45 protein-coding genes and 1 riboswitch are annotated in these 52,683 nt (G+C 60.7%); of the genes, 12 read left to right on the top strand and 33 right to left on the bottom strand.

The annotated features are described in order from the left end of the window. Nucleotides 1-454: 454 nt before the first annotated feature. The 7 genes from IHN22_RS02330 to IHN22_RS02300 all read right to left on the bottom strand — a co-directional run bounded on the left by IHN22_RS02330 (nucleotide 455) and on the right by IHN22_RS02300 (nucleotide 10,722). Nucleotides 455-2,017 carry an alanine/glycine:cation symporter family protein gene (locus IHN22_RS02330; protein WP_365813612.1) on the bottom strand — a complete coding sequence of 521 codons (1,563 nt, stop codon included), beginning with the start codon at nucleotides 2,015-2,017 and terminating at the stop codon, nucleotides 455-457. Between the two features lie 124 nt (nucleotides 2,018-2,141). Continuing rightward, nucleotides 2,142-5,459, bottom strand: coding sequence for a PD-(D/E)XK nuclease family protein (locus IHN22_RS02325; protein WP_191433277.1), 3,318 nt, complete (start codon nucleotides 5,457-5,459; stop codon nucleotides 2,142-2,144). Nucleotides 5,460-5,686: 227 nt separating this feature from the next. Further along, entirely contained in the window at nucleotides 5,687-6,712 is a 1,026-nt protein-coding gene (locus tag IHN22_RS02320; protein ID WP_300985307.1) for a haloacid dehalogenase-like hydrolase, read from the bottom strand. Between the two features lie 860 nt (nucleotides 6,713-7,572). Then, complete coding sequence (locus IHN22_RS02315) at nucleotides 7,573-7,830, bottom strand: hypothetical protein (protein ID WP_191433275.1); 258 nt, start codon at nucleotides 7,828-7,830, stop codon at nucleotides 7,573-7,575. A 3-nt stretch (nucleotides 7,831-7,833) separates the two neighbouring features. Continuing rightward, the gene (gene guaB / locus IHN22_RS02310; protein WP_087187407.1) at nucleotides 7,834-9,309 is read right to left on the bottom strand and encodes an IMP dehydrogenase; all 1,476 of its coding nucleotides are present in this window, start codon (nucleotides 9,307-9,309) and stop codon (nucleotides 7,834-7,836) included. A gap of 39 nt (nucleotides 9,310-9,348) precedes the next feature. Further along, nucleotides 9,349-10,101, bottom strand: a complete 753-nt coding sequence (locus tag IHN22_RS02305; protein WP_191433274.1) for an acyl-[acyl-carrier-protein] thioesterase — start codon at nucleotides 10,099-10,101, stop codon at nucleotides 9,349-9,351. Nucleotides 10,102-10,104: 3 nt separating this feature from the next. Further along, nucleotides 10,105-10,722, bottom strand: coding sequence for a hypothetical protein (locus IHN22_RS02300; protein ID WP_087266333.1), 618 nt, complete (start codon nucleotides 10,720-10,722; stop codon nucleotides 10,105-10,107). A gap of 192 nt (nucleotides 10,723-10,914) precedes the next feature. On the opposite strand from IHN22_RS02300, the gene spoVAD reads away from it, so the two are divergent. The 7 genes from spoVAD to IHN22_RS02265 all read left to right on the top strand — a co-directional run bounded on the left by spoVAD (nucleotide 10,915) and on the right by IHN22_RS02265 (nucleotide 22,293). Beyond that, on the top strand, nucleotides 10,915-11,928 hold the full coding sequence (spoVAD, locus tag IHN22_RS02295) for a stage V sporulation protein AD (RefSeq protein WP_191433273.1): 1,014 nt from the start codon (nucleotides 10,915-10,917) through the stop codon (nucleotides 11,926-11,928). Nucleotides 11,929-11,937: 9 nt separating this feature from the next. Continuing rightward, on the top strand, nucleotides 11,938-12,306 hold the full coding sequence (spoVAE, locus tag IHN22_RS02290; RefSeq protein ID WP_191433272.1) for a stage V sporulation protein AE: 369 nt from the start codon (nucleotides 11,938-11,940) through the stop codon (nucleotides 12,304-12,306). 116 nt (nucleotides 12,307-12,422) lie between these two features. Beyond that, a complete protein-coding gene (locus tag IHN22_RS02285) occupies nucleotides 12,423-14,033 on the top strand; it encodes a CTP synthase (protein WP_191433271.1) in 1,611 nt (536 codons plus the stop codon). 237 nt (nucleotides 14,034-14,270) lie between these two features. Beyond that, complete coding sequence (gene glnA, locus IHN22_RS02280; protein WP_087187412.1) at nucleotides 14,271-15,602, top strand: type I glutamate--ammonia ligase; 1,332 nt, start codon at nucleotides 14,271-14,273, stop codon at nucleotides 15,600-15,602. A gap of 41 nt (nucleotides 15,603-15,643) precedes the next feature. After that, entirely contained in the window at nucleotides 15,644-16,180 is a 537-nt protein-coding gene (locus IHN22_RS02275) for an ANTAR domain-containing response regulator (RefSeq protein WP_087187413.1), read from the top strand. 114 nt (nucleotides 16,181-16,294) lie between these two features. Beyond that, nucleotides 16,295-20,833: a glutamate synthase large subunit gene (gene gltB / locus IHN22_RS02270; RefSeq protein WP_191433270.1), complete on the top strand. Its 4,539-nt coding sequence runs from the start codon at nucleotides 16,295-16,297 to the stop codon at nucleotides 20,831-20,833. Between the two features lie 2 nt (nucleotides 20,834-20,835). After that, complete coding sequence (locus IHN22_RS02265; RefSeq protein WP_191433269.1) at nucleotides 20,836-22,293, top strand: glutamate synthase subunit beta; 1,458 nt, start codon at nucleotides 20,836-20,838, stop codon at nucleotides 22,291-22,293. Between the two features lie 39 nt (nucleotides 22,294-22,332). Here the strand turns inward: IHN22_RS02265 and IHN22_RS02260 are convergent, their stop codons facing one another. The 11 genes from IHN22_RS02260 to IHN22_RS02210 form a co-directional block, all read right to left on the bottom strand. After that, a complete protein-coding gene (locus IHN22_RS02260; RefSeq protein WP_087328217.1) occupies nucleotides 22,333-23,082 on the bottom strand; it encodes a PAQR family membrane homeostasis protein TrhA in 750 nt (249 codons plus the stop codon). A gap of 240 nt (nucleotides 23,083-23,322) precedes the next feature. Further along, nucleotides 23,323-24,333 carry a tRNA (adenosine(37)-N6)-threonylcarbamoyltransferase complex transferase subunit TsaD gene (gene tsaD, locus IHN22_RS02255; protein WP_191433268.1) on the bottom strand — a complete coding sequence of 337 codons (1,011 nt, stop codon included), beginning with the start codon at nucleotides 24,331-24,333 and terminating at the stop codon, nucleotides 23,323-23,325. A gap of 3 nt (nucleotides 24,334-24,336) precedes the next feature. Beyond that, nucleotides 24,337-24,930, bottom strand: coding sequence for a GNAT family N-acetyltransferase (locus IHN22_RS02250; protein WP_191433267.1), 594 nt, complete (start codon nucleotides 24,928-24,930; stop codon nucleotides 24,337-24,339). Beyond that, complete coding sequence (rimI, locus tag IHN22_RS02245; protein WP_191433266.1) at nucleotides 24,923-25,375, bottom strand: ribosomal protein S18-alanine N-acetyltransferase; 453 nt, start codon at nucleotides 25,373-25,375, stop codon at nucleotides 24,923-24,925. The genes IHN22_RS02250 and rimI overlap by 8 nt, the downstream gene beginning before the upstream one ends. Next, nucleotides 25,372-25,977 (bottom strand): GNAT family N-acetyltransferase, encoded by a 606-nt coding sequence (locus IHN22_RS02240; protein ID WP_191433265.1) that lies wholly within the window; start codon nucleotides 25,975-25,977, stop codon nucleotides 25,372-25,374. Before IHN22_RS02240 ends, rimI begins: the two co-directional genes overlap by 4 nt. 12 nt (nucleotides 25,978-25,989) lie before the next feature. Beyond that, nucleotides 25,990-28,650, bottom strand: coding sequence for a DNA polymerase I (polA, locus tag IHN22_RS02235; RefSeq protein ID WP_191433264.1), 2,661 nt, complete (start codon nucleotides 28,648-28,650; stop codon nucleotides 25,990-25,992). Between the two features lie 210 nt (nucleotides 28,651-28,860). Then, a complete protein-coding gene (locus tag IHN22_RS02230; protein ID WP_191433263.1) occupies nucleotides 28,861-29,514 on the bottom strand; it encodes a hypothetical protein in 654 nt (217 codons plus the stop codon). Nucleotides 29,515-29,667: 153 nt separating this feature from the next. Continuing rightward, a riboswitch (cobalamin riboswitch) is annotated at nucleotides 29,668-29,862 on the bottom strand. 52 nt (nucleotides 29,863-29,914) lie between these two features. Beyond that, entirely contained in the window at nucleotides 29,915-30,742 is an 828-nt protein-coding gene (locus IHN22_RS02225; protein ID WP_087388847.1) for a DUF975 family protein, read from the bottom strand. A 48-nt stretch (nucleotides 30,743-30,790) separates the two neighbouring features. Beyond that, entirely contained in the window at nucleotides 30,791-32,443 is a 1,653-nt protein-coding gene (locus IHN22_RS02220; protein WP_191433262.1) for a sensor histidine kinase, read from the bottom strand. A gap of 1 nt (nucleotide 32,444) precedes the next feature. After that, nucleotides 32,445-33,116, bottom strand: a complete 672-nt coding sequence (locus IHN22_RS02215; protein WP_191433261.1) for a response regulator transcription factor — start codon at nucleotides 33,114-33,116, stop codon at nucleotides 32,445-32,447. A 102-nt stretch (nucleotides 33,117-33,218) separates the two neighbouring features. Continuing rightward, complete coding sequence (locus IHN22_RS02210) at nucleotides 33,219-34,382, bottom strand: toxic anion resistance protein (protein WP_087187429.1); 1,164 nt, start codon at nucleotides 34,380-34,382, stop codon at nucleotides 33,219-33,221. A 165-nt stretch (nucleotides 34,383-34,547) separates the two neighbouring features. Between IHN22_RS02210 and ilvA the strand changes: the two genes are divergently transcribed. From ilvA to recR, 4 genes are all read left to right on the top strand, one after another. Further along, complete coding sequence (ilvA, locus tag IHN22_RS02205; RefSeq protein ID WP_087266358.1) at nucleotides 34,548-35,768, top strand: threonine ammonia-lyase; 1,221 nt, start codon at nucleotides 34,548-34,550, stop codon at nucleotides 35,766-35,768. A 257-nt stretch (nucleotides 35,769-36,025) separates the two neighbouring features. After that, on the top strand, nucleotides 36,026-36,673 hold the full coding sequence (gene rpe / locus IHN22_RS02200) for a ribulose-phosphate 3-epimerase (RefSeq protein ID WP_087266360.1): 648 nt from the start codon (nucleotides 36,026-36,028) through the stop codon (nucleotides 36,671-36,673). A 2-nt stretch (nucleotides 36,674-36,675) separates the two neighbouring features. After that, nucleotides 36,676-37,143, top strand: coding sequence for a cupin domain-containing protein (locus IHN22_RS02195; RefSeq protein WP_087187432.1), 468 nt, complete (start codon nucleotides 36,676-36,678; stop codon nucleotides 37,141-37,143). 18 nt (nucleotides 37,144-37,161) lie between these two features. Next, nucleotides 37,162-37,764 carry a recombination mediator RecR gene (recR, locus tag IHN22_RS02190; protein ID WP_191433260.1) on the top strand — a complete coding sequence of 201 codons (603 nt, stop codon included), beginning with the start codon at nucleotides 37,162-37,164 and terminating at the stop codon, nucleotides 37,762-37,764. 54 nt (nucleotides 37,765-37,818) lie between these two features. On the opposite strand, the gene IHN22_RS02185 is transcribed toward recR, so the two are convergent. From IHN22_RS02185 to IHN22_RS02150, 8 genes are all read right to left on the bottom strand, one after another. Continuing rightward, nucleotides 37,819-39,042 carry a zinc-ribbon domain-containing protein gene (locus IHN22_RS02185; RefSeq protein WP_191433259.1) on the bottom strand — a complete coding sequence of 408 codons (1,224 nt, stop codon included), beginning with the start codon at nucleotides 39,040-39,042 and terminating at the stop codon, nucleotides 37,819-37,821. Between the two features lie 103 nt (nucleotides 39,043-39,145). Continuing rightward, nucleotides 39,146-40,195, bottom strand: a complete 1,050-nt coding sequence (locus tag IHN22_RS02180) for an alcohol dehydrogenase (RefSeq protein WP_191433258.1) — start codon at nucleotides 40,193-40,195, stop codon at nucleotides 39,146-39,148. 83 nt (nucleotides 40,196-40,278) lie between these two features. Continuing rightward, on the bottom strand, nucleotides 40,279-40,845 hold the full coding sequence (locus tag IHN22_RS02175) for a prolyl-tRNA synthetase associated domain-containing protein (RefSeq protein WP_191433257.1): 567 nt from the start codon (nucleotides 40,843-40,845) through the stop codon (nucleotides 40,279-40,281). Nucleotides 40,846-40,848: 3 nt separating this feature from the next. Beyond that, nucleotides 40,849-42,132: an O-acetylhomoserine aminocarboxypropyltransferase/cysteine synthase family protein gene (locus IHN22_RS02170; protein WP_191433256.1), complete on the bottom strand. Its 1,284-nt coding sequence runs from the start codon at nucleotides 42,130-42,132 to the stop codon at nucleotides 40,849-40,851. A 117-nt stretch (nucleotides 42,133-42,249) separates the two neighbouring features. Further along, a complete protein-coding gene (locus tag IHN22_RS02165; RefSeq protein WP_087187438.1) occupies nucleotides 42,250-43,173 on the bottom strand; it encodes a GerMN domain-containing protein in 924 nt (307 codons plus the stop codon). Then, entirely contained in the window at nucleotides 43,170-44,603 is a 1,434-nt protein-coding gene (locus IHN22_RS02160; protein WP_242965584.1) for a sensor histidine kinase, read from the bottom strand. The genes IHN22_RS02165 and IHN22_RS02160 overlap by 4 nt, the downstream gene beginning before the upstream one ends. A gap of 28 nt (nucleotides 44,604-44,631) precedes the next feature. Continuing rightward, nucleotides 44,632-45,318 (bottom strand): response regulator transcription factor, encoded by a 687-nt coding sequence (locus IHN22_RS02155; protein WP_087187440.1) that lies wholly within the window; start codon nucleotides 45,316-45,318, stop codon nucleotides 44,632-44,634. A gap of 20 nt (nucleotides 45,319-45,338) precedes the next feature. Further along, entirely contained in the window at nucleotides 45,339-45,773 is a 435-nt protein-coding gene (locus IHN22_RS02150) for a ComEA family DNA-binding protein (RefSeq protein ID WP_087388836.1), read from the bottom strand. A gap of 98 nt (nucleotides 45,774-45,871) precedes the next feature. Between IHN22_RS02150 and IHN22_RS02145 the strand changes: the two genes are divergently transcribed. Further along, nucleotides 45,872-47,263: a D-alanyl-D-alanine carboxypeptidase family protein gene (locus IHN22_RS02145; RefSeq protein ID WP_191433255.1), complete on the top strand. Its 1,392-nt coding sequence runs from the start codon at nucleotides 45,872-45,874 to the stop codon at nucleotides 47,261-47,263. 42 nt (nucleotides 47,264-47,305) lie between these two features. Here IHN22_RS02145 and IHN22_RS02140 read toward each other — a convergent pair whose 3' ends face one another. The 7 genes from IHN22_RS02140 to thiM are packed head-to-tail and all read right to left on the bottom strand — an operon-like array spanning nucleotide 47,306 to nucleotide 52,618. Beyond that, nucleotides 47,306-48,322 carry an ABC transporter substrate-binding protein gene (locus IHN22_RS02140; protein ID WP_365813593.1) on the bottom strand — a complete coding sequence of 339 codons (1,017 nt, stop codon included), beginning with the start codon at nucleotides 48,320-48,322 and terminating at the stop codon, nucleotides 47,306-47,308. Between the two features lie 19 nt (nucleotides 48,323-48,341). Then, nucleotides 48,342-49,100, bottom strand: a complete 759-nt coding sequence (locus IHN22_RS02135) for an ABC transporter permease (RefSeq protein ID WP_191433253.1) — start codon at nucleotides 49,098-49,100, stop codon at nucleotides 48,342-48,344. After that, complete coding sequence (locus IHN22_RS02130; RefSeq protein ID WP_191433252.1) at nucleotides 49,097-49,858, bottom strand: ABC transporter ATP-binding protein; 762 nt, start codon at nucleotides 49,856-49,858, stop codon at nucleotides 49,097-49,099. The genes IHN22_RS02135 and IHN22_RS02130 overlap by 4 nt, the downstream gene beginning before the upstream one ends. Further along, a complete protein-coding gene (gene tenA / locus IHN22_RS02125; protein WP_191433251.1) occupies nucleotides 49,855-50,514 on the bottom strand; it encodes a thiaminase II in 660 nt (219 codons plus the stop codon). The genes IHN22_RS02130 and tenA overlap by 4 nt, the downstream gene beginning before the upstream one ends. Beyond that, on the bottom strand, nucleotides 50,511-51,149 hold the full coding sequence (locus tag IHN22_RS02120; protein ID WP_191433250.1) for an HAD family hydrolase: 639 nt from the start codon (nucleotides 51,147-51,149) through the stop codon (nucleotides 50,511-50,513). Before IHN22_RS02120 ends, tenA begins: the two co-directional genes overlap by 4 nt. Continuing rightward, nucleotides 51,142-51,801 (bottom strand): thiamine phosphate synthase, encoded by a 660-nt coding sequence (gene thiE / locus IHN22_RS02115; RefSeq protein WP_191433249.1) that lies wholly within the window; start codon nucleotides 51,799-51,801, stop codon nucleotides 51,142-51,144. The genes IHN22_RS02120 and thiE overlap by 8 nt, the downstream gene beginning before the upstream one ends. After that, nucleotides 51,782-52,618 (bottom strand): hydroxyethylthiazole kinase, encoded by an 837-nt coding sequence (gene thiM, locus IHN22_RS02110; RefSeq protein WP_191433248.1) that lies wholly within the window; start codon nucleotides 52,616-52,618, stop codon nucleotides 51,782-51,784. The genes thiE and thiM overlap by 20 nt, the downstream gene beginning before the upstream one ends. Nucleotides 52,619-52,683 lie beyond the last annotated feature (65 nt).

Raw genomic sequence — 52,683 nt, 5'->3', positions numbered from 1 at the left:
GAACACGCGGGGGCGCGGCTGTTCCCGAAACGCCCTTTCGGAAACGTGGGAAATGCGCCCGTGGCGGGATGCCCGGCCGCCCGCTTGCTCGCACTGCATGTAAGTCTCCCCCTGTTCGACTTAGCCTATGCAAACGCAGCAAGTGTAGCACACGCCCCCTCGGCGCCCCCGAACGCGCATTTCGGCGATTTCGGCGATTTCGACACAGTTTTTCGCTGGAAATCACCAAACTGTCCGAACGGCGAACGAGATGCAGACAGAAAGCGCCGCCAAGCAAAGCATTGGCGCAATCGAAAGGAACCGCCCCCCGGGCGTCCCCGCCACCCGGAAGGGGCACCCCGCGCGCGGCGCGCCGCCGCAACGGCGCGCGCGGATCCCTTCCCCACCGCGCGACTGATGGTATACTGGCATTGGACATTCGCAAGGGCGTGCGCACAGAACGGGGGTTCCTGTGTCAGAGACGAACAGGCCGGGCGTGGACTTCGCGCCGGCATCGGGAGCGAATCTCCCGTCGGTCACCATGAACATGCTGATCGACTTCCTGTCCCAAAACGAGACGCTGTACCAGCCACCGTCCGCGCGCAGGTCCTTCCATTGGCTCGCGGCCGTGTCGCACGAGAACGTCTCGTGCGCGGTTCCCGCCAACATCGCCGACGCCCACCTCCTCATAGCGGTATACCGGGTTCTTGCCCGCCTTCTTCTGGTTCACATAATCTTTCAGCACCTTCAGGGCCTTGCCGCCCAGCAGCAGAATGGCCACCAGATTCACCAGTGCCATCAGACCCATGAGCACATCAGCCAGGTCCCACACCATGGAGAAATTCATCTGGGCGCCGATGAAGATGGCCGCCACGCAGGTCAGCCGGAAGATGATCAGGCCGGTCTTGGAGTCACGAATAAATTTAAAGTTGGACTCGGTGTAGTAGTAGTTACCCACCAGGGAACTGAAAGCAAAGAGGAAAATGGAAACGGTGATGAAGATGGGGCCAAAGGAACCCACTTGGGCGTGGACCGCCGCCTGGACAAAGTTCATGCCCTCGCTGTAGGCGTCAATGGGCACCCCGGACAGGAGCAGCATAAAGGCGGTGGTGGAGCAGATCACAATGGTGTCGATGAACACGGACAGCATCTGCACCAGGCCCTGCTTCACCGGATGGGACACATCGGCAGCAGCAGCGGCGTTAGGGGCGGAGCCCATACCGGCCTCGTTGGAGTAGAGGCCCCGCTTGATGCCCTGCATGATGCAGGAGGCGCCGATCCCGGCAAACATGGCCTTGGGATCGAAGGCCTGGGAGAAGATCAGGGAGATCATGTGGGGCACCTGGCCGATGTTCTTAATGGTGATAAAGAGGCCCAAAGCGATATAGATGGCGGCCATCACAGGCACGATGCCGGAGGTGATGGCACTGATGCGGCGCACGCCGCCAAAGATACACACACCGGTGAGAATGGCCAGCACCGCGCCCACCACCATGGGCCAGATGCTGTTGGAGTAGTCGGGCAGATAATACTGGAGGGCGGAACCGGCGTTATAGGCCTGGAGGGCATTGAAGCCGTAGGCAAAGCAAGCGATGAGCAGCACGGCGAACACCACGCCGAAGAACCGGCTGCCAAGCGCCTTCTGGATATAGTAGGCCGGGCCGCCTACCCAGTTCTCCCCGTGCTTCTCCTTGTAGCACTGGGCCAGAGTGCTCTCAATGAAAGCGGAGGCGGCACCGATGAGGGCCAGCAGCCACATCCAGAACACCGCGCCGTAGCCGCCGATGAGGGTGGCGGCGATGATGGCGTTGGCCACACCGGCGATGTTGCCGGTACCCACCCGGGAGGCGGTGGAGATCATCAAGGCCTGGAAGGACGAGATATCCTTGCCGTCCTTTTTCTTCTCTCCCAGCACACGGATGGCCTCAGGGAACAGGCGAAACTGGACGCCCTTGGTACGGATGGTGAAGTAGAGCCCCGCGAAGATAAGCAGAGCAATCAAAATATAGGTGTAGAGGAAGTTGCTTGTGTTGCTCAAAAAGCTTCCAAAAAACGCCATAGAGTTTTAGTTCCTTTCTCTTATCTCTTAAGGAGATTTTGTGCTTGCTCGGTTGGATTTAAACACCAGGCCTTCTATAGCCTGTCCGAAACTGGAGGCAATTTTACTCTTGTTCCACAGCCGCCCAGAACTCCTCGCTCTTGACTGTGGGCAACCACCGCTTTTTATCGTTCCCCCTGCCCTCCTCAAAATGGCAGGCAGCAGCGTAGTCGCACCACTGGCAGGCATTGTGCTCCGGTCCCCGCCAAAAGGGGTCGGCGTTGATGTTGCCTGCCGCCAGTTCCTGACCGATCTCCCGCAGGATATGGTCGGTGTGCCGGGCCAGCTTGCCCAGCCGTTGGGCGGACACCAAGGCCTCGCCGGTGATCTGGCCGCTCTTATTTACCCGGATAGGCAGGAAACGGATGGGCCCCTCCTCCGGGTCCTCCATAGCGGCCACCACGGCGGGGTCGTCCAGCACCACGCCCTTGCGGCGCAGCTCCGTGTCCACCTTCTTCTGCCGTGCCTCATCACTCATGACCCGGCTGCCCGCCACCACTGCGTCTCTAGCGGGCAGGTAAAGGACGCCAGCCCCTGTCACATCTTGATTGTAAAGGTCTTTTCCCTCACGTTCCAGCGTGAAAAGATAGAGCAGCATCTGAAGGCCCATTCCATGCCAAATATCTGTCAAGTCAAATGACTTGCGTCCCGTCTTGTAGTCTACAATTCGCAGGTATAGCCGTCCGTCGTGAACCCAGCCGTCCACCCGGTCCACAAAGCCGGAGATACTGACGGTGATCCCGTCCACATTCAGCTCCACCGGAGGCAAATCTTTGCCGCTGCCGAAGCCCAATTCAAAAGAGATGGGCTGGAACTGAGAGGCCCGCAGCTCCTGGGCCACGTTGTCCACCACGGCGTACACCGACTTGCGAAGGCGGCGGAACAGATACTGGAACCGGGGGCTCTCCCCCTCCAGTCCCCCCAGCTCTTCCTGCACATATTGCTCCACCACCTGATCGGTAATGGCACGCAGTTCCTCGGGCGACACTTCCTTCACGCCCCCCCGCTCCTGGCAGGCTTTGAGGACGTGTTCCAGCACAAAGTGGATAAAGGTGCCGTACTCAGGGGCCTGGAACCCGGCGGCCCGCCGGGGCTCCGCCTTCAGTCCGTACTGCATGAAGTAGGAGAAGTGGCAGGCCTTGTACTTGTCCATTCGGGAGGCCGACATGGGCACCCGCCGCCCGTAGAGTACATCCACCGCCGGTCTTGACAGCCGCCCCCGTTCCCGGCAGGCAGCAGAGGTCATCCGCTCCACCAGGGGAGCGTACTCCGGCAGAGCCGTGAGGGCTGCCGCCGCCTGGGGGAACCGTCCAGCCAGCTCCAGCGCAGGCCGTGGGGCCGCCAGGCGGAAGGAACCGTCCAGCCTTCCCTCTTCCACCCGGCGCAGATGGGGCAGCAGGGCTTTCAGCCTTGACACCAGGAAGGCAGGGCGGTGCTCTTCTCCCTGGGCCCCTGCGGCGGACCAGTTGACATAAAACCGTTCCCGAGGCAGGGCGCAGGTCTCATAGACGATGGTCATCTCCCGGTACAGCTTGTCCCCTGTCCGTGGGGCAGGCTCCAGGCCATAGGAGGCCAGCAGGCTGCGGTCATCGTCGCTGAGCAGGCCGGGAGAGGGGGACACCGCCGGGATAGCCCCGTCGTCCACCCCCAGCAGGAACACCGCACGGTAACCCTTGTGAGCCAGCCGGGGCATTTCGCCAGCGTTCACCCGGTCCAGGGACACAGGGATGGAACCCACGTCGTACTGAGAGAGTACCAGAGAGAACAGTCTGGAGAACTCCTCCAGCTCCATGGGGGTATCCCCCAGGATCTGGGCGCACTGTTCCAGACCGCCGCACAAAATGTCCCACAGCTGGGCGTACTCCTCCGCCAGGGCGGCCTGATCCCGCTCTTGCAGTTCCTGGGTCCGCTGTGCCAGACGCTCGGGTACCCCCATAGCCTCCAGCAGGCGGTAGAGAGCCATGGCCTGGCCCTTTCCTGTCTTGTCCGGCTGCTTCCGCAGCTCCTCCAGAGGGGCGGTCACCTGCCGCCGCAGGCCGTTGAGCCGGGCCAGCAGGGCGGTATCCTCCTCGGTGAATTTGCGCCCATAGCCCTTGGGGTGGTTGGTCCAGTCCTTTTTGCCGGTCCAGGCACTTCCCTCCAGACCCCAGGTCAGGGCATAGTTTTCCAACAGATCTACATCCTCCTGACTCAAATCAGTGAGGCCGGTTTTGAGGCATCGGAAGAGATCATCGTACCGGTAGCCCCCGGATACGGTATCCAGTGCCGCAGTAATGAAGGTTAGGATGGGCTTTTCCAGGATGTCACTCATGCGGCTGAGAAATACCGGTACCCCGTAGCGGGCAAACACCGTTTCAATGGTGGGTCCATACCCCTCCATGCTGCGGGCACACACGGCGATGTCCCGGAAGCGATAGCCCTCCTCCCGCACCAGGCGCAGGATCTCCGCCGCCGTCCACTCCACCTCGGAGTAGGGGGTGTTGGCGGTAAAGAGGTTGATTTCCTCCCCACCTTCCTCCAGAGGGACAGGTCGGGGAGCAAACAGATTGCCTTCCAGGTGGGCCAGGGCAGCTGTCCGGCCGGTCCGGTCCCCCGTCAGCACCTCCACCTGAGCAGGCACGCCTCGGTCCTTGGCCAGCCGCAGCAGTTGTCGGGCGGTGCGACGGGCAGGAGAAAAGATACCGGTCCCCCCCTCGTTCTCCTCCAGCTGATCGCAGGTCAGGGCCACCGTCACCGAGGCACCCTTATCCAGCAGGGCGGAAAGCACCTGCCGCTCCTGGGGGGTGAAGTCGGTGAAGGCATCCACATAGAAGTCCTTGCCCGCCGCCCACTTGGTCCGGGCCAGCAGCTCGGCCAGCCGGGTCAGCTTGTCCCGGGGATCAGCCCACCGTTGGGCAGTCAAGGTCTCATAGGCACCAAAGATGAGGGAGAGGTCGGTGAGCTTGTCCCCCTCCCCGCCTCCGATGTCGCTGCCTGCCTCCCACAGCTGTTCGGGGCTGATGCAGCAGCTTTTCAATTCGTCCACCGTGGCCAGCAGACTGCTGAGAAAGGCGGGCTTGCGGGAGGGTCGCTGGTACACTTTGAGCTGATCGGCCACCGACTTGAGTGCGGTATACAGCAGCAGCAGCCGGCCTCCCTGATCCAGAGTGGGGGCCGCCAGACCGCCATGGGCGGAGAACACCCGGTTAGCAAGCCGTGTGAAGGAGAGCACCTCGGCGTGGAGAGAAACCGCGTTTCCGCCAATGGTGCACAGCTGCCGCTCCATGTCGTGGGAGTGCTGCTCGGGCACGATGAGAACCTGGGGTCGGTTAGCCGCTCCCATGGCGGTGAGCATGGCGTAGGTCTTGCCGGTGCCCGCCCGGCCCAGCAGCATCTTGAGCATGGTACTCCCTCCTTTTTGGTCAGTGGTGAGATTATAGCATATTTGCTGCTCCGGCACAATGGACCATCCAAAGCCTTTTTCTATCCCCCGCGGAGGAAACGACTCCCGCCTGAGGCAGGGGGCGGAAAACTCCGCCGCACACAATATCCAAATAATGGATCTCTTTCTTCAAAACAGTGCCCCCTGTATAGGTCTTGCCTATACAGGGGGCCTTTGTATCGGTTTGATCAGTTCTCAGGGCGGAGCAGGACGCTCTCCTGGGTACCCTGGAGAATGGTGGACTCGAAGGGACGCAGTTCACCGGTGTTTTCGTCCCGGCCCTGGAGGACAAAGCGGGAATCCATATCACCCATGGACTCCACTGCCTCAGCAGAGTTGGACCAGAGGGTATAGTCACTGGCGGGTTTGGCGTAGCGGTTAAAAATCAGGCCCAGCTGCGTATCGCCGCATTCCATCCAGTCATTCATCATGTTTACATCGCCGGTGCTGTCACCGCAGACAAGGAGGGGACCCTGTCCGCCGTAGTTGGGCGCGATATAGTTGGTGATGATCTGGCTCTTGCCGGGACCATAGCTCTGCGCATATTTCCCGGTGCCGCCCCAGTCATAATCGTATTCGTTGATGTACCGCCCCTGATCATCCTGCTTGAGACGCATGGCAAAAATGTGATCGGCAGGTACGCCATAGCCATATTCATCGCTGGCAGCACGAATCAGGTCATAGGGGGAAGCGGAGATGATATAGACATCGATCCCGTTGGCCTGCAGAGTCTGATACAGATCCACAAGCTCGTCAGGGAAACTGATGCCAGTATCCAGAGTAACAGACACGGCTCCGGCGCTGGTCTCCATATCGGTAGGAGAAGTCCAGACATCCTCGCCGTACCGGCCATAGGAAGACCAGTAAGCATTGGATTCCACGGCCAGGTCATACACCTGATCGGGTGTCATTCCGCTGAGCATATAGATGGACCACGGATAGGCAACAGATACATCAAAGGTATTTCCCACTGCGTCATACATCCAGCGCAGCTTGGCAGCAAAATCCTGATACTCCCGGGTAGCACGGATATCAGTCAGGGTGCGGTCACCGTCAAAGCCCTCGTACTGGCTGTAGATAAACGCATAGTCAGCACTCAGATCCTCAATAAGCTGCGCACAGGTCACAGGCTCGCCGTCCAGGTTCTTGCCCACCTCGCAGGTCAGATCCGGCAGGCCGGTATCCAGAACATCTGCAAAGACATCCGGTTCCATAGCAAAACGCAGATTCAGAATCTGATAGGCGAAAAGGGCGTTTCCGATGTCATATATGCTGGAAGTATTATCAAAATCAAAGCAGGCATACCGATTCTGATTGGCGTTCTCCTGAATCAGCGTCTCCAGGCGCGCTCTGGTTTCGGGTGCCCAATTTCCCGTAATCAGAGAAGTAGGGTCACTTTTATAATGTGCGGAGGTATCCAGGGTAGCAGTATCAGTGCTGGCATCCCAAGCCACGGAAACATCCAGGCTCTGAGCTATATCCCGGAGATTAACATAATTGTTGCCGTTGTCAACGTTGTACCCATCAACAGATGCTTGACGGCCATCAATCACAATATTTGTGGTGCTCTTTTCTATGGAGTGGGGCATATTAGCCGCCAGTGCAACCGGAATTCCGAGAACAAATGCCAGGATCAGGAATACGCTCAGAAAGGATGTGCTCCTTTTTTTCATATTAATTCCTCCTATTTCCTGATGGTCTTTCCCGGGAAGATTGCTTTTGATGTGCACAGACGCAGTGTATACCTTTGTGCACGGCAAAAGTCAAGAAAAGTTACATAAAAAATCAAAAAATTTCGCTTGTTTTTGTCAGAAAATACCTATTTCACCCAAGGCAGCCGTAATAAAAGGATTATTTTTCTATATTTATCCAAATACAGGATCAAACAATTGCTGCTTCAGATGAACCGGGGCAGCCGTACGGCTGCCTTGATTTCACATCAGCACCTCTACCCGGGCAGATAGTCTCCGACCCACGGCCAACCGCAGCAACGCTTCTCAGCTCGCCCACCGCGCTATGCGTTGCATACAAAAAGGGACTGCCGCAAAAAAAGCGGCAGTCCCTTTTTGGTGCTTTACCGAACGCCGTAAGTCTCCCACAGCGCCAGGGTATTCTGATTCATGAGCTTTTCCCCAAACAACTCCCGGAACTGAGCCGTCTTTTGCTTCCCCTGGGCCTTCAATGCCTCCATTTTGGCGGCAATCTCGCTCTGGCGGGCGATCAGGCGCTCATAGGCATTTTCAAAGGCGGCCAGACGGGCAACGGCAGCTTCGCTCTGCTCCGACGGGATGCTCCAGCGACCGGAAGAATCCTTTTCGGTGATACGCTCCATACCTTACTGGGGATTGACGGTATAGTTGGGAGCTTCCTTGGTGATATAGATATCGTGGGGATGGGACTCCTTCAGACCGGCAGCGGTGATCTGCATGAACTGAGCCTTGGTGTGCAGCTCCTCGATGTTGTGGCAGCCGGTGTAGCCCATGCCGGCCCGCAGGCCGCCGGTGAGCTGGTAGATGGTGTCGCCGGTCAGTCCCTTGTAGGGTACGCGGCCTTCCACGCCTTCGGGCACCAGCTTCTTGTTGTTCTGCTGGAAGTAACGGTCCTTGGAGCCGCAGGCCATGGCGCCCAGAGAGCCCATGCCGCGGTAGACCTTGAACTGACGGCCCTGATAGACCTCGGTGTCCCCGGGGGACTCCTCACAGCCGGCCAGCAGGGAGCCCAGCATGACCACGTTGGCACCGGCGGCCAGAGCCTTGGCGATATCACCAGAGTACTTCACGCCGCCGTCGGCGATGATGGGAATGTCGTACTCAGCGGCCACACGGGCAGCGTCATAAACAGCGGTAATCTGGGGCACGCCGATACCGGCCACCACGCGGGTGGTACAGATAGAACCGGGGCCGATACCGATCTTCACGCAGTCGGCGCCAGCCTCGATGAGGGCGCGGGTACCCTCGGCGGTAGCCACATTGCCGGCAATCAGCTGCACGTCGGGGTAGACGGCCTTGATGCGGCGGACACAGTCCAGAATATTGTGGGAGTGGCCGTGGGCGGAATCCAGGCACAGCACGTCGGCGCCGGCATCCACCAGAGCGCGCACCCGGTCCAGCACGTCGGAGGTGACGCCAATGGCGGCGCCCACCAGCAGGCGGCCCTTGTCATCGCGGGCGGAGTTGGGATACACGGTGGCCTTCTCAATGTCCTTGATGGTGATGAGGCCCTTCAGGCGGTACTCGTCGTCCACGATGGGCAGCTTCTCAATCTTGTGCTTGCGGAGGATCTCCTTGGCCTCCTCCAGGGTGACGCCCTCCTTGGCGGTGACCAGGTTGTCCTTGGTCATGACGTTGTCCACCAGCTGGCTCATGTCGGTCTCAAACTTCATGTCCCGGTTGGTGATGATACCGATGAGCTTGCCGTCCTTGCAGATGGGCACGCCGGAGATCCGGTACTTGGCCATCAGGGCGTCGGCCTCGGCCAGCGTATGGCCGGGAGCCAGCCAGAAGGGGTTGGTGATAACGCCGTTCTCACTGCGCTTGACCATGTCCACCTGCTCAGCCTGAGCGCCGATGGACATATTCTTGTGGATGATGCCGATGCCGCCTTCACGGGCAATGGCGATGGCCATGCGGTACTCGGTCACCGTGTCCATGGCAGCGCTCATCAGGGGCACATTCAGTTTGATTTTGCGGGTGAGTCTGGTGTGCAGGTCGATGTCCGCAGGCAGAACGTCGCTCTCCGCGGGGATGAGCAGCACGTCGTCAAAGGTAAGGCCCTGCTTCAGAAACTTCTGGTGCTCGTCAGTGTTGACCATAGTGCATCTCCTTTTTCTTTTTATAAAATTTTACCTATTCTACTTGATTGCAGACGCTCTGTCAAGTGGCGTCAGGGTAACCGCACCTTCAAAACGGCTTTTTCCAGCCGTATCAGCGCCCCGGACATATCGCAGGCCATCCTGCTCCCCGGTAAAGAGGGTTATGGTCTCACCCGCCATACACTCCGCCAGATAGTCCACCTGGAGGGCAGAGACGTAAAAATCCTGCCCCAGCTGATCCATTCGGATGGCATCGCAGATGAAGTCGGCATAGCGAACATTGTTCACATGCCCGTTGATGTCGGTATCGCTGTAGTGCATAGCCCGATGATCCGCCGCCGCCATTTCCTGGGGCAATTTGAACCGGGAGAGGGTCTTGTCCTTGCAGAGCACACCGCCATCGGTACCCTGGAACTCCTCAATCTTGCTCATACGGGCCAGGCGGTGGGTATCCGCATCAGCCAGCACCCACACGGAGACCGCTTCACCTACCGGCTTACCGTCCACAAACAGGTCAAAATCCCGGTAGCTGGAGGCGCCGCTGCCGCCCCGGTGCCAGGTGCGGATGCTGAGGGTCTCATTCCACTTCAGTGGCCGGTCCAGCCGGTACCACATCCGGGCCAGCATCCAAAACAGATTGTACTTTTCCATCATCTCCGGCCGGGAGGCATGGAGCTCGCAGGCCGCGGCCACCGCCGCCTCCTGCAAAATGCCCATCAGGCCGGATGGCTTACAGTGGTTCCAGGGGTCTACATCCCGGGAATCAATGGGGTAGCCACCCTCAAAATACACCGCTCACCCCTCCTTTTTACCACGGATGACCAGCTTTGTCTTGCAGCAGATGTCGTCAATGTCATTGTCGGTAGCCGCCGGGATACGCATGGCAGCTCCGCAGTCGGCACAGAAGAGATCAATGGAGCTGTAGTTGACCTGGAGCTTCCAGCGGTGGGACCCGCAGGTGCAGGAAATACCGTCCCGCTGGGCAATCTCCTTCAGCTCGGAGAGCACCTCGTGCATCACCAGCTCGTCCAAAAAGGCGCCTTTCTCCTCCCCTTCCGCCCGCTCCAGCTTATCGGCGGCGGCCTCCAGCCGCTGGAGGGCAGCAAATACCGGACCTTCTTCACCCACATAGCAGCAGTCCAGGCCGGACTGGGCGCAGGAAAAGGCCAGCACCTTCTGGTGTAAGAACGCCTGGGTGGAGCAGGTCACGGTGTGGTCCCGGCCGCAGGAGAGGCAGGGCACCGTCAATCTCACCCGATCCCCCATCATCTCCACCCGAAGGGCAGACTTGCCGCAGGGACAGGGCAGTTCATTGGCGGACGCCGCCAGTTGAAACACCGTACGCTCCACCGCTACACTCTGGTGGCAGGAAGGGCACAGATAGGCCAGGGTACGTTTGGATTGTTCTTCCATAGCGGACCTCCCGTTCGGCCCGTAAGGCCGGTTGTGCCGGTGACCCGGCAATATATATGTTACATTATAACGCAAACAGGACGGATTGACCAGCCAGTCCGCCTACAAAATCCAGAGTCATATTTTGCGTACTTTTCGTTCAAAATAGTATTTGTCAGGCGGACAGCCGCCCAAGCAAACAGAGGTGAGGATATGGCAAACAAAAAACTGGGCCGGCAGACCGTGGCCCTGCAGGACCCGCCTTCGGTCATCGGCAGCGCCGCCGTGGTGGGCAAAAAAGAAGGGGAAGGTCCTCTGGCCGCCACCTTCGATCACATCAGTCAGGACGATTCCTTTGGAGAACGGAGCTGGGAAAAGGCGGAGAGTGCCATGCAGAAGCTGGCCCTGGCCGCCGCCCTCAGCAAGGCCGGCCTCAGTGTATCCGGTCTGGACTACCTGCTGGCGGGAGATCTGCTCAACCAGTGTATCGGCTCCGGCTTTGCCGTCCGGGGACAGGATGTGCCCTTCTTGGGGCTGTACGGGGCCTGCTCCACCATGGCGGAGAGTCTGTCCCTGGCCTCCATGCTGCTGGACGGGGGATACGGCACAAAGATCGCGGCCATGACCTCCTCCCACTTCTGCTCCGCCGAGCGGCAGTACCGCTCCCCCCTGGAATATGGAGGCCAGCGCACTCCTACCGCCCAGTGGACGGTGACCGGGTCGGGCTGCGTCATTCTGGCCGACCAGGGGCCTGGCCCCTATATCACCCACGTCACCACCGGCAAAGTGGTGGACAAGGGCATCAAGGATGCAGCCAATATGGGAGCAGCTATGGCGCCCGCCGCCTATTCCACGCTCTCAGCCCATTTTCAGGACACGGGCCGCAAGCCCTCCGACTACGATCTGATCGTCACAGGAGATTTGGGGCAGCTGGGCCGGGACATTGTGGCCGACTGGTTCCACCGGGACGGCATGGACCTGAAAAACTTCAATGACTGCGGTACTCTGATCTACGATCTGGAGGGGCAGGACGTCCACTGCGGTGGCTCCGGCTGCGGCTGCTCGGCAGTGGTGCTGGCAGGGATGCTCCTTAACGGTATGGCAGGAGGCCGCTGGAAACGTATCCTGTTCTGCGGCACCGGCGCTCTCCTCTCCCCCACCTCCTCCCAGCAGGGGGAGAGTATCCCCGCCATCTGCCATGCGGTGGCGCTGGACATCAGAAAGTGAGGTATATCCATGGAGATTTTCTGGACCTATGCCCGAGTCTTTCTCTGCGGCGGGACCCTCTGCCTCATCGGGCAGATTCTCATTGACAAGACCTCCCTCACCCCCGCCCGCATCCTGGTCTCCTATGTGGTGGCCGGGGTGATCCTGGGGGGCCTGGGAATCTACCCCTGGCTGGTGGAGTGGGGCGGAGCTGGGGCCACCGTGCCCCTCACCGGCTTCGGCTATCTGCTGTCCAAGGGTGTGGCGGAGGCAGTGGCAGAAAAAGGCGCACTGGGCATTCTGCCCGGCGGCATTACTGCCGCGGCAGGCGGGATCACCGCTGCGGTGCTTTTCGGCCTGCTAGGGGCGCTGCTTTTCAAATCCCGCCCAAAATCTTGACAAACCGTCCCTGTGGTGGTAAAGTATCCGCCGTGAACGAGGGCGTTCCATGAAATGAGGCCGTACTGCCTCCTTTGATGGACGCCCTCGCTTTTTTATTGTCAGGAGGGGATTGGATGACAAAGTATATTTTTGTGACCGGCGGCGTGGTTTCCGGTTTGGGCAAGGGAATTACGGCCGCTTCCCTGGGTCGGCTGCTGAAGGCCCGGGGCCTGAAGGTAGCAGCTCAGAAACTGGACCCGTACATCAACGTGGACCCGGGCACCATGAGCCCCTATCAGCACGGCGAGGTCTTTGTAACCGAGGATGGGGCGGAGACCGACCTGGACCTGGGCCACTATGAGCGTTTCATTGACGAGGATCTGAATCAGTTCTCCAACCTGACCACCGGCCGGGTATACTCCAACGTCATCGCCAAAGAGCGCCGGGGAGAGTATCTGGGCAAGACGGTGCAGGTCATCCCCCACATCACCGACGAAATCAAGCGTTTTATCTACGCTGTAGGCAGGAAAACAAACGCGGATGTAGTAATCACCGAGATCGGCGGCACCACCGGCGATATGGAGAGCCAGCCCTTTTTGGAGGCCATTCGTCAGGTAGGCCGAGAGGTGGGACAGGGCAACGCCCTCTACATCCATGTAACCCTGGTTCCCTATCTGAAGGCCTCCGGTGAGCACAAGTCCAAGCCCACCCAGCACTCGGTCAAAGAATTGCAGGGCATGGGCATCTCTCCGGATCTCATCGTGCTGCGGTGCGACGAGCCTATTACTGACCGCAGCATTTTTGAAAAGATTGCCGGGTTCTGCAACGTGAAGCCGGACTGCGTCATTGAGAATGTCACTCTTCCCACCCTCTATGAGGCTCCTCTGATGCTGGAGGCCGCTGGTTTTTCCTCTGTGGTGTGTCGGGAGCTGGGACTGGAAGCCCCCACACCCGACCTGGCCGAGTGGACCGCCCTGGTGGAACAAATCAAAGGTCTGCGCTCCACTGTCACCATTGGCCTGGTTGGCAAATATGTACAGCTCCACGATGCCTATCTGTCAGTAGCCGAGGCTCTCCGCCACGCCGGATATCCCCTGGGCTCCAGGATCGACATTCGCTGGATCGACTCGGAGACCGTCACCGAAGAAAATTACACCCAGGTACTGGAGGATCTGGACGGCATTCTGGTGCCCGGCGGCTTTGGCGCCCGGGGCATCGAGGGCATGATCCTGGCCGCCCGGTACGCCCGGGAACACCAGGTCCCCTATCTGGGTATCTGTCTGGGGATGCAGGTGGCGGTCATCGAGTTTGCCCGCCATGTGGCCGGGCTGACAGACGCCCACTCCGGTGAGTTTGAACCCGAATGCCCCCACAAGGTCATTGACTTTATGCCCGGCCAGAGCGACGAGATTGACAAGGGCGGCACCCTGCGGCTTGGGGCCTATCCCTGCGCCGTCCAGCCCGGTACCATGCTGGCCCGCTGCTACGGCGCACCCCTGACCCAGGAACGGCACCGCCACCGCTATGAATTCAATAACCAGTTCCGGGAGATCCTCACTGAGGCCGGGCTGATACTCAGCGGTCTTTCCCCCGACGGCCGGCTGGTAGAGGCGGTGGAACTGCCCCACAGCCCCTTCTATGTGGGCGTGCAGTACCATCCGGAGTTTAAGAGCCGCCCCAATCGTCCTCATCCCCTGTTCCACAGCTTTGTGGCCGCTGCCGCTCATCGCCATCGGCAAGCTTAACGTCCCATTTGTGCAAGTCCTTATGTCACTAGTTGCATAAAATTTAGCTCACAAAAGCATTTGTTTTACAGTTATCTTTCCTAAATTCGTCTATTCCGTTAATTTCCTATTGACAAAAACAGCTGTCCACACTATACTTACACCATCAGTTGAGAACGAAGGCGTTCCAACCCGGCCAGGGTGGGAGCGCCTTCTTCTTTTTCTTTCAATATGAAAGAAGGAAAGGAGATACCTGCAATGTCGTACACCAAGGAAGATATCATCCGCATCGTCCATGAGGAGGATATTGAGTTTATCCGCCTCCAGTTCACCGACATCTTTGGTCAGCTGAAGAATGTGGCCATCACCGCCTCCCAGATTGAGAAGGCGGTCAACAATCAAATCATGTTCGACGGTTCCTCCATCGAGGGTTTCGTCCGTATCGACGAGTCTGACCAGTATCTCTATCCTGATCTGAACTCCTTCGTGGTTTTCCCCTGGCGGCCCAGCCACGGCAAGGTGGCCCGTCTGATCTGCGACGTCCACAACCCCGACGGCACCCCCTTTGTGGGCGACCCCCGAGGCACCCTGAAGCGGGTCCTCCAGCGGGCCAAGGATATGGGCTACGATGCCTTCAACGTAGGCCCCGAGGCCGAGTTCTTCCTGTTCCAGACCGACGACGAGGGCCGTCCCACCACCAAGACCAACGACGAGGCGGGCTACTTCGACCTGGGCCCCCTGGACCACGGCGAGGGCACCCGCCGGGAGATCTGTATGGCCTTGGAGCAGATGGGCTTCGAGATCGAGGCCAGCCACCACGAAGTGGCCGCAGGTCAGCACGAGATCGACTTCAAGTACGAGGAAGCCCTTCACGCTGCCGACAACATCATGACCTTCAAGCTGGCGGTCAAGACCCTGGCTCAGAAGAACGGCCTTCACGCCACCTTTATGCCAAAGCCCATCTTCGGCATCAACGGCTCTGGAATGCACACCAATATGTCCCTGTTCCGGGGCGGCAAGAACGCATTCTACGATCCCAGTGACGAGCGGGGCCTGTCCAAGGAAGCCTACTCCTTCATCGCCGGTCTGCTGGCCCACGTGAAGGGCATGGCCGCCGTGACCAACCCGCTGGTCAACTCCTACAAGCGTCTGGTGCCCGGCTATGAGGCCCCCTGCTACCTGGCCTGGTCCGCCTCCAACCGCTCCGCCCTCATCCGCATCCCCGCCTCCCGCGGCCAGTCCACTCGTGTGGAGCTCCGCTCCCCCGACCCGGCCTGCAACCCCTACCTGGAACTGGCCGTCTGCCTGGCCGCCGGTCTGGACGGCATCGAGAAGGGCATGGTTCCCCCGGCGGAGGTCACCGAGAACATCTTTGTGATGGATCAGGCCACCCGCGAGGCCCACGGCATCGACTCCCTGCCCGGCTCCCTGGAGGAGGCCATCCAGGCTATGAAAGCCGACTCCCTCATTATGGACACTCTGGGCGAGCACATTACCAGCAACTATCTGGCCGGCAAGGAAGCCGAATGGGATGAGTACCGCACCCGTGTATCCTCCTGGGAGCGGGAGAAGTACATCATCAACTATTGATTTCTCAGCAACACCCTCCTCACAGTTGGGAGTGATGATCCATGGAACAGGTGATCGTTGCCTTTGAAAATACCAAAAGCGCAAGCCGCATCAAGGAGATCCTGGAGACCTCAGGCACGGCCTCCTGTATTCTCTGCAAGACTGCCGACCAGGTCCGCCGCACGGCAAATAAACTCCACATCACTGCAGTGATCTGCGGCTTCAAGCTGGCCGACCAGAGCGTGGAGGCTCTGGCAGGCGATCTGCCCTCCTCCTGTGCCGTCCTGGTTCTGGCCTCCCAGAACCTGCTGGACCTGCTGCAGAACGACGATCTCTTCCAGCTGCCCGCCCCGGTATCCAAAGGGGACCTGACCGCATCGGTGCGGATGCTTCTCCAGATGGGGCGGCGGCTGGAGCGGGCCCTGCGGCCCCGCCGCTCCCCGGAGGAGCTGGAAGTCATTCAGCAGGCCAAGGCCCTGCTGATGGACCGCAACGGCATGACAGAAGAGCAGGCCCACCGCTTTTTGCAGAAGTCCAGTATGGACAACGGTACAAAATTGCTTCAGACTGCCCAAATGGTACTGGACAGCGCAGAATAGGGCAAACTAAACAGGACGAGACAATGCAGTCTCACGGCGGCAGTCGGGGACGTACTGCCGCCGTTTTTTACTACCGTCCCACTGCCCAAACTCACCCGGAAAGGGGAATGAACCATGAAAACAGAAGGCTATCCGCCCCGGGGACTCTATCACCCCGCCTTTGAACACGACAGCTGCGGTATTGGGGCCGTGGTGGACATCCAGGGCAAACCCAGCCACCAGACAGTGGACGACGCACTGAAAATTGTGGAGAAGCTGGAACACCGCGCCGGCAAGGACGCCGAGGGCAAGACCGGCGACGGCGTGGGTATTTTGGTCCAGATCTCCCACCGCTTTTTCTCCAAGGCTGCCCAGGCGGCAGGCATCCAGCTGCCCGGACCCCGGGATTACGGCGTTGGTATGTTTTTCTTCCCCCAGGATACCCTGAAGCGGGGGCAGGCCAGAAAGATGTTCGAGGTCATCGCCGAGAAGGAGGGCCTCACCTTCCTGGGCTGGCGGGACGTACCGGTGTGCCCCGAGATCCTGGGGCAAAAGGCCCGGGACAAGATGCCTGTCATCCAGCAGGCCTTTGTGGCCCGCCCGACAGACACTGAACAGGGCCTGCCTTTCGACCGGAAGCTCTATATCGCCCGCCGGGTGTTTGAGCAGTCCAACGACAACACCTATGTGCCCTCCCTGTCCAGCCGCACCATTGTTTATAAAGGAATGTTCCTGGTGGACCAGCTGCGGAAGTTCTATCCCGACCTGCAGAGCAAGGACTACCAGTCCGCCATTGCCCTGGTTCACTCCCGATTCTCCACCAACACCAATCCCTCCTGGGAGCGGGCCCACCCCAACCGGCTCATGGCCCACAACGGCGAAATCAACACCATTCGCGGCAACGTGGACCGGATGCTGGCCCGGGAGGAGACTATGTCCTCTCCCCTGCTGGATGATCAGATGGACAAGGTGCTGCCGGTAGTCAATGTAAACGGCTCCGACTCCGCCATGCTGGACAACACCCTGGAATTCCTCATGATGGCGGGCATGGACCTGCCTCTGGCCGTTATGGCCTGTATCCCGGAGCCCTGGATGGAGGACAAGGCCATCTCCCGGTCCAAGCGGGATCTGTACCAATATTACGCCACCCTGATGGAGCCCTGGGATGGCCCGGCTTCCATCCTCTTCTCCGACGGCGACGTGGTAGGGGCGGTGCTGGACCGCAACGGCCTGCGGCCTTCCCGGTATTATGTCACCCGGGACGGGCGGCTCATCCTCTCCTCCGAGGTGGGCGTACTGGATATCCCGGCGGAGCAGATCGTGGAGAAATCCCGGCTCCAGCCCGGGCGGATGCTGCTGGTGGACACCACCCAGGGCCGCATCATCGGCGACGACGAGCTGAAGGAATCCTATGCCGCCCGGCAGCCCTACGGCGAGTGGCTGGACCGCAACCTGCTTCATTTAAAGGATCTGCCCATTCCCAACCGCCGGGTAGAGCGCCACACCAGAGAGGGGCTTCACCGCCTCCAGAAGGCCTTTGGCTACACCTATGAGGATGTGCGCAACACCATCCTCCCCATGGCCCGCACCGGTGCCGAGCCTACTGCCGCCATGGGCACCGACATTCCTCTGGCCGTGCTGGACCACAAGGATCAGCCCCTGTTCAGCTACTTCAAGCAGCTCTTTGCCCAGGTGACCAACCCGCCTATCGACGCCATTCGTGAGGAGATCGTCACCGACACCACTGTCTATGTGGGCGACGACGGCAATCTGCTCTCTGAAACGGCGGACAACTGCCGGGTGCTTCAGATCCACAACCCCATCCTCACCTCCACCGACATGATGAAAATCAAGGCCATGAACCAGCCTGGCTTCCAGGTGGAAACGGTGTCCATTCTCTACTATAAGAACACCCCCTTGGACCGGGCCCTGGACCATCTGGCGCTGGCAGTGGACCGCGCCTGGCGAAAGGGCGCCAACATCATTATTCTCTCCGACCGGGGTGTGGATGAGAACCATGTGGCCATCCCCTCCCTGCTGGCAGTATCCGCCATGGAGCAGCACCTGATCCGCACCAAGAAGCGCACCGCCGTCTCCATCCTGCTGGAATCCGCCGAGCCCCGGGATGTCCACCACTTCGCCACCCTGCTGGGTTACGGCGCCCGTGCCATCAACCCCTACCTGGCTGAGGAGACCATCGTGGAGCTCATCGAGGAGGGTCTGCTGGACAAGGACTACCACACCGCCGTGGCCGACTACAACGCCGCCATTCTCCACGGCATCGTAAAGATCGCCTCCAAGATGGGCATTTCCACCCTCCAGTCCTATCAATCCGCCCAGATCTTTGAGGCCATCGGCATCAACAAGACGGTCATTGACAAATACTTCACCAATACCGTCTCCCGGGTGGGCGGCATCGGCCTGACCGAGATCGCCGCCATGGTGGACCGCAACCACTCCAAGGCCTATGACCCGCTGGGGCTGGGGGCCGATCCTACCCTGGACTCTCTGGGCGCCCACAAGGCCCGGTCCGGCGGTGAGGACCATATGTACAATCCCCAGACCATCCACCTGCTCCAGCAGGCCACCCGCCGGGGGGACTACGATCTGTTCAAGCAATACACCGCCCAGGTGGACGACGAAACCAGTCCCCACACCCTCCGCGGCCTGCTGGACATGAAATACGCCGACACTCCCCTGCCTCTGGACCAGGTAGAGAGCGTGGACTCCATTGTCAAGCGCTTCAAGACCGGCGCCATGAGCTACGGCTCCATCTCCCGGGAGGCCCACGAGTGTCTGGCCCAGGCCATGAATCTGCTGGGGGGCAAATCCAACTCCGGCGAGGGCGGCGAGGAGCCCGACCGGCTGAAAGATCCCGCCCGCAACTCCGCCATCAAGCAGGTGGCTTCCGGCCGATTCGGCGTCACCAGTGAATATCTGGTATCCGCCAAGGAGATCCAGATCAAGATGGCGCAGGGCGCCAAGCCCGGTGAGGGCGGCCATCTGCCTGCAGGTAAGGTATATCCCTGGATTGCCCGGTGCCGTCACTCCACCCCCGGCGTCACCCTGATTTCTCCCCCGCCCCACCACGACATCTACTCCATTGAGGACCTGGCCCAGCTGATCTACGACCTGAAGTGCGCCAACCGTCAGGCCCGCATCTCGGTGAAGCTGGTCAGCGAGGCAGGCGTGGGCACCATCGCCGCTGGCGTGGCCAAGGCCGGCGCCCAGGTGGTACTGGTATCTGGCTATGACGGCGGCACCGGCGCCGCCCCCCGCACCTCCATTCACAACGCCGGTCTGCCCTGGGAGCTGGGCCTGGCGGAAACCCATCAGACTCTGATCCAGAACGGCCTGCGGTCCCGGGTGGTGGTGGAAACCGACGGCAAGCTGATGAGTGGCCGGGATGTGGCCATTGCCTGTATGCTGGGCGCCGAGGAGTTCGGCTTTGCCACCGCTCCCCTGGTGACCATGGGCTGCGTCATGATGCGGGTGTGCAATCTGGACACCTGCCCTGTAGGCGTTGCCACCCAAAACCCTGAGCTGCGTAAGCGCTTTGCCGGCAAGCCGGAATATGTGGTCAACTTTATGCGCTTCATCGCCCAGGAACTGCGGGAGCATATGGCCAAGCTGGGTGTGCACACCGTGGAGGAGCTGGTGGGCCGCACCGACCTTCTGGCCGTCCGCACCCCGGCAGTCAATGACCGGGCCGCCACGGTAGACCTGTCCGCCATTCTGGACAACCCCTATGTGGGTGCGGAGAAGGCCCATTTCGATCCCGCCGACGTCTACGACTTCCATCTGGAGGACACCGTGGACCTGAAGGTGCTGGAGCGCAAGCTGGGCAGCGCACTGGCTCAGGGCGCTCCCAAGCGCCTGGAGGTGGCGGTCTCCTCCACCGACCGGGCGGTGGGCACCATTCTGGGCTCCGACATTACCCGTCTCCACGGCGACAGCCTGCCCGGCGGCACCTTTACGGTCAAGTGCACCGGCGGCGGCGGCCAGTCCTTCGGCGCTTTCCTGCCCAAGGGCCTGACTCTGGAGCTGGAGGGCGACGCCAACGACTACCTGGGCAAGGGCCTCTCCGGCGGCCGTCTGGTGGTCTATCCCCCCAAGGACAGCACCTTTGATCCCGCGAAAAACATCCTGGTAGGCAACGTAGCCCTCTACGGCGCCACCAGCGGCCAGGCCTACCTGAACGGCGTGGCGGGCGAGCGTTTCTGTGTCCGCAACTCGGGCGCCACCGCCGTGGTGGAGGGCGTGGGCGACCACGGCTGCGAGTATATGACCGGCGGCCGGGTGGTGGTCCTGGGCCCCACCGGCAAGAACTTTGCCGCCGGTATGAGCGGCGGCGTGGCCTATGTGCTGGATGAGCACCGGGACCTGTACCTGCGGCTCAACAAGGCTCTGGTATCCATGGAGCCGGTCACGGAGAAGCACGACGCCGCCGAACTGCGGGAACTGATCCAGGCCCACGCCGACGCCACCGGCTCGGCCAAGGCAAGCTGTATTTTGACTCACTTTGAGGATTATCTGCCTCTGTTCAAGAAGATCCTGCCCCACGACTACGACCGGATGCTGCGCACCATCGCCCAGTATGAGGAGAAGGGCATGAGCCGGGAGGAGGCCCAGGTAGAGGCCTTCTATGTCAATACCCACCAGAAGGGGGAATAACCATGGGAAAACCCACAGGATTTATGGAATATCAGCGCAGGGGGAATCCCTCTGAGACCCCTCTGGAGCGCATCAAGCACTACAACGAGTTTCACCCCCGGCTGGGCCGGGACGACCGGCGGCGGCAGGGCGCCCGGTGCATGGAGTGCGGCGTGCCCTTCTGTCAGTCGGGGGCGGTACTGAACGGTATGGTGTCCGGCTGTCCCCTCCACAACCTGATCCCCGAGTGGAACGACCTGGTGTACACCGGCAACTTTACCCATGCACTGGAGCGACTTTTAAAGACCAATAACTTCCCTGAGTTTACCGGTCGGGTGTGCCCCGCCCTGTGCGAGGCAGCCTGCACCTGCGGTCTCCATGGAGACCCGGTTACCGTAAAGGACAATGAGTTGGGTATCATCGAGGACGCTTGGGACCGGGGCCTCATGTCCCCCCGTCCTCCCAAAGCCCGCACCGGCAAAAAGGTGGCGGTGGTTGGTTCCGGCCCTGCCGGTCTGGCCTGTGCCGACCAGCTCAACCATCGGGGCCACAGCGTTACCGTCTTTGAGCGGGAGGACCGGCCCGGAGGCCTTTTGATGTATGGCATTCCCAACATGAAGCTGGAAAAGCCGGTGGTCCAGCGGCGGCTGGACAAGATGGCCGCTGAAGGAATCACGTTCCGTACCGGCGTGGATGTGGGCAAGGACCTCAGCCCGGAGCAGCTGCGGCGGGACTTTGACGCAGTTGTGCTGTGCTGCGGCGCTGCCCAGCCCCGGGATCTGGCCGTTCCCGGCCGGGAGCTGGACGGGGTGTGGTTCGCGGTGGACTTTTTAAAGGAGACCACCCGTTCCCTGCTGACCCACGACCTGGCCGAGGGCACCTACCCCTCCGCCAAGGGCAAGCACGTTGTCATCGTAGGCGGCGGCGACACCGGCAACGACTGCGTTGGCACCTGCATCCGCCACGGCTGCGCCAGCGTGACCCAGCTGGAGATGATGCCCAAGGCCCCCGATCAACGGGCAGAAAATAACCCCTGGCCGGAGTGGCCAAGGGTGTGCAAGACCGATTACGGCCAGGAGGAGTCCATCGCCCTCTTTGGCCACGATCCCCGGGTCTATGAGACTACTGTGGCCGAATTGATGGGTGACGAGCACGGCAAGCTGAAGGCGGTGAAAACCGTCAAGCTGGGTCCCGACCACCAGCCCATCGCCGACACCGAAGCGGTGCTGGACTGCGACCTGCTCCTCATTGCCGCCGGGTTCCTGGGACCCCAGGACTATGTACCCGAGCTTTTCGGACTGGAACGCACTCCCCGCTCCTGTGTCAAAACGGCGGAAGGCGGTTACGCCACCACCGTACCCGGCGTCTTTGCCGCTGGCGATATGCGCCGGGGCCAGTCTCTGGTAGTGTGGGCCATCCGGGAGGGCCGGGAGGCCGCCCGGGACGTAGATCAGTATTTGATGGGATACACCAATCTATAAAGAAAGCCCCCCGGCCAAGCCGGGGGGCTTTTGCTTGATTTACAGCGCGGCGATTACCTGATACATCAGCATGAAGTGGAACAGGGAGCCCGCCAGGATAAACACATGGAAGATCTCATGGCAGCCGAACTTGGGGTTATTGCGGCCAGGCCACTTGACGGCGTAGAGTACACCGCCGATGGTATAGAGCACACCGCCGCCCAGCACCCAGAACATTCCCGCCCCAGGCAGCACCTGCATCAGGGGCACCAAAGCAATGATGGCCAGCCAGCCCATGGCGATATAGATGCCGGAGGTGAGCCAGCGGGGGGCGGAGAGCCATACCAAGGTGAGCACCAGTCCCGCCAGAGCCAGCCCCCAGATCACGCCGAAGAGGCTCCAGCCCCAACCGCCCATCTCCCGCAGGGCTACCAGACACACAGGGGTGTAGCTGCCGGCGATGAGAAAATAGATGGAGGCGTGGTCATACTTCCGCAGGGCGATACGCCCGGCCACGCTGGTATTGATGCAGTGGTACAGGGTGCTGGCGGTATACAGGCCCACCATGCTGATCCCATAGATCAGGAAGGAGACCAGATGCCACACGCTCAGCTCTTCCAGCAGGCAGCGGGCCACCAACAGCACCGTGCCCACGGCGGCCAGCGCCGCGCCCATGCCGTGGGTAATGGCCGACCAGGGCCGCAGACCGTCATAGGGGTCCCGCGCTTGTTTCACCTTCCGGACCGGACGAGCCTTGGGATGATAATAGAGGGCAGAAGGGTTGCCTCTTAAAATATTCTCCTGATTCATACCATACACCTGCCATTCTGTCAAAGCTGATAGGAGATATTTTTTCTTCTCTTATAGTATAGTTCTAATCTTATAATATTGTCAACAGCAAATGGTAATATAATTTTTAAAATTATATTACAGTTTCTGTACATGATGTCTGTAGCATACCCTTTTCTCCCCCATCCTATCCTCTTTTCAGAAAAGGCAGCAAAAAGCGGCGGTTTTTACAAAAAACCGCCGCTTTTGATTCAAATCCAATTAACCTTTTTTAATGTCCCGGGTGGCGTAGGCGTTCAAGTCCATGCCGCCCCGCTTTCCCGCCAGATATTCATAGTAGCCTTGGCAGCCGATCATGGCCCCGTTGTCCCCGCACAGAGACAGAGGAGGCAGGAACAGCTGATCGCCGGACTGACGGCAGGCTGTCTCCAGATCGGCCCGGATACGGGAATTGGCCGCTACGCCACCCGCCACAGCAATTTTGCCATAGCCGCAGCGCTTGGCCGCCTCCATGGTACGGGGCACCAGGGTATCGCTGACGGCGGCGGCAAAGGAGGCCGCCAGGCCCTTCATGTCCAGTTCTTCCCCCTTCTGAGCAGTGTTGTGGGCCAGATTGAGCACCGCTGTCTTAAGCCCGGAAAAGGACATATCCAGAGGGGCGTCCGCCACATGAGCCCGGGGCAGCTCGTAACGGGTATCATCACCGCCCTGTGCCAGCTTGTCCATAGGAGCGCCGCCAGGATAGCCAATCCCCAGCACCCGGGCCACCTTGTCAAAGCACTCCCCCGCCGCGTCGTCCCGGGTAGCACCCAGGATCTCCATATCAGTGTAGCCCTTTACGTCCACGATCATGGTGTTGCCGCCGGAGACACAGAGACACACAAAGGGGGGCTCCAGGTCGGGGTGGGCGATGTAGTTGGCGGCGATATGGGCCCGGACATGATGGACCGGGATGATGGGCACATTGAGGCCGTAGGCCACCGACTTAGCAAAGTTCACGCCCACCAGCAGGGCGCCAATGAGGCCGGGGGCATAGGTTACCGCCACGGCGTCGATGTCGCTCCGGGTGACCCCCGCCTGTCGGAGGGCCTGGTCGGCCAGCCCGGCGATGGCCTCGATGTGTTTGCGGGAGGCAATCTCAGGCACCACGCCGCCGTAAATGGCGTGCATATCCGCCTGGGAGGCAATGGCGTCGGACAGGACGGTGCGGCCGTCCCGCACCACTGCCACGGCAGTCTCGTCGCAGGAAGATTCAATGGCAAGAATATTCATGGTTCATTCCTTCTTTCCGCAGTGAGCCGCCGGAATATGGATCATCCGGCGAAACAGAACAGGGGGCATCTGACTCCGATACAGCCCCCGGTGGGTATTCTGAAGGATCTCTTCGTCTAGTACACAGGGCTCTGACCACACCAGCATGGCATAGCGCACATGGAAAATATCCGCCTGGTAAGGCATCAGCCGGAACCCCGCCCGCTGGTAAAAGGCCAACCGGCGGCGGCGCACCCGGTCCTCCTCTGGAGAAATCCCCGGCTCCGGCGCCTCCGCCTCTGCCAGCAGGGTACACGCCGGTCCATACCGGGCTTTCAGCAGTTCCAGTGCCTGGGTGCCCAATCCCTGGCCCCGTCCCTCAGGACACACAGCCAGATAATCCAGCAGGGCACAGTTACCCTCCGCCGTCCGCCATAAAAAGGCATAGGCCAGCAGCGCACCCCCCTCAAAGACACCCCAGGTATCATAGCGCCCAGCCCGGCGCAGGCTGCGGATGGAAGTAAGGGGCCGCCGCTCGTTGCGGGGAAAGTCCCGCTTCACATGGACCCGGTAGACCTGCCGTAGCTGGCTGTCGGTGAGCAGCCGCAGTTCAGGCACGGTCTCCAAACTCCACCGTCATCAGCAGGGCGTCCTCATGCTCCTCCCGGTAGTAGTTCTTCCGGCGGCCCACCGTCTGAAAGCCCAGCTTTTCATACAGGGCAATGGCGGGAGCATTGCTCTCCCGCACCTCCAGAGTGAGGAAGGCCAGGTGGGCCTGCCCGAACCGGATGTAAGCGCCCAGGATGGCCTCTGCCACTCCCTGGCGGCGGTAGGCCGGAGCCACCGCGATCTTCTCCAGGGTACCCTCGTCCAGCACGGCCCGCACCTCGCCGTAGCCCAGCACGGCGCCGTCCTCCCCCTCGGCCACTACCAGAGAGATCATATCGTTATACAGCTCCTGCTCCAGCAGGGCCTCCGACCAGGGGTGGGAAAAGCACTCCCGCTCGATGGCCGCCACCTGGCTCAGGTGGGACTTGTCCATAGGGACCAGTTTATAGTTCATGTTGTACTCTCTCCTTCTTTCATCCACACCGGTGGGCCGGGCGGCAACTCATCCGGCCCCAGGGGCACCTTCACATCGGTGCGGGCAGGACCATAAATGGCCTTATGCAGGGCCATCACCGGGGCCAGATCCGCGGGCAGTTCCGGCAGAAAGGTGGTAAACCTCATCCCACAGGTGGCCATATCGTAGGCAGGCACAAAACCGCACCGCTCATAAAACCGAAGCCGCCGCTGCCGTAGCGCATTCTCCGCCGGGTCGTCCCCCTCCACCGGCCGCTCCGCCTCAATGAGCAGCAGGGACTTCCCCGCCAGCCGCTCCGCCAGCATCCGGACAATCTGACTGCCCAGGCCTCCATTCCGCCGGGCGGCGGTCACCCCCAGATAGTCCAGCAGAATACAGCTTTTATCCCCGGGTTCCATCCAAAGGGTGGCGTAGCCCAGCAGGGTCTCACCGTCAAAGAGGCCCCACACCTCATAGCGTCCCTGGTCCATCAGGGCCTTGATGTCCGCCAAAGGCTTACACTCATTGGGCGGAAAGGCCTGGGTCAGTTCCCGGTCATACCAGTCCCGCAGTGCGCCGCCGGTCACAGGACGCAATTCCATAAACGGCTCCTTTCAGCCCTTGGCCTGGGCCCAGCTGCGGCCGGCATGGGCCTCGGCAATAAGGGGCAGGGCCAGCTGCACCACCTGCTCCATCTCGTTCTCCAGCAGGGTCTTGACCCGCTGGGTCTCCCCCTCGGGGCACTCTACGATGAGTTCGTCGTGGACCTGGAGAATCAGTCTGGCCTCCAGGCCCTCGGAGCGCAGCTTGTCCGCCACCCGGATCATAGCCAGCTTGATGATATCGGCGGCGGTACCCTGGATGGGCATATTCAGCGCCACCCGCTCCCCAAAGGAGCGCATATTGAAGTTGGAGGATTTCAGCTCGGGCAGCCAGCGGCGGCGGCCCATGAGGGTGGACACATAGCCGTCGGCCTTGGCCTGCTCCACCACCTGGGTCATATAGGCGCGGACGCCGGAGTACTTCTCAAAGTATTTCTCCATATACTCCTTGGCCTCGGCACGGGTGACCCCGATGTCCTGGGCCAGGGAGAAGTCAGAGATGCCGTAGACGATACCGAAGTTCACCGCCTTGGCCCGGCGGCGCATCTCATGGGTCACGTCCTGGGGCGCCACTCCGAACACCTGGGAGGCGGTAACGGTGTGGATGTCCTCCCCGCTCTGGAAGGCGGCGATCATATGTTCGTCCCCGGCGATGTGGGCCAGCAGCCGCAGCTCGATCTGGGAATAGTCGGCATCCACCAGCATCTTCCCCGCCGGGGCCACAAACATCTTCCGCAGCTCCGCCCCCAGCTCGGTGCGGACGGGGATATTCTGCAAATTCGGCTCGGTGGAACTGAGCCGCCCGGTGGCGGTGACGGTGTTCTGGAAGGAGGTGTGGATGCGCCCGTCGGCGGCGATGACCTTGGTGAGGCCGTCCACATAGGTGGACTTCAGCTTGGCCAGCTGCCGGTAGTCCAGCACCGCCTCCACAATGGGGTGCTTGTCCCGCAGCTTCTCCAGCACCTCGGCGTTGGTGGAGTAGCCCGTCTTGGTCTTCTTCACCGGGGGCAGGCCCAGCTTTTCAAACAGAATCTTTCCGAACTGCTGGGTGGAGTTGATGTTGAACTTCTCCCCCGCCAGCTCATAGATCAGGGTCTCGTCGGCCTTGATGCGCTCGTCCAGCATCTCGCCAAAGGCGGTGAGGGCCCCCCGGTCCACCAGCACTCCGGCGTGCTCCATCCCGGCCAGCACCGGACACAGGGGGAGCTCCACCTCATAATAGAGCTTGTCCATACCTAGTTCCGTGAGCCGGGGGGCCATAGCCTCCTTCAACGCCCCGATAAGGGCGCAGTGGGACAGCAGGGCGGCCAGGGCCGCCGTCTGATCGGCCAGAGGGGTAAAGGCATCCTTTGCCAGGTAGGTATCCTTAGCCTTGGCATACTCATGGTTGAACCACCGCATACCCAAAGTCTCCAGCTCATAGCTGCCGTCGGTTGGGGCCAGCAGATAAGCCGCCAGAGCCGTATCAAAGACAAAGCCGCCTCCCTCGATGCCCTCATCCAGCAGCCGGGACAGCAGGGTTTTCACGTCGTGGGTATTCTTTTTGATGTCAGGAGCAAAGAGGGCCTTCAAAACGCTGTTGTACCCCTCCATCTGATCGGCCCTGAGGATGGCGGCGTGACTATCCCGCTCACTCTCCCAGTACTCCACCACAACCACATCCAGAGAGGGCAGGGCCAGCACATCCACGCTGTCCTTCTGCCGCCAGATGGACAGCAACTCCTCTGCCCGGTTCAAATCGGTGACATCTTCACTGGTGCAGGTGCCGGTAAACTGTTCCTCCTGCTGTACCTCCCCCTGGGGGGCGCTGAGGCCCAGCTTGTCGATAAGCTTATTGAACTCCAGCTTGAGGAAAAGCTCGTACAGGACGGCGGCATTGGGTTCCTTCCGCAGGTTGGCCTCGGGGGTGAAGTCGATGGGGGCATCGCAGTGGATGAGGGCCAGGTCGTAGGACATTTTAGCCTGGTCTGCCCCTTCGGTCAGTTTCTTAAGCACGGCAGGCTTGGCCTCTACGCTGTCCAGATCCTGATAAATGGCTTCCACGCTGTGGTAGCGCTGGATCAGGTCCATGGCGGTTTTTTCACCGATCCCCTTGACGCCGGGGATGTTATCGCTGGTATCCCCCATCAGGGCCTTCAGGTCCACCATGTGGATGGGATCAAAGCCGTAGGCCTCCCGAAAGGCCTCGGGGGTCATCTCCTTGGTGGTGGTCTGGCCCATGCGGGTGGACACCAGCTTCACCCTGGTGGTATCGGTGACCAGCTGGAGGGAGTCCTTGTCGCCGGTAACAATGACGGTATCCCACCCGGCAGCGGTGTCTTTCACCGAGATGGTACCGATGAGGTCGTCGGCCTCCCAGCCGTCCATCTCATAGCGAGGGATGTTCATGGCCTCCAGTACCTGCTTCAGGATGGGCAGCTGAGCCGCCAGTTCTTCCGGCATTCCCTTCCGCTGGGCCTTGTAGCCCTCATAGGCCAGGTGGCGGAAGGTGGGGGCCTTCCGGTCAAAGGTGACACACAGGGCGTCGGGCTGTTCCTCGTCTATCAGCTTGAGCAGGATATTCACGAAGCCATAGACAGCGTTGGTGGGGGTGCCGTCCTTGGTGGTGAGCAGCTTGATGCCGTAAAAGGCACGGTTGATGATGGAATTGCCGTCAATGACCATAAGCTTCATGAAAGGACCTCCTGCTGTCCGGCACACCGGACATAAAATCTCAGGTTATAGTATACCAGCTTTCTCCGTCCCATACAAGAGAAACGCCCGCCGGGTCACCTCACAATGGTGACCGCTATGCGTGCCGAGGCCAAATACCCCTCGGCAGAAGCCAGCAGGATATAGATCCTTCTGAGACGGCGGTATCAGGAAGGTCCTTCCCCTCCGGCTTCAGGCATGACCAACGTCCCGCGCCCAATAGCGCCGCATATGCCGGCGCACGGACTTACTCAGCGCAGGAATGCCCAGCAGTTCCAGTCCGGTCTGCCAGGTGCAGCCCACTTGTCTGAACAATACATCCAGCTCCCCGGGCAGCTCCTCCCGGCAGGGAGGCTGACCTGTCCGTCGGACCGCCGCGCAGTACTCCCCCAGTGTTTGTCGGGCATCCTCATCCAGGCATACGCCCCGGGACGCGCACCGCTTCAGGAAGGGCAGGGTGTCCACCCGCTCGGGCCAGTCCGCCGGCCACATCCGCTCTGCCGCCTGCTGGCGGCTCCTGCCCCGAGCCCGCCAACAGGCATGATGGAGGGAACCAAAGCGCTTTTCCAGATACCAGCGGTAGACGCACAGCAGCCGCTCCGGACGGGGCGAACCATTGCGCCCCTCCATGGTCTCCACCAGTGACTCCAATAGTTCTTCGTCGGAAAAGCTGGTATACACCTGTCTGCCAATGGGACATTCCGGGGAAAAATAGAGGGTAAGATCTCCATCCAGCTGCTGAGATAATCCGGGCGTATCGGTCATCTCCTCCTCCAGTTCCGCCAGCCACTGGCGATATCCATTCAATTCCCGCTGGGACAATCTGTTCTTTCCGGTCCGTTCCATAGCTTTACTACCTCCCTGCCGCTGCAAATGGATTCCGGCGGGGACATCCATGGCCCAGGCCATAGCAAAAGAAAAGAGTTTCCCGGACGGGAAACTCTTTTTTCATCAGCTCAAATGCCTGTGCTGTCACGCGCCATTTCCCCGCCGAATATGCGCGTTACCGTCGCGGCTGGCTGGTCTCCTGGCTTGGATTCAACCTTACGCCCGTCTTCCCATCCGTACCCGGACAGTGACCTTATGAGCGCTCGTCATCCTTACAGTAGAGAGGGCTGCTGCGGACTTGCACCGCATTCCCATTGAAAGCTCCGCCCCTGAGGACGGACAGCTACCAACCGCTGATTGGATTCAGTTGTTGTTTCTATTATATCATCTTCGTCCGAAAATACAATGCCTACTTTGGTTACATCCCGCCGTAAGGTCCGTTCCACCCGCCGGGCTGAGGCCGCTGAGGAAAGGCTCCATACACCACCCAGTTATAAAAATTGGCATTGGCCGCCCCCATATAGGGGCCAATCCACAGGCTCAGAATACCCAGGGTGAAGGGAGACAAAATCAGCCATCCCAGGAAGGACAGGTCCTGTACGAACAGTGCCATGATATTGCCCCGCATGGCGTTGCGGCTGTGGCCAATGGCCTCCAGGGCGCCCATCTCCGGGTGGTCCAGCAGAAAGTAGACCGCCAGCCGGTAACGATAGGATATGGCAATCATCCAAACCAGCATGATCAAAGCGCCGACAAGGATCAGGGTGACGCTGTGCATTAGATAGGCCAGGAACACAAAGCCCACATAGACCGCCATACCGATGAGCCCCCACAGGAACACAAACAGGGCCGACAGGAAATTCACAGCCAGTGCCCGTCCTATCGTATAAAAGCCATCCAGCAGATTTCGGTAGCTGGGACCTTCCCGCCGGGTCAATCGCAGGCTATAGGAGGTATATCCGTAATCCATCACCCAGCTATAGAGCGCCAGCAGCAGCTCCATGACCAGAATCACCGCAATGCGCTGGGGGGTAAAGATGGCGGTCAGGATCTCTTCCACTTCATAGCTGGTCTCTGTCAGATAAAAATAGGCAGCCTGAAAAGGCTCAGATACAAAATTCAGCACCACACTGCTCAGTACACCGGTCAGCAGCACATACACCAGCGTCACCAGCATGGGGTGGGGATAGGCCCCCCGCATGGCATCCCGTGCCAGCCACTTGGACTCAGGACGGTTATATCCCATGGTACTCCCTCACAATCGTTTCTACCTTGTTGAGGAAATGATACCACATCATGTTTCCGATTGCAACCCGGGCAGCACCACCGTAAAGGTCACGCCCCCCGTCCGGTTGACCGCCCAGCAGCGGCCTCCATGGGCCTCCACCGCCGCCCGGACAATGGCCAGGCCCAAACCGGTACCTCCGTCCGCCCGGCTGCGGCCCTCATCCCCCCGGTAGAAGGGCTCGAACAGGCGGTCCAGATGTTTTTGCGGGATGACGGGGCCGTCGTTGTCCACGGTCAGCGTGATCCGCCGTCCCTTTTGGGCCAGGGCAATGGTCACCGCGCCGCCGGGGGTGCAGTGGCGCAGGGCATTGTCCGCCAGATCATCCACCACTTCTTCCAACCGCAGCCGGTCCCCCAGCATGGATGCCGGAGCCAGTTGAATACGCAGTTCAATGTTCTTTTCCTCCGCCAGCAGAGACAGCCGTGCAGCACCATTCTCCACCAGCGCGGCCAGATCCAGGGGCTCCCGCTCCACCTTGCCGCCGCTCTCCAGCCGGGCCAGGTCCATCAGGCTCCCCACCAGGGCCGCCATCCGGTCGCTCTCAGCCACTACGGTGTCCAGGTACTGGCCCCGCTTGGCGGGGTCGATGTCCTCCCGCAGGGCCTCGGCATGGGTGCGCAGCACCGCCAGAGGAGTCTTGAGTTCATGGGCCGCCCCCCGGACGAAGGCCCGTTCCCGCCGGATGGCCCGACTCTCCAGCCAGGCGGTGAACAGGGCCAGTGCCACCGCCGCCGCCAGGGTGAGCAGAGCCGCCGGCTCCAGGCCGGCCAGCAGGTAATCCCCCGGCAGGCAATAGTTGGAGGCCACCGGATGCACGCCGTACTCCCTCAGATCGGCGTTTCCATTTCCCTTGTAAATCGTGTAAGTTCCGGTGGAGTACGCGTACATCCACCGTGGATTGTCCGCTTCAACAGCGTCTACCTGCGCCGCCATGTCCTGGTACTGCTCCAGCCGTCTCGCCGGCCCGCCCCGGCCCGTCAGAGCGGAGTAGCATTCCAGCCATATGGCCTGAAAGGTCTCCGCCTGCCGATCAGGAAAGAGTTGGGCGTCGGAATCGGCCAGTACCACCCGCTCTTCCCCAAAGTGCAGGGTGAGGGTCCGGACATAGACCACCTCTCCCTCCTCCCAGCCTGTCAGCTCAATTTTGTCCGTGCTGATATGATCTCCCACCTCGCCGATCCAAAAGCTGTGGTCGGAGTAGCCGTTCAGAATGCGGGCGGCTGCCACCTGCCCCTCCTCGGTCAGAGCTGGGTCAAAGAGGAGATACCGCAGTTCCGTCGTCCCGTCCGGCTGGTACACCGCGCTGCGGCCTGCCAGCATCTGGCTCTGTCCCAGCCGCTCCCCCTCCTGGTCGTACACCCGTACAAAGTACTGCCCGCCGTACTTCTTCAGGGTGTCGCAGCTGTTCATGGTCAGCATGACGGATAATTCGTCCTTCTCCCAATCTGGAATCTCCCCCTCCTCAGGCGGAGTGGGGATAGAAAAGCTGGTGGTCCCCTGGGTAATGGCATTGGGAAGCTCATACTGCTGACTGATAATGTCCTCCCAACTCCACTGGTGATTGACCCAGAGCATAGCGCCTATGGCCACCCCCCAGAGGAGCAGAGAGACCAGCAGCGACTTGGCAAAGCATCTGAAAAACAGCCGTTTGTCCTTCATATTACTCGCCCTCCATCCGATACCCCGCCTTGAATACCGTCTTGATCTGCTTTCCGGCGCTCCCCAGGGCGGAGCGCAGGCTTTTGATCCGCACATCCACCGCCCGCTGGCCTCCCTCGAAGTCGATGCCCCACACCTTGTCCAGCAGCTGGTCCCGGCTGAGCACCTGACCTTTGTTGCGGATGAGGCAGAGCAGCAGATCATATTCCCGGCGGGTCAGGCTTACCGGCTTCCCCGCCACGGTGCAGGTACGCCCCGCCAGATCCAGGGCGATGACCCCGCACCTCAGAGTCTCGCTGTCTCCCACTCCCCGGCTGCGGCGGATCACCGCCCTTGTCTTGGCCAGCAGCACCGCCAGAGAGAATGGTTTGGTCACATAGTCATCCGCGCCCAGGGCGTACCCCTGAAGCACATCCTCTTCACTGCCCAGAGCGGTAAGGAAGAGGATGGGCATCCGGCTCTTGGCCCGTACCACCCGGCAGACCGAAAAGCCGTCCAGGTTTGGCATGAGCACGTCCAGCAGCATGGCATCGTAGTCGTGGTCCCGCAGCAGGTCTAGCGCCTCCTCCCCGTCCCGAGCCAGGTCGCAGTCCAGACCGTGGGCAGTAAAGTAATCCCGGATAATATCACGGATACGGGCCTCGTCCTCCACCACCAGAATATGGTCCGCCATGGCTCCCCTCTCCTTTCATTCACAGGATAGCAAAAAGATATGTCCATCTGATGTCAAAAAAGGCGCTGCAATGATATTGCAGCGCCTTTTAATTGTTCCTGCTTAGCCTCTCAATTCCAGAAGCTTCTGCTTCAGCTCGCCTTCGATACGGCCCAGCTCCGCTTCGGCCTCCCGGCGCTTCTGGGCGCCCTCCTGCTGGATGTTCATGACCTCATCCAGGGTGGAGATGAGCTGCTGGTTGGTATGCTGGAGGGTCTCCAGGTCCACCACGGAGCGCTCGGCCTCCTTGGCGGTCTCCAAAGTGCCCATTTTCAGCATATCGGCGTTCTTTTGCAGCAGTTCGTTGGTCATGTTGGTCACCGCGCTCTGGGCGGCGGTGGCCTGACGGGAGTGCTCCAGCCCCAGGGCCAGCACCATCTGGCTCTTCCACAGGGGGATGGTGTTCACCAGAGAGGACTGGATCTTCTCCAGCATCAGGGTGTCGTTGTTCTGGATCAGCCGGGTCTGGGGCCCCATCTGGATGGAAATCATCCGGGTCAGCTCCAGGTCGTGGATCTTCTTCTCAAAGCGGGTGCACATATTGGCCAGGTCGTTATAGGCCTGGGCGTCCTCCTGGGCGCCGCTCTGGGCCGCCTTCTGACGCAGCTGCTCCAGCTCTCCGGCCCGCACCTGGGCCAGGCGCTTCTTGCCCGCCAGGATATACATGGTCAGTTCCTTATAATATTTGGTGTTGAGGTCGTACATCTGGTCCAGCATGGCGATGTCCTTCATCAGGGTCACCTGGTGGGCCTCCAGCACCTCCACGATCTTGTTTACGTTGGTCTCCGCCTTGGAGTAGGAGGCCTTCATGGCCTCCAGCTGGTTGCGCTTCTTCTTGAAGAAGCCGAAGAAGCCCTTCTCGTCCTCCTCGCCACCGAAGCCCTTCAGCTCCACCACCAGAGAGGACAGGGCCTGTCCCACCTCGCCCAGATCCTTGGTACGCACCGAGTTGAGGGTATTTTCAGAGAAACCGGCAATGTTCTTCTGGGCCGCAGCGCCGTACTGGAGCACCAGATTGGTATCGGTCAGATCGATCTTCTGGGCAAAGTCATCCACCATCTTGCGCTCAGCTTCGGTGAGCTGGCTTTCGTCCAACTGAATGGCCTTGGCCTCCTCACTGGCGTTGGGGTCCAGGCTCAACTGAGGCGCGGCAGGCGCTTCCGCTGCGGCGGTACCCAGATCCGGGGTCAGCGTCAGCTCCGGGGTAAAATCCATGTTGTCAGCCATGACTGCGTCCCTCCATATTCCATACCGGCAGCGCCGGCTTGTTCTTCCAAATCATTGTACCGTTCCCCCATTCCCCTGTCAAGAACACGTTGACTTTCCCTCAAAAAGTCAGTATCATTAAAAACATATTCCGATATTCCGTTTTGAGAGAGGAAGTCTTGCCCCATGCTCACCCTGAAAGAATTTAAGGAGGCCCGCAGCGTACTCTCCGGGGTCATCCGGAACACCAGTCTGGTCTACAGCACTGCCTTTTCCAAGGCCACCGGCAACCATGTGTACATCAAGCCGGAAAATATGCAGGTTACCGGCGCCTACAAGATCCGGGGCGCCTACTATAAAATCAGCACCTTGACCGAGGAAGAAAAGGCCAAGGGTCTGGTCACCGCCTCCGCCGGCAACCACGCCCAGGGTGTGGCCTACGCCGCCCAGCAGGCCGGCGTGAGCGCCACCATCGTCATGCCCACCACCACTCCCCTGGTGAAGGTGAACAACACCAAGGATTACGGCGCCAAGGTGGTGCTCCACGGCGAAACCTTTGACGATGCCGCCGAGCTGGCCGCCAAGCTGTCTGCTGAGGAGGGCCTGACCTACGTCCATCCCTTCAACGATCCCGCCATCGCCACCGGCCAGGGCACCATCTCTTACGAAATCTTCCAGGACCTGCCCGACGTGGACGTGATCCTGGTGCCCATCGGCGGCGGCGGACTGGCCACCGGCGTGTCCACCCTGGCCAAGCTGCTCAATCCCAACGTCACCGTCATCGGCGTGGAGCCCACCGGGGCCGCCTCCATGAAGGCCAGCCTGGATGCCGGTCATGTGGTCACCCTGGACAAGGTGGAGACCATTGCCGACGGCGTGGCGGTCAAGACCCCCGGCGACCAGATCTTCCCCTACATCCAGCAGAACATCGACGACATCATCACCATCGACGACGACGAACTGGTGGATGCCTTCCTGGATATGATGGAAAAGCACAAGATGATCGTGGAAAATGCCGGTCTGCTGCCCATTGCCGCCCTGAATCACCTCAAGTGCAAGGGCAAGAACGTGGTGCCTGTCCTCTCCGGCGGCAACATGGACGTGATCACCGTGGCCAGCCTGGTACAGCACGGTCTGATCAACCGGGGCCGGGTGTTCACCTTCTCCGTTCAGCTGCCCGACCGTCCCGGCGAGCTGCTGCGGGTGGCCCAGATCGTGGCCGAGGCCAACGGCAACATCATCAAGCTGGAGCACAACCAGTTTATCAACATCAACCGCCAGAGCGGCGTGGAGCTGCGGGTTACCCTGGAGGCCTTTGGCCACACCCACAAGCGGGCCATTTTGGACGCCATGTGTGCTGCCGGCTATCAGGCCCGGGAGTGCCACACCAACGACTTCTATAATTAAGCGGACCGGCCCCCGCAAACCAACTGTGTCCGGGGGAGTATACTCCCCCGGACACTATATGATGCGGCGCGCGATTCCGGAGCATAGACCGCCGGGCCGGCAGCCCGTGGGTGCGCGGGGGAGCGGCGGGGCCCCGGGCGTCATCCGCTTGCTGTATCTTATGTTCCCAACTTTCCCTTTGCCCCGGCCCATCCGCCAACGAGGGACAGGCTCTTTGCCCGTTCTCCCCATCTTTTTTAATAATGGAGTGGTAAATGATGATCAAGATCGCCCCTTCCATCCTCTCCGCCGATTTTGTAAACCTGGAGCGGGATATCCAGCGGGTATCCTCCGCCGACTGGCTCCATGTAGACGTCATGGACGGCTGCTTTGTCCCCAACATCACCATCGGCGTACCGGTGGTCCAGTCCATCCGCAAGTGCACCGATATGTTCCTGGATGTGCACCTGATGATCGACAAGCCGGTGCGTTACATTGAGGCCTTTGCCAAGGCGGGGGCCGACCTGCTGTCGGTCCACCTGGAGGCCGACCACCCCACCCGTATCGCCGAGGCACTCCGACTCATGGACGAGTTTGGGGTGAAAAAGGCGGTAGCACTGCGGCCCATCACCGCCGCCAGCGCCATTCTCCCCTATCTGGAGAACCTGGATATGGTGCTGGTCATGACGGTGGAGCCCGGCTTCGGCGGCCAGGCCTTTATGGAGCACCAGCTGGACACCATCCATCAGGTCCGTACCCTCATCGATCGCTATAATCCCGCCTGCCGTCTGGAGGTAGACGGCGGGATCAGTCCCAAGACCGCCGGGAAGGTGATCTCCGCCGGCGCCGATACCCTGGTGGCCGGTTCCGCGGTGTACGGAGCGGTGGACCCCGCTGCCGCCATCGCCGCCCTGCGGGAGGGCTGACTATGCCTGCTCCCCTGACCGACCGGCAGGCCAAAGACCTGGGCATCACCACCCGTCATGAGCGGATGGACAACGGCGAGCTGCGGTTCCGGCTGTGCGCCTGTGACGGAAGTTCCTACATCCGTACCGAGGCCAGCGACCAGAGCGGCTGGCAGAACAGCCACCTCCATCGGTATGTCCATGAGCTGAATGTGATTCAGCAGGGCACTATGCTGGTGGTGGAGGAGCGGGACGGAGCCCTTATTCCCCGGGTGCTGCACACCGGCGATTTTTATCTCTGCCCGCTGAATGTGCCCCACAACTCCTATCTGCTGCCGGGCACGGTGGCCCACACAGTGAAATACGGTCAGGAACTCCCCGACGTGGACTGGGTAGCCTGTCCCCAGCTGGACCTGCGCTGCCGCGCCCTGGATGTGGACGCCCTTATCCAGGCGGGTTCCCCTCCCCGCACTCAGGGGATCGATCTCTAAGAAGGGATGTTTTCATCTATGCAATATTTTCCCCCCGCGCTGGAGCAGCTGGTGGAGCAGTTCGCCCGGCTGCCCGGCATTGGCCGTAAGAGCGCTCAGCGGCTGGCCTTCTATGTTCTCTCCCTGCCGGAGGAGGACGCCGCCGCCTTCGCTCAGGCCATCACCGAGGCAAAGGCCGCCATCCACTGCTGCCCGGTCTGTCAGAATTTTTCCCAGGGAGACGGCCTGTGTCCCATCTGCCAGGACCCCAAGCGTGACCCCTCAGTCATCTGCGTGGTGGCAGACCCCAAAGATGTGGCCGCTATGGAGCGCTCCCGGGAGTATCCCGGTGTGTACCACGTCCTTCACGGCGTCATCTCCCCCATGAACCATGTGGGCCCCGATGAGCTGCGGGTGAAGGAGCTGGTAACCCGGGTGGCCGAAGGCGGGGTCAGCGAGGTCATTATGGCCACCAACCCGGACACTGAGGGAGAGGCCACCGCCATGTATCTCTCCCGTCTGCTGCGCCCCTTCGGGGTCAGGGTGACCCGGCTGGCCTACGGTATTCCGGTAGGCAGTCATCTGGAATATGCCGACGACGCCACCCTTATGCGTGCCCTGGAGGGCCGCCGGGAAATGTAAAAAAGAGTTCCGCGCCACCGGGCGCGGAACTCTTTTTTAGTTGATGGCGCGATCTTAGTGATTGACAAATAGATAGGCCCGCTTTCTGAAATAGACCACCTGCAGGATGTAGACCAGCACGCACAGCCCCAGGCTGACCAGGGGAATTGCCATGTACTCCATCAGATACTGGCCGGGCACATAGTTGCTCAGCTGGGTGTAGGCGATCAGCAGGTTGACGGCAAAAAATACCGTGGGCAGAATGGCCAGGACCAGGAAGAGGGTGTTGCCGCCCGACTGGAGCCGGATCATCTTCACCCAGGCCACCAGCATCAGAACACCATAGACCGCACAGGCAAGGCCGATGATCATGGGATTAGGAATAAAGAGTGGCAGGTACAGAATAGCCATCCCTCTCCCATCCATCAGCAGAGCCTGGAAACTGCGATAATAGTACTCCACACTGCTCCCCATATCGCCCTCGATCCCCGCCATCACCATCAGCACAACGCCAAAGGCCAGATAGAGCAGGGCAGTCGGGATCATGTTAAAATAGACCTGGAATTTGTACCAGTTCATAGGGCAGCCGTAATCAATTCGGCCGTTGCTGTAGGTGGGCTGTCTCCGCTCCTCATAGGGGGAACTGTAGGCACTCTGCTGAGGCGCAGACTGCCAGCCGCCCTGATAGCCCTGCTGGGGAGCACTCTGCCAGCCACCGGGCTGCTGGTTATTCTGCCAGCCGCTCTGCTGCCAGTTATTCTGCTGCTGCCAACCGGGTGCACTCTGCTGAGCGCCGTTCTGCCAGCTATTCTGCTGCCAGCCGGGAGCACTCTGCTGAGTACTGTTTTGCCAGCCACTCTGCTGCCAGCCGCCGGACTGGGCGTTCTGCTGGCTGCCCTGCCAGGAATTCTGCTGGGGCTCCTGCTGAGAAGTACTGGCCTGCCAGGGACTCTGAGTCTCCTGCTGCGGAGCGGAAGCCTGCCAAGGACTCTGGGCTTCCTGCTGGGGCGCGCTGGTTGCCTGCCAGGGGCTCTGAGGCTCCTGCTGAACAGGTTCCGGCTCGGCCTTTACCTGCTCCACCGGCTCCTCCGGCACGGGGTTAAAGGTACTCCAGTCAAATTCATCGTTGGACGGGGTGTTCTCCGGCTCCGCCTGAGGCGCGACAGTCTCAGGCTCCTGGGGCGGAGTCATATCCTGCCGGGGCTCCTCCGTGACAACGCCGCCGGACTGCTTCTTTCCACAGGCAACACAGAATATGCTGCCGTCCGGGATCTGAGTCCCACAGTGTTCACAATACATATGCTTTTACTCTCCTCTACACTCTCTTGCGGTTGCTGGGATATCTTATTTTATGTCATCTTTCGACGTTTGTAAACCCATATCTTTCACAAATTCTCCAGCCTTATCCATCTGTCTCGTCCGCTGTCACGGCTACCTTGATTACGCCGTCCCGCCGGTTCTCAAAAAGCTCATAGGCCTCCTCAATGCGGCTGAGAGGATAGGTATGGGTGATAAGGGCGGTGGTATCCAGCTTCCCCTGCGCGATCAGATCCAGCGTTTGGGCACAGTTGCAGCCGTCCACCCCGCCGGTCTTGAAGGTCAGGTTCTTGCCGTACATCTCGGGCAGGGGCAGCACCTGGTCATTGTCGTACAGGGCCACCACCGTCACTACGGCATTGGGCCGGGCGCACTGCCAGGCCAAGCGGAAGGTATCCGGTCCGCCCGCCACCTCCAGCACCACATCGGCGCCGCCATGGTCGCTGTGAGCCTGCACAAAGGCCTCCGCCTCCTCCGGTCCTACCGTCAGCACACCGGGATAGTGTGCCTCCACAAAGGCCCGGCGCAGAGGGTCCCGCTCGCACAGAATGATCTGCCTGGGACTCTGAAGCTGGACGCACTGGAGGGTACACAGGCCGGTGGGGCCGCCGCCGATGATGAGCACCGTGTCCTCCGGGCTGATCTCTGAAATATCCGCCGCCCAGTACCCGGTAGCCAGGATATCCCCCACGAAGAGGGCCTGCCGGTCGGATACCTCGTCCGGGATCTTGTTCAGCCCCTGGTCTGCATAGGGTACCCGGACATACTCAGCCTGACCGCCGTCGATGCGGCAGCCCAGGGCCCAGCCGCCGTTAGGATCGGTGCAGTTATTGACCCAGCCGTGGCGGCAAAAGTAGCACTGGCCGCAGAAGGTCTCCACGTTCACGGTCACCCGGTCGCCGGGTTTTACCGTGGACACCCCGGCACCCACCTGCTCCACGATGCCCACCATCTCGTGGCCTACCGTGATCCCGGGCACCGCCCGGGGCACCGAGCCGTGCTTGATATGCAGATCACTGGTGCAGATGCTGGACAGGGTAACCTTTACAATGGCATCCCCGTCCTCCATCAGCTGGGGTTTTGGCTTGTTCAGTAGGGCAAATTTCCCCCGCTCCACATAAGTATAGGCCAGCATGACTCCCCCTCCTTTTTGCCACAGTATACCATATTCCCAGCCATGATGCAAAAGGGCGTGCCGCAAATGCGGCACGCCCAATATCATACTTCTGTTTCCGGCTCCGGCCAGGGCAAATCCACCAGGATGGGCTTGTGGCCCACCGCCGGCAGAAAGCGGTCCAGAAAATCGGACCGGGTCAGCTTGAGGGTGGAGGTGGAGAAGCAGGGGTGTCCGCTGATAAAGTCCCCTTCCATCAGCTCTCGGTCCATCACCAGCTGCACCTTCCCCTCCTTGTCGTGCACCAGCTCAAAAGCACTGGCAGAGCCAGGGGCAGCCCCCAGCAGGTCCATCATATGCTCCTGCGTGGCAAAGGACAGCCTGGCACAACCCAGCTGGGCGGTGACGTCCTTGGTTTTGAAGGGCTTGTCCCCCGGCATCATCAACAGGTAGAAGTCGGTCTGCTTTCGGTTGGTGAGCAGCAGGTTCTTGCAGATAGGAGCCCCCAGCACCTGCTCCACCGCCTTACAGTCCTCCATGGTGTTGGCATAGTCATGGTCGCACCGCTGATAGGAGATACCCAGCTTGTCCAGATAGGCATACACCGCCATCTCGTTGGGATGGCGCTCCTCCGCGGGCGGGCCGCTGTATACGTTGGGATCTACTACCATGGCTTACACCTGCTCCAGGGCGTGGGCCACGTCCTCCAGAATATCGTTGATATCCTCGATGCCCACGCTGAGGCGCACCAGGTCGGGGGAGACGCCGGCGGCGGCCAGCTCCTCATCGGTCATCTGGCGGTGGGTAGTGGAGGCGGGATGCAGGGTACAGGTCTTGGCATCGGCCACATGGGTGGCGATGGAGGCCAGCTCCAGACCTGCCATGAACTTGGAGGCCGCCTCCCGGCCGCCCTTGACGCCGAAGGACACCACTCCGCAGGTGCCGTTAGGCATATACTTCTTGGCCCGCTCGTAGTAGGGGTCCCCCTCCAGGCCGGGGTAGCGCACCCAGGCCACCTTGGGATGGTCCTTCAGGAATTTGGCCACGGCCAGACCGTTCTCACAGTGCTTTGCCACCCGCAGAGGCAGAGTCTCCAGGCCGATATTCAGATAGTAGCAGTTCTGGGGAGAGGGAATGGCGCCCAGGTCCCGCATGAGCTGAGCGGTGGCCTTGGTGATGTAGGCCCCCTCCAGACCAAAACGTTCGGTGTAAGTAATGCCGTGATAGCTCTCGTCGGGGGTGGTCAGACCGGGGAACTTATCGGCGTGGGCGGTCCAGTCAAACTTACCGGAGTCCACAATGGCGCCTCCCACCGCGTTGGCGTGGCCGTCCATGTACTTGGTGGTGGAGTGAGTGACAATGTCGGCCCCCCACTCAAAGGGACGGCAGTTCACCGGGGTGGCAAAGGTATTGTCGATGATGAGAGGCACGCCATGGGCATGGGCCGCCTTGGCAAACTTCTCAATGTCCAGCACGGTGAGAGCCGGGTTGGCGATGGTCTCGCCAAACACCGCCCGGGTCTCCGGCCGGAAAGCGGCCTCCAGCTCCTCCTCGGTGCAGTCCGGGTCCACAAAGGTAAAGTCAATGCCCATCCGCTTCATAGTCACGGCAAACAGGTTATAAGTACCGCCGTAGATAGAGGAAGAACATACCACGTGCTCCCCGCAGGAGACGATATTGAAAATGGCATAGAAGGAGGCAGCCTGGCCGGAAGAGGTAAGCATAGCCGCGCTCCCCCCCTCCAGGGCGCAGATCTTGGCAGCCACATGGTCATTGGTGGGGTTTTGCAGCCGGGTATAAAAATAACCGCTGGCCTCCAGATCAAAGAGGGCCCCCATCTGCTCTCCGGTGGCATACCGGAAGGTGGTGGACTGAACAATGGGGATGTTTCGGGGCTCTCCGTTGCCGGGGGTGTAGCCCGCGTGGATACACTGAGTACTGATACGGTGCTGGCTCATGGGCTGATTCTTCCTTTCTTTGCGTGGGTTACAGTGCTGGATCTCATCACACACTAATGCTATGAAGCATCAAATAATATGTGGTATGGTACACCCGGCAACGCCGGTTGTCAATACTTACCCTTCCGTGCCCAGGGTGGTGTCCGGGATCAGGGCCCGGTCCAGAGGCAGGCTGCCTACAGCAGGTGCCGGCTCTCCATCGATGTAGAGCTGTACCGCCTCCACCCCATCCAGTTCGCACAGGGTATTGACCATGGCATACACCATCAGGGCCGCCGTTGTTTCACTGCCGGGCAGCCCCTGGATAAACTCAGGAGACAGATCCACCAGACAAACGCCGTCCTCTACCTGAGCCGACAGGATCTGGCTTCCCTGGGGCAGGCAGGGACTCAGTCCTGCCTCTTCCGGACCCTCGGCCCAGGCAGACAGCACCGCCTCCACCACGGTCTGGTCCACATCCTTGATGATCTGGCGCCGTTCCACGCCCAAATTCTGTCCTCCCTGCCGCAGATACCACAGATCCACACCCAGGGACATGGGCTCATCCGCACCGCCGGCCAACAGAATATCTTCCGCGGACAGCTGTTGAATAGAGCGATAGGGCAGTTCATGGCCCTCCACGGTCACATAGACAGAGTCCACCTCCTCCAGCTGACAGAGGGTCAGGGTCAGGCAGGCGTCAGCCAGGGTCAGGTTGACCCCGGAGAGGCTGTAATATTGGTCGGACAGGTCCAGATGGAGTACCCCCTCCTTCAGCTGCCAATCCAGCAGCTGCAGGCCGCTGGGGAAGGGGGTGGTCAGTTCCGGCGACTGGGGCTGCTCCAGCAGCAGTTCCATCAGGCCGGGAATGGTCTCCTGTCCCTGAGAAAGAACCCGGCGCTCCCCCTCTACCGCTGATTCTCCCTCCTCATTGGACAGGGCGGAGTAATAGATCACATAGCTCTGGCCATCCTGCTTGCCGGATCCGGCCTCCTGGGCAGCACATCCACTGGCGGTCAAAAGGGCGGCACAGAGCAGCACCGATATGCCTCGCTTGCTCACGGTTCCTCCCCTCCCTTCTCTGTCCAGCAGGAAAATCGCACTTCAAAGCAGGTGCCTTCCGGCTCCCGCCGCCGGGCGGTCACGGTACCACCGTGCTGGCGCACCGTGTCCCGGACAATGGACAGGCCAAGGCCGGTACCGCCCGCAGCCCGGGAACGAGCCTTGTCCACCCGGTAAAACCGGTCAAAAATCTTGGGCAGATCAGCCTCCGGAATACCCACGCCGGTGTCCTCTACCAGCAGGATCACCTGATCTTCCTCCTGCTTCAGGGTTACGGTCACGGTTCCGCCGGGCAGGTTGTATTTCACAGCATTCTCCATCAGGTTAAATGCCACCTGATACAGATCGTCTTCGGTGGCCCGAATGATACATCCGCTCTGGAGCGACAGCTTCAGCTCCACCTCTGCCGCTCGGGCCAGGGGAGTGAGCATATGCTCCACCCGCTCCACCACCGTCTTGACGTCCACCGGTCCGGTATGGATCTCATGGGCGGTGTCCAAACGGGTGAGGGTGAGCAGCTTTTCGGTAATACGGGTGAGGCGCTCGGCCTCGTCCCCGATATCAATGAGAAATTCCCGGGCGGTATCGCCATCCATGTTATCCGCCTGGAGGATAGAGTCGGTCAGCAGACGGATGGAGGCCAGCGGGGTTTTCAGCTCGTGGGAGGCGTCGGAGACAAAGCGCCGACGCACCTCCTCCGTGGTCTGGAGCCGCCCGGTCAGCTCGTTGAATTCATCGGCCAGACGGCTGAGCTCGTCCCCGCCCTTGACGGTAACCCGGTGGCTGTACTCGCCCTGGCGCACCGTATGGATACCCCGCAGCAGCAGGGCGATCCGCCGGGTCAGGGCTTTGGAGAACACCACGCCCATCGCCGCCGTCACCACGCAGATTACAATGGAAATGGTCCGCAGGTTGTTCTGAATGCTCTGGAGCAGGGCCCCCTGCTGAGCGTCGTACTCATAGAGGTAAACCGCTCCCTGAGTCATGGAACGGTAGGTCACCGGAACCGCCGCCCGGCTGCACAGCGCCCCGTCCTCATACTCCGATCGGAACACATCATTGCCCTGCAAAGCCGTGACAATTTCCCAGATCATGGCATACTGACCGGCGGTATCCGACCGCTGGCTGCCCTCCTGAAAGTCACACAGCACCAGGCCATTGGGATCGGTGACCACCACCCGGGTCACCCCCAGGCTGCCCAGCAGCAGGCTGACTGTCTTGGTGGCTCCCTCCTGGGTCAGGGCTTCCGGCCCCGTAGCCAGGGCGGAAGCCAGCACCGAGGCCTGGTTCTGCAGGGAGGTCTGCTTGGACTGGTAGGCCAGAGTCTGGGTCACCATCACCGGATAGGTGTTGAGCAGTACCACCACCGCCGCCACAATGACCAGATAGGTCATGGCGTACTTAACCCGGAGGGATCGCCAGAAAGGCACTCGTCTGGCCCCCTCTTCTCTCTTCTGATTATCCATTCTTCAAATAATAGCCCACGCCCCACTTGGTGAGGATGTAGGTCGGATTGGCAGGGTCCAGCTCCAGTTTCTCCCGCAGGCGGCGGACGTGAACATCCACCGTCCGGTAGTCACCGGCGTACTCATAGCCCCACACCACGTTGAGCAGATTCTCCCGGCTGTACACCCGGCCTGGATTGCGCATCAACAGCTCCATCAGGTCAAACTCCTTGGCGGTCAGATCCACGCTCTTGCCGTCCTTCCAGGCCGCCCGGGCATCCGGGTCCAGGGTGATGTGCCCGATGACCAGCTTGCGGCCACCGCCCATCTGCTGGGCAGCCATGCCTGCCCGGCGGAGCAGGGCCCGCACACGGGCTTTCAGCTCCAGGATGTTGAAAGGCTTGGTAATATAGTCATCCGCCCCACATTCAAAGCCGATGATCTTGTCGGTGTCCTCGCTGCGGGCGGTGAGCATGATGATGGGCACGTTGGAAAACTCCCGAATCCGCATACAGGCCTGAAGTCCGTCGATTTTGGGCATCATCAGGTCCAGGATGATGAGGTCGAAGCCGCCCCCCCGGGCCAGCTCCACCGCCTCTTCCCCGTCGTAGCCCACTTCCACCTGGTAGCCTTCGCTCTCCAGGTTGAACTTAATGCCCTTGACCAGTACCTTTTCATCGTCCACAACCAATATTTTCAAGGCAGTTCCTCCTTTTTTATTCACGAGACGGTAACCATATCAATCAGTCCGCCTAAAATGCCCTCGCCGATGCCGTCTACCCGGGTCAGGTCCTCCGGCACCCGGAAGGGGCCGTTGGCCTCCCGGTCGGCGACGATGGCAGCCGCCCGCTTCTCGCCAATGCCGGGCAGTGTCATCAATTCCTCCATTGTGGCGGTGTTTAAATTGATTTTGCCGGAGGGCGAGGCCGCAGGGTTCTCACTTTCCGGTGCCGGAGTACCGGTAGCTACCGGGACAGCTGACGGCTGGGCAGAGGTGACTGGAACTGTGACGGCGGTAGGTTGCGCCAGCAAGTTCTCTGTCTCCACCCGTACAGGTTGAGCGCTGGAAGCGCCCCGCAGAAACCAGCCCGCCGCAAAAGCCGCAAAGGCGGCGGCCAACAGGAGGGAAATTAGTTCCAGTTTGGAAATCTTCATATTTTGTAACCGCCTTCCCGTTGCTTCCAGGTCCAGGGTTTGCTATAATGGATAAGAAAACTTTGATCTTATTATATCATACACAAATGGAGTTTCCTATGAAAAAATCAAGACTGCTCTCCCTGTTTCTTTCCCTGGTCCTGATCACCGGACTACTTACCACCTTCGCCTCCGCCAGCAGCGGCAGCGCCATTCTGGACGAGATGGATGTCAACGCCAAGGCGGCCATCCTGATGGACCCAGACACCAACGAGATCCTCTATGAGAAGAACGCCCACGAGAAGATGTACCCCGCCTCCATCACCAAGGTCATGACCTGCCTGCTCACCCTGGAGGCGGTGGACGAGGGCAGGCTCACCCTGGAGCAGGTGGTCACCGCCGGCTCCGGCATCCACACCGGCATCGGCGCTGGCGCCTCTACCGCCGACATCAAGGAGGGTGAGGAGATCCGGATCATCGACCTGCTGTACGCCGCCCTGATCCCCTCCGCCAACGAGGCCTGTAATGTGATGGCCGAGGCGGTGGCCGGCGACGTAGACAGCTTTGTGGAGCTGATGAATCAGCGGGCAGCCGAGCTGGGCATGACGGACACCCATTTCGCCAACACCCACGGCTACCACGATGACAACCACTACACCTCTGCCTACGACGTCTTTCTCATGTGTCAGGAGGCCATGAAGCACGAGACCTTCCGTACCATTGTCACCACCAAGCGCTACGATATGCCCGCCACCAACATCCATCCTGAGGTCCGCACCGTTCACTCCACCAACGCCCTGATCTCCAACTGGAACGTGACCGGTTACCTCTACTCCTACGCCACCGGCATCAAGACCGGCCACACCAACGAATCTGGCTACTGCCTGGCCGCTGCCGCCACCAAGGAGGACCGGAGCCTGATCTCGGTGGTTATGGGCTGTGAACGGGAGCCGGGCACCAGCGGCAGCAAGGGCCGCACCGACTTCTCCGAAACCATCCGGCTGTTTGAGTGGGGCTTCAATAACTTCTCCACCCAGACCATTCTGGATGCCACCAAGCGGGACATTCCAGAGGTGGAGGTCACCCTGGGCAAGGGCACCAACTATGTGACCCTGGAACCCCAGGGCGAGATCACCGCGCTGCTGCCCAACGACATCTCCACCGAGGATTTCGAGTATAACTATACTCTGAACGCCAATACCGTGGAGGCTCCTGTAGAAAAAGGTCAGGTGCTGGGCACCATCACCGCCACCTTCAACGGCAAGGAATACGGCTCCCTCCCCCTGGTAGCCAGCATTGCCGTTGATGCCGATCCCCTGCTCTACAATCTGGACCGCATCCAGCGCTTCTTCTCCCAGCTGTGGGTGAAGATCATTTTGGTGATCCTGCTTATCTTTATCGTGTTTCTCATCATCCGTCTCCTCTTCTTCCGGGGCCGTCGGGGCAGCCGCCGGGGCGGCTACTCCTATAGCGGCGGCTCTCACTACAGCGGACGCCGCAGAAGAAGATAACAAAAAATCGCCTGCCGTTGAAACGGCAGGCGATTTCTTTTCTCATTCACTCAGCAGGTCTACATACAGCTCATCCAGCGCCGGAGCCTCGTCAATCAGGCCCTCGCTGAGCAGCCAATCCACGTTTTCCTGCCAGCACTCCGCGCTCTGGGTCAGGAAGGGGGCATCCGCCGTCTCCATCATGGGCAGCAGGGTTTCCATGCTCTTCTGCTCCACCGTCTTGGACAGGGGGAAGTTCTCTTCGTTCTGGTTGTCCAGCAGGATCTGGAGCACCCCATCCGGGTCGGCCTGCATATCCTCAAAGCCCTTCTGGCAGGCCCGCAGGAAGCCCTGGAGCACCTCGGGCTCCTCTTCGATCATAGTGTCGCTGGCCAGGAACACGCCCTCATAGTAGGTGGGCACGCCGTAGTCGTCCAGATCGAAGTAGTTGACCTCGAACCCCTCCTCCTCCAGCTGGGGTACCTCATGGTTGACCAGGCAGCCGATGGTGGCATCCACATTACCGGTGGTCATGGAGCTCATGAGATCAAAGCCCACGTCTATGAGGGTCACGTCGCTGGAATCGGCCCCCACATAGGCCATGATGGAGTGGATCAGGGCCTCGGACAGCTCGGTGCCCGCATAGCCCACGGTCTTGCCCACCAGATCCTCCGGAGAGGTGATGTTCTTGTCCTTCAGGGAGAGGACGATGTTCAGGGGGCCCTGAACCACCGCGCCGATGGACTTCACCGGCACGTCCTGATTGGCCCGGGCAATGATTACGTCCTGCTGGTAGTACAGGCCGATCTCCGCCTGGCCGGCGGCCACCAGGGAAATGGCGTCGTTGGCGTTGGAGGGGAACTGGATGTTGACCTTCAGTCCCTCCTCCTCGAAGTAGCCCTTCTCAATGGCGTCATAGAGGAAGGCATGGAGGGCGTTGGGATACCAGTCCAGCACCACGCTGATCTCCCGCAGGTCGTCCTGTCCGCCGGTTTCCTGACCGCTGGCGGCGGGAGCAGAGCAGCCGGCCAGGAGAAGCGCCCCGGCCAGGGCAAGGGTTGCAATTCGTTTCATATCCATCTTTCCTTTCTCTTTGTGATTAGGAGGATTCGCCCCTCCAGCGGACGAACTTTCGTTCCAGCAGGGCCACAATACCCACCGCGATCATGGCGGTGGCCGACAGCAGTACAATGGGGGCGAACACACCCGCCCCGTCCAGCTGGGTCATCATCCGGCGGGAGAAGTAGCCCAGACCGCTCTGAGCCCCCAGCCACTCGCCGATGGCCGCACCGATGATGCTCATGGGCACCGCCATTTTGACGGCCGAGAAAAAGTAGGGCAGCGCGCAGGGGGCCTTGATCTTCCAGAAGATCTCCCGGCGGGTAGCGCCGTAGGTCTGGAGCAGCTCCGCCATTTCTGTCTTGGCCGAACGCAGACCGTCATACACCGTAATGGTGATGGGGAAAAAGGTGATGAGCACCGTTACCAGCACCTTGCTCCAGATGCCGTAGCCGAACCACAGCACAAACAACGGCGCAATGGCGGTGGTGGGAATGGTCTGGGATACCACCACCACGGGATAGAGCATCCGCCGCACCATGTCGCTGGCATCCATGGCCACCGCCAGAGCCAGCCCCAGCACCAGGGAGATGGCCAGACCGATGGCAGTCACCGTCATGGTGGCGGGCAGATGGACGGTAAAGAGGGTCTCCCGCAGCTCCCACAGCCGCTGGAGGATTTCAAGGGGGGTGGGTAGAATGTAGGAGGCATTCATACCCATGGCCCCCGCCTGCCAAATCATCAGCAGGGCCAGCAGGAAAATGAGGGCGGGCAGATTGGCTTTGCAGGCTTTCTTCATACGCTCACCTGCTTTCTCAGCAGCGTAATCAACCGCTCTTTCAATTCCACCATCTCCGGGTTCTTAAGACAGGACCGGTCCCTAGGAAACGCGGCAGGTACCGGGATCTCCGTCAGGGTATGGATGGGAGTGGACTCCACCACCAGCACACTTGAGGAGAGAAACACCGCCTCTTCCACGTCGTGGGTGATAAAGAGGATGGTCTTTTTGTGCCGCTGCCACTGGTCCAGCAGCCACTCCTGCATGGAGATGCGGGTAAGGAAGTCCAGGGCGGAGAAGGGCTCGTCCAGCAGCAGCAGGTCGCTGCCCGTCAGCATGGTGCGGGCAAAGGCAGTCCGCTGCCGCATTCCGCCGGACAACTCGTCCGGCATCTTGTCGCAGCAGCCCTCCAGCCCAACGTCGGCCAGAGCCTCCTCTACCTTCTGCCGCCGCTGGGTCTTGGACAGCCCACCGGCGATCTCCAGGGGCAGGGCCACATTCTCCCCCACCGTACGCCAGGGGAAGAGCAGGTCCTTCTGAGGCATATAGCCACAATACCGCTTCCGCCCTCCAATGGGCTGCCCGTCCACCAGGATTTCCCCGCCCTTGGGCTGGAGCAGACCGTTGGTCATGCGAAAGATGGTACTTTTACCACAGCCGCTTACACCCAGAACGCAGTGGAAGGACCCCGGCTCCACCTGAAAGGACAGCCTGTCAATGATATCGAAGTCCTCGGAGGGATACTGATAGGACACCTGACGGAATTCCAGCGCGCTCACTGTTCCAGCCTCCACGACATCTCCCAGAAGCCAAGCTCGTACCGGCTGCAGGCCACGAAGATGTCCTCCAGCCGCCGGTACTCCTCCTCGCTGCAATTCTGAGCCAGAGCATCCATCCGCTCCACCAGAGCGTCGTTGGTTTGCTGGTACTCCTCACTGGAATAACCCCGCACCCACTCGCCATAGAAGGGGTGGTCGGCTGCGCCGGGGATCTGGGCCAGCCGGGCGCCGATCTCGGCATAGCTCCAGGAGCAGGCCAGAATAGAGGCCACGATCTCCGCCGGGCCGCCGGCGGCGGCCACCGCCAGCATATAGCTGGTATAGGACAAGTTGGGCAAGGCAGGCTTCACCTGAAAGACCTGCTCCTCGGTGATGCCCAGTTTTGACATATAGGCCCGGTGGGTCTTCATCTCGCCGCCCAGAATGGCGTCCACGTTGGCGGAGAAAAAGCGCATTAATTCCGGGTCCCTGGCCTTCACAACACCCCAGGCAAACACCTTGGCATAGTCAAAGAGGTAGAGATAGTCCTGAAGCAAAAAGTGCCGGAACTTCTCCCGGTCCAGGGTGCCGTCCCCTATGCCTTTCACAAAGGGGTGGTCGTGACAAGCCTGCCAGATGGGTTTTGCCGCTTCATAGAGCCGCTGAGTCACGGTCATAGGGCATTCCTCCAATCTAAGATGGTCTCGTCCGCTAGGGCAGCCAGGGCGGGCCAATCCTGTTCATAGGACGCCTCCGGCACTCCAACGGTGTAAAATCCGGCCTCTTTGGCCGTTTGTGCGGCGTAAAGAGCATCCTCAAAGACGGCGGTATCCCCTGGGGCACTTCCCATACGGCGGGCTGCCTCCAGATAGACGTCGGGCTGGGTCTTTCCCTTCCCCACCGTCTCGCAGCTGAGGATGAAATCAAAATGGTGAGCCACCCCCAACCGCTCCAGGCAGGCCCGGGCCAACGGCTCCGCCGTGGCGGTGGCCACACACAGCTTGGCCCCCTGCTGTTTCAGCTGCGCCAGATAGTCCTGGATACCAGCCTTCAGAGGGATGTCAGTGCGGTAGTGGGCCTCCATAACGGCGTGCATCTCTTCAATAATGTGCTCCGGCGGCCCTTCAATCCCAAAGGTCTCCATGAGAAAAGTTGCCCCCTCCAGCATGGTCATGGGCCCCAGGGCAGCCAGCTGATCCGGGGTGGGACTATGGCCCCTGGCCTTCAGATAGTCCTTCCCCAAGGACTTCCAGATGGGCATGGAGTCCACCAGGGTACCGTCCATGTCAAAAATGCAGAACTGCTTATCCATGCCCTGCCACCATCTTGTCTGCCAGGGTACGCATACGGCGGGCGGCCTCCTCCGGGTTCTTCTGGGCGAAGAGGGCGGACACCACAGCGGCCCCTGCCGCCCCGGTTCCCGTCAGGTTGGGCAGGTTGTCGGCGTTGATGCCGCCGATGGCCACCACCGGGATGGACACCGCCTGGCAGATGGCTTTCAGGGTGTCCAGGCTCAGATTCTTAGCGTTCTGCTTGGTGGTGGTACCAAACACCGCTCCAGCGCCGATGTAGTCGGCCCCGGCCCGCTCGGCCGCCACCGCCAGCTCCACGGTGTTGGCGGTGATACCCAAAATTTTGTCCGGACCGATGAGGGCCCGTACGTCCCGGCCCATCAAATCGGTCTGGCCCACATGGACCCCGTCTGCATCACAGACCAAGGCAATGTCCACGCTGTCGTTAATGACAAAGGGCACATGATACCGGGCAGCGATGGCCTGGATCTCCCTGGCCTCCGCCAGAATAGTGGCCTGATCCAGCTCCTTCTCTCTCAGCTGGAGGAAGGTTGCGCCCCCCTTCAGTACCTCCTCCACCACCTGTGCCAGGGTACGCTCCCCCAGCCAGCTCCGATCGGTGACGGCGTAGAGGGTCATGCCCTGTCGAATTTCATCCTTGGTAAACTTCATAGCGCACTCCTTGTGTCAGCTGTTCCTCCGTCAGGTTGAACACGCTGTCGATGAGATCAATGCGGAAGGTGGCGTTGCCCGTTCCCTTTTTGCTCCGCAGTTCCTCCGCCCGCTCGCCCGCCAGGGCAATGGCGGCAGCGGCCGCAGCGGCGGCTTCAAAGGGCCTGTCCGGGCTGGCCCCGCAGAAGGCCCCTGTGAGGGCGGACAGCATACATCCGCTGCCGGTGATGCGGGCCATGGTGGGGCTGCCGTTGCGGAGGAAGAGCACCCGCTCTCCCTGGGCAATCACATCCACCGCCCCGGAGAGGGTCACCGCCGCCCCGGTCCGCTTGGACAGGGTACGGGCCAGTTCCGCAGCCTGGGGCAGGCCGGACTCGGTCACTGCGTCAGCCTGGGCTACGTCCACCCCGCTGCCTCCCTCTTTATCCTCGGTAAGTGAGCGAATCTCCGAGGCGTTGCCCCGGATGACAGCAAACTGTACTTCCTCCAGCAATTTGCGGGCGGTTTCCCGCCGCAGGCCGGTAAAACCGGCAGCCACCGGGTCGAAGATCACCGGTACGCCCAGCCGGTTGGCCTCTTTTCCGGCGATGAGCATGGCCTCCCGGTCTCCCACGGCCCCCAGGTTAAGCACCAGGGCCTGGACACCGGCTACTGCGTCCGCCACCTCCAGAGGGTGGTGGGCCATGGTGGCCGAGGCCCCCGCCGCCAGCAAAATATTGGCGCAGTCGTTGACGGTGACGATATTGGTGATACACTGGACCAGAGGGGCTTTTTCCCGTACCGCCGCCAGCATGGCGGCAAAATCCATCCGTTCCATGCCCCTCACCGCCTGACCAGGGTCTGCATAACGTCCAGACCACCGGAGCGCTTCAGGGCAAAGAG

The sequence above is a fragment of the Flavonifractor sp. An112 genome, assembly GCF_904377885.1.
GTDB lineage: Bacteria > Bacillota > Clostridia > Oscillospirales > Oscillospiraceae > Flavonifractor > Flavonifractor avicola.
Note: the sequence above shows the minus strand (reverse complement) of the source record. Positions and strands in the feature narration are given on the sequence as shown.

Coding starts and splice junctions, on each gene's coding strand:
- IHN22_RS02135 (WP_191433253.1), bottom strand. CDS start 49,100: ATGAAGAAAGCCTGCAAAGCCAATCTGCCCGCCCTCATTTTCCTGCTG.
- IHN22_RS02210 (WP_087187429.1), bottom strand. CDS start 34,382: ATGGCTGACAACATGGATTTTACCCCGGAGCTGACGCTGACCCCGGAT.
- tsaD (WP_191433268.1), bottom strand. CDS start 24,333: ATGAATATTCTTGCCATTGAATCTTCCTGCGACGAGACTGCCGTGGCA.
- IHN22_RS02220 (WP_191433262.1), bottom strand. CDS start 32,443: ATGAAGGACAAACGGCTGTTTTTCAGATGCTTTGCCAAGTCGCTGCTG.
- IHN22_RS02120 (WP_191433250.1), bottom strand. CDS start 51,149: ATGGATAAGCAGTTCTGCATTTTTGACATGGACGGTACCCTGGTGGAC.
- IHN22_RS02150 (WP_087388836.1), bottom strand. CDS start 45,773: ATGAAGATTTCCAAACTGGAACTAATTTCCCTCCTGTTGGCCGCCGCC.
- polA (WP_191433264.1), bottom strand. CDS start 28,650: ATGAAGCTTATGGTCATTGACGGCAATTCCATCATCAACCGTGCCTTT.
- guaB (WP_087187407.1), bottom strand. CDS start 9,309: ATGGTCAACACTGACGAGCACCAGAAGTTTCTGAAGCAGGGCCTTACC.
- IHN22_RS02315 (WP_191433275.1), bottom strand. CDS start 7,830: ATGGAGCGTATCACCGAAAAGGATTCTTCCGGTCGCTGGAGCATCCCG.
- IHN22_RS02230 (WP_191433263.1), bottom strand. CDS start 29,514: ATGGAACGGACCGGAAAGAACAGATTGTCCCAGCGGGAATTGAATGGA.
- glnA (WP_087187412.1), top strand. CDS start 14,271: ATGTCGTACACCAAGGAAGATATCATCCGCATCGTCCATGAGGAGGAT.
- IHN22_RS02140 (WP_365813593.1), bottom strand. CDS start 48,322: ATGGATATGAAACGAATTGCAACCCTTGCCCTGGCCGGGGCGCTTCTC.
- IHN22_RS02180 (WP_191433258.1), bottom strand. CDS start 40,195: ATGCTGGCCTATACTTATGTGGAGCGGGGGAAATTTGCCCTACTGAAC.
- recR (WP_191433260.1), top strand. CDS start 37,162: ATGCAATATTTTCCCCCCGCGCTGGAGCAGCTGGTGGAGCAGTTCGCC.
- ilvA (WP_087266358.1), top strand. CDS start 34,548: ATGCTCACCCTGAAAGAATTTAAGGAGGCCCGCAGCGTACTCTCCGGG.
- IHN22_RS02320 (WP_300985307.1), bottom strand. CDS start 6,712: ATGGAACCGGATGTCTTTGCAGATGTTCTGGATACCGGCCTGCCGGAT.
- thiE (WP_191433249.1), bottom strand. CDS start 51,801: ATGAAGTTTACCAAGGATGAAATTCGACAGGGCATGACCCTCTACGCC.
- IHN22_RS02145 (WP_191433255.1), top strand. CDS start 45,872: ATGAAAAAATCAAGACTGCTCTCCCTGTTTCTTTCCCTGGTCCTGATC.
- thiM (WP_191433248.1), bottom strand. CDS start 52,618: ATGGAACGGATGGATTTTGCCGCCATGCTGGCGGCGGTACGGGAAAAA.
- IHN22_RS02265 (WP_191433269.1), top strand. CDS start 20,836: ATGGGAAAACCCACAGGATTTATGGAATATCAGCGCAGGGGGAATCCC.
- IHN22_RS02185 (WP_191433259.1), bottom strand. CDS start 39,042: ATGTATTGTGAACACTGTGGGACTCAGATCCCGGACGGCAGCATATTC.
- IHN22_RS02225 (WP_087388847.1), bottom strand. CDS start 30,742: ATGGGATATAACCGTCCTGAGTCCAAGTGGCTGGCACGGGATGCCATG.
- spoVAE (WP_191433272.1), top strand. CDS start 11,938: ATGGAGATTTTCTGGACCTATGCCCGAGTCTTTCTCTGCGGCGGGACC.
- rpe (WP_087266360.1), top strand. CDS start 36,026: ATGATCAAGATCGCCCCTTCCATCCTCTCCGCCGATTTTGTAAACCTG.
- IHN22_RS02175 (WP_191433257.1), bottom strand. CDS start 40,845: ATGGTAGTAGATCCCAACGTATACAGCGGCCCGCCCGCGGAGGAGCGC.
- IHN22_RS02300 (WP_087266333.1), bottom strand. CDS start 10,722: ATGGAAGAACAATCCAAACGTACCCTGGCCTATCTGTGCCCTTCCTGC.
- spoVAD (WP_191433273.1), top strand. CDS start 10,915: ATGGCAAACAAAAAACTGGGCCGGCAGACCGTGGCCCTGCAGGACCCG.
- IHN22_RS02195 (WP_087187432.1), top strand. CDS start 36,676: ATGCCTGCTCCCCTGACCGACCGGCAGGCCAAAGACCTGGGCATCACC.
- gltB (WP_191433270.1), top strand. CDS start 16,295: ATGAAAACAGAAGGCTATCCGCCCCGGGGACTCTATCACCCCGCCTTT.
- rimI (WP_191433266.1), bottom strand. CDS start 25,375: ATGAACTATAAACTGGTCCCTATGGACAAGTCCCACCTGAGCCAGGTG.
- IHN22_RS02215 (WP_191433261.1), bottom strand. CDS start 33,116: ATGGCGGACCATATTCTGGTGGTGGAGGACGAGGCCCGTATCCGTGAT.
- IHN22_RS02240 (WP_191433265.1), bottom strand. CDS start 25,977: ATGGAATTGCGTCCTGTGACCGGCGGCGCACTGCGGGACTGGTATGAC.
- tenA (WP_191433251.1), bottom strand. CDS start 50,514: ATGACCGTGACTCAGCGGCTCTATGAAGCGGCAAAACCCATCTGGCAG.
- IHN22_RS02260 (WP_087328217.1), bottom strand. CDS start 23,082: ATGAATCAGGAGAATATTTTAAGAGGCAACCCTTCTGCCCTCTATTAT.
- IHN22_RS02285 (WP_191433271.1), top strand. CDS start 12,423: ATGACAAAGTATATTTTTGTGACCGGCGGCGTGGTTTCCGGTTTGGGC.
- IHN22_RS02275 (WP_087187413.1), top strand. CDS start 15,644: ATGGAACAGGTGATCGTTGCCTTTGAAAATACCAAAAGCGCAAGCCGC.
- IHN22_RS02325 (WP_191433277.1), bottom strand. CDS start 5,459: ATGCTCAAGATGCTGCTGGGCCGGGCGGGCACCGGCAAGACCTACGCC.
- IHN22_RS02170 (WP_191433256.1), bottom strand. CDS start 42,132: ATGAGCCAGCACCGTATCAGTACTCAGTGTATCCACGCGGGCTACACC.